Source organism: Nocardia wallacei (assembly GCF_029869545.1).
Classification (GTDB): Bacteria; Actinomycetota; Actinomycetes; order Mycobacteriales; family Mycobacteriaceae; genus Nocardia; species Nocardia wallacei_A.
Window position 1 is genome coordinate 1 of record NZ_JARWQD010000162.1, and the last position, 40,570, is coordinate 40,570.

The window sequence follows — 40,570 nt, forward strand, 5'->3', positions numbered from 1 at the left end:
CGCCCCCGCCCCCCTGACCCCGCCCCCCGCGGTCCCGGGGGCGGGGGGGGTTTTGGGGGGGGCCCCGCGCCCCCCCCCCCCGGGGCGGGGGGGGGGGCCCGCTTGGCATTTCCGGGGAGACGCTTGATCTTGTAGCAACAACACAGCAGACTCGAACCAGTTGTTCTCTAGCTCGGCAATTGTCCCGGTCGCGCCGGTGGCCGGAGCGTTTCGTGTACGGCGGGCTACCGGCCCGCACCCGGTTCGACAAACGAACAGCACGGCCCACAGACGCAAGGAGACGCTCGTGTCCGTATATCTGTACCGCTGGGGCAGGTTCGCGTTCCGCCGGAAATGGATCGTGCTCCCCGTATGGATCGTGCTGTTCCTCATCGTCGGCGGCCTCGGTGGCAAGCTCAGCGAGCCGATGAGCAACGACTTCAACATCCCGAACCTGCCGTCGGAACGGGCCACCGACATCCTGGACAAGCACTTCCCGGGCATGTCCCAGGCGTTCCAGTTCGACGCCGTGACCGGTACCTACGTCATCGCGGCGCCCGCGGGACAGAAACTCACCGACGGGGCGAATCACGCGGCCGTCCGGGACCTGATCGCCAAGATCGGCACCCTCGACATCGTCGACCACAGCAAGCCGCTGGAGGATCCGATCGCCGCCGCCGAGCAGATGGGCTGCCTGGCGCCCGAGCGCGACTCCGACGCGTTCTCCTCCAAATGCAGTAACGCGCCGCTGAACGTGCTGAACACGACCAACCCGGATGCGGTGGCGGTGGTGACGGTGCCGTTCACCATCAAGCAGTTCACCGACGTCACGGCCGACAACCGCAAGGCCGCCTACGACATCGCCGACGACGCCCGCGCCGCCGGGCTCACCGTCGAGATGGACGGCACCATCGCGATGGAGAATCAGCAGCCCAGCGGTAAGGCCGAGATGATCGGCATGGGCTTCGCCCTGATCGTCATGATCGTGGCCTTCGGCGCGATCGTCGCCGCCTTCGTCCCGATCATCACCGCGATCGTCGGACTGGGCGTGACCATGTCGGTGATCATGCTGGGCACGTCGTTCGTGGACGTGCCGAGCTTCACCACCTTCCTCGCCTCGATGATCGGCATCGCGCTGTCGATCGACTACGCGCTGTTCATCGTCTCCCGCTACAAACACGAACTGGCCGTGCAGGATTCGGCCGAACAGGCGGCGGGGACGGCGCTGGGCACGGCCGGTGCGGCGGTCGTCTTCGCGGGCGGCACCGTGATCATCGCGCTGGTCGGGCTCAGCATCGTCGGCATCCGCTTCCTCACCTTCATGGGTCTGGGCGGTGCGCTGGCGGCCGCGTTCGCCGTGCTCACCGCGATCACGCTGATGCCCGCGCTGCTCGGGGCCTTCGGGCGGTTGCTGTTCAAGCCGAAGCTCCCGGTGATCGCCCAGCACGATCCGGAGGACGACAGTTCGGTCACCAACGGCATGCGGGTCGCGCAGCTCATCGGCAAGGCCCCGGCCGTCGCGCTGGTGCTGAGCATCATCGTGCTGGCGCTGGCCGCCGGGCCCGCCACGCATCTGCAGCTCGGGCTGCCCGGCGAGGACAGCATGCCCGCCGACACCACCGTCCGGAAGGCCTACGACCTGCGCACCGAGGGTTTCGGCGAAGGTAGCAACGGCAAGCTGATGGTGGTCGCCGAGCTGAGCGGGGTCCCGCCGGAGCAGCGGCAGGCCGCGGTGCAGGCCCTGCGCGACAAGCTGGCCGCCTATCCCGACATGGACTACGTGACCGAACCGCAGGTCAGCCAGGACGGTGCGGGTGCGCTGCTCAACGCGGTCCCGAAGACCGGACCCAACAACCAGGACACCAAGGACCTCGTCCGCGACGCGCGCGATGCCGAGAGTTCCCTGCACGCGCAGTACGGCATCGAATACGGCATCACGGGCACCACGGCCATCTACGCCGATGTCGACCACGCCCTGCTCAGCAAGATCGTGCCGTATCTGGCGATCGTCGCCGGTGCCGCATTCCTGTTGCTGATCGCGGTGTTCCGGTCGGTGCTGGTGCCGCTGACCGCCGCGCTCGGATTCCTGCTGTCGATGGCCGCGACCTTCGGCGCCACCGTGCTGATCTTCCAGGACGGCAAGCTCGGGCTGATCTCCGATCCGCGGCCGATCGTGAGCTTCCTGCCGATCATGTTGATCGGCTTGGTCTTCGGGCTCGCCATGGATTACCAGGTGTTCCTGGTTACCCGCATGCGCGAGGAATTCGTGCACGGCGCGACGCCGAAGGAGGCGGTGATCAAGGGCTATCACCACGGCGCCCGAGTGGTCACCTCCGCCGCGATCATCATGATCTTCGTGTTCGGCTCGTTCATCCTGGAGGCCGACACCACCGCGAAGTCGATGGGCTTCGCGCTCGCCGCGGGCGTGCTGTTCGACGCCTTCCTGGTCCGGATGGTGCTGATCCCGTCGCTGCTGATCCTGATGGGCAAGTGGGCCTGGTGGATCCCCAACTGGCTCAGCAAGATCGTGCCGGACATCGACGTGGAGGGCGCGCGCCTGAAGGAACTGAACCTCGCCGACGAACCGAAACCCACTGTGCCCGTGGGGCCGTAGGCCGGAAATGACTACTGGTGGCTATGTCGTGGACTCAGCGCAGCTGCGGGGCGACCTCTGCGGCGACCAGCTCCAGGTGGTCCAGGTCGGACAGGTCCAGCATCTGTAGATACAGGCGGCTGATGCCCGCTTCCTCCCGGTAGCGGCCGATCTTGTCGACCAGTTCGGCGGGCGTCCCGGCCAGGCCGTTGCGCTTCAGCTCGTCCACCTCGCGGCCGATGGCGGCGGCGCGGCGGGCGATCTCGGCATCGTCGCGACCCACGCACAGCACCTGCGCGGCCGACCAGGTGATCTCGCCCGGGTCACGGCCGATCTCGCGCGCCGCCGCGGCGACCCGCTCGAATTGCGCTGCGGCCGTGGCGGAATCGACGAAGGGCAGGTTGAACTCCTGGGCGAAGCGGGCGGCCAGCTCCGGGGTCCGCTTCTTACCCATGCCGCCGATGATCACCGGCGGCCGGGGCCGCTGCGCCGGTTTGGGCAGCGCCGGGGAGTTCTCCAGTTCGTAGTATTTGCCGAGGTAGCTGAACGTCTCGCCCTCGATGGTCTCCCACAGGCCGGTGACGATCTCGAGTTGCTCGGAGTACCGGTCGAACCGCTCGCCCACCTCCGGCAGCGGGATGCCGTAGGCACGATGTTCGTCCTCGAACCAGCCCGCCCCGAGGCCCAATTCGACTCGGCCGCCGGACATCCGGTCCACCTGCGCCACGGAGATCGCCAGCACCGACGGATGCCGGAAGGTGGCGGCGGTGACCAGCGTGCCCAGCCGGATCCGGGAGGTCTCCCGGGCCAGCCCGGCCAGCGTGATCCAGGCGTCGGTGGGGCCCGGCAGCCCGGACACACCGCCCATCTTCAGGTAGTGATCGGACCGGAAGAACGCGTCGAAGCCCGCGTCCTCGGTCGCCTTCGCGACGCGCAGGAGATCGTCGTAGGTCGCGCCCTGCTGGGGTTCGGTGAAGATCCGTAGGTCCACGGCTCCCAAGGTACCGATGATCATGTCCACCGTCCCGCAAGACCCGGTCCACAGCCCTCGAAACGCAAGATTTCGGACAGGCGCGGGACTAGCCGAGGTCGAACAGGTTGGGCTGGCCTGCCCGGTAGCGGGCGGCATCGGCTCGGCGGAAGGGCTCCAGGGCCGGGATGGACTCACGGGTGAAGAGCTGGGGACGGGCGGCGGGAGAGCCGGACGCGTCCAGGATCGCGGCCACCGCGCGGCGGCCCGCCTCGTTGGCACCCTCCATGGTGGCCAGGTCGAAATCGGTCTGCACGTAGTCGGCGGCCAGGAAGAGGTTGGGGATCGCGGTGGCGGCCGTGGGGCGGCGGTCCCAGGAGCCGATGGTGTTGACCAGCAGCGGCTCGTCGTTGTGGTTCTGCCCGCCGGACCAGGTGATGCCGGGATCGAGCATCCACTCCCGCACGATGCCCTCGGGCAGTTGCACGCCGCCGTCGTCGTTGAGCGCCGCGGTCATCTGCGCCCACGTCTCCTGATAGATCTCCTCGTGCGTGCAGTACTTGGCGGGCTTGCCGTACAGGATGCCGGGGGTATCCCAGTCGGCGATATCGATCGTCAGCCCGTCCAGCACCCTCCCGTCGCCGTACCTCGCCGCGTAATCGCCTGGCCAGAAAGCCTTTTGGGTGTAGGAGGTGAGCCGCCACGGCGCGTCGAGGTAGATGTTGTAGCCGCGGCCCAGATTCAGCTTGCGGGTGACGAACATCTGCAGCCCGTTCATCCAGTCCAGGAACAGGCCGTCCATCGCGGCCAGCCGGGGATCCAGCTGCCGCATATCCTGCGACCAGAGGTCGCGGGCCCGGTCGGTCGGCACCGCGCAGACATACCAATCGGCATCGACCGCGCGGATCGAACCATCCGGGCGGCGGACCCGCGCACCGGAGATGACGCCGCCGTCGACATCGAAACCCTGCACCTCGTGGCCGGTGTGGAACCGCACACCGAGGTTGCGCAGCAACGAGATCCACGGATCCAGCCACACCTCGTTGGTGGGCCCGTTGAGCACCTCGTACACCTTCCGGCCGCCGGATGCCTCCTGTAGCAACGCGATCAGGAACGCCTCGGCCATATTGCCCATCGAGCGGGCGCTCGCCATCGTCTCCTTCGCGGCCACCAGCGCGCGGGTCAGCCCCGTCGCGGCCAGCCCCCGGTATTCGGCGGAACGCGTTGCGGCACCGACGAAATCCCACCAGCTGGTGTGCTCCCACTGGCCGTGGCGGCGCTCCTCGCTGGAGGTCAGGTAGGCCACGAAGCGGCTCGCCAGATACATCGCCTCGGGCACCGGCACCGCGTGGTTGTTCAGGAACATCTCCACCAGCACGCGCTGCCAGCCCTGCGGGGTGAGCAGTTCCCGCGGCTCGAAATAGAAGCCGAACATCAGCGGGAAGCCGTCGGGCAGGTTGTTCGCGCGCGGGTAGCGCGGGTCGCCGACCGAGAACGGCACCAGATTGTCGTAGACGCCGTTGGCGTTGCCGGGCACCGGAATTCGCCGCATCGTGTCGTGCACGTGGTGATAGAAGGAGGTGAATCCGCGGGCGCCGTGCTCGCCGGGCAGCGGCGCCCGGCCCCCATCGGCGCTGCCCGGCAGCCCGATCGTGCGGGACTTGCCGCCGAGTTCCTTGCGGTCGAAGACGGTGACCTCGAACCCGCGCTCGGCCAGCTCGTGCGCCGCTGTGAGGCCGCCGATTCCGGCCCCGAACACCGCAACCCGGTTGCGGGGCGGGCCGTTTCGCCGCCGCCCGCCCGGCATCGCCTGCGCCGTCCCGGCGCCTGCCCATCCGATCGCCCCCGCGGCGGCCGCTCCGCGCAGCAGCGTGCGTCGCGACAGTGGTTGTCCCCCAGATTCCTTCGACACCCCGACAAACCTCTCGCAAATCTGACGATTACGATCGTCATATTTACCAGAGCGCCACCGCCGCCGTGCCGTAATGGGAAACTTGCTGGTAGTCAACGAGAATGGAGGCACAGTGCCCAACGACGGCGATCCGAGCGCGCGACCGCGACCACGTCGCCGGTACGGCGGCATCGACGCCGCGAGCCGCATCGCCGCCCGCCGCGAGCAACTGCTGCGCGCCGGATACGAACTGTTCGGCACGCGCGGCGTTCAGGCCACCGGGGTCAAGGACATCTGCCGGGAGGCCGGGGTCACCGACCGCTACTTCTACGAATCCTTCACCGGGACAACGGAACTGTTCGTGGCCGTATTCGACCGGGTCATCGAGGAGCTGTACGGCGCCGTCGCCACCGGTGTCGAGGCCGAGCCCGCGGCGGGCACCCGGAAGCTGCGCGCCGGGATCGGCATCTTCCTGGAGGCACTGGGCGAGGACCGGCGCAAGCTGCGCATCGTCTTCGCCGAACCGGCCGGGGCCGGGCCGCAGGCCGAGCGGCACATGCAGGAGTCGCTGCGGCGCTTCACCCGGCTGGTCGCCGATACCGCCCATCGCGCGCGGCCGGACGCGGCGCCCGATGTCCTGGTGCAGGTGTTCGCGCACGGGGTGGTCGGCATGCTCGAGCGGGTCATCGTGGAGAAGCAGGAGGGCCACCTGACCCTGCCGATGGCCGACCTCGTCGACCACTGCACCGGGCTGGCCGCGGCCGGTCTGCGCGCCATCTACGCCGGGGAACTCGACACGGAGAAATAGGTATCGAACTTATGTTCGAATCGGCGTACTGTGGCGGCATGCCTCTCGATCGCCACATCCACTTCGCGCAGCTGTGGCTGGAACAGGTGCGCGACCACCTCGCCAACGCCGCGGCGACCAGCACGAATCTGTCCCCCGAACAACTCAACGTCATGTCCGGGAAGGTCGCCGAAGGCCTGCGCATCTTCACCGAGCTCGCCGGTCCCGCGCAGGCGCCGCCCGAGCGCAACACCCCGCCGGTCCGCGCCCCTCGGCGGTCCCCCGCCTGGGACCGCCGCTACCCCGCGATTCCACCGTGGGGCACTTCCGCCGGGCCGGAGCCGTCACTCGCCGCGCACCCCACGCCCAAGCTCTGAGCCGTGACCGTCGAGCCGCTCGCGGGATCGTGAATTCCGCAGGGGCTCAGGCAGGTTCGCAGACGACCACGGGGATTCGACGATCGGTCCATGTCTGGTAGCTGCCCCATGCGGCCGAGACGGCGGAGGGATTTGAACCGTTGCTGCCGAACAGCTTTCGAAACGTCGGTAGCAGTCGCGTGATTGCTCACACGACGTTGCCCTCGTGGGACTTCGATTGCTCGCCATCCGATCCGTTCGAGACCCACGCGAACCGTTTAACATTTGTTAAACTTGACGCATGAGCACTATCGCCTTCCGAGCGACCGAGGCCGACAAGGAACTGGTCCGGCACCTTGCCGAGCCCGGCGAGACAGCTTCCGACGTCCTGCGCCGCGCCCTGCGAGTGCTCGACAGTGAACGCTGGCACCGGCAGGCGCAGCTCGAGGCCGACAAGATCGTCGCCAGTGGCGAAAACCTCGGCGATGAACCGGATGCCTGGTGATCCGCGGCTTGATCCATCGCATCGATCTCGGCGAGGCCAAGCATGGTCATGAGCAACGGGGCCGCCGATATGGCGTCGTCCTCTCGCGAACCGACTGGACCATGGTGACAGTGGTGCCGACGTCGACCGGCGCGGCACCATCGCTGTTCCGACCGGAAGTCGAAATAGATGGCAGGCCAACGCGCTTGCTGGTCGATCAGATTCGATCGATAGACGTGGACTTCCTCAAAGGCGAGCCGGTGGGATATCTGAGTCAACGGGATATGGCTCGGCTCGACGCAACGATCATTCGATACCTGGGACTCGAATGAGAAACCCCTGACCGGACATGTCCAAGTCAGGGGCTCTGGCGGTGGCGGAGGGATTTGAACCCTCGGAGGGGGGTTACCCCTCACACGCTTTCGAGGCGTGCTCCTTAGGCCGCTCGGACACGCCACCGCCGGTGACTTTACCGGACGGGGTGGTGGATCTCGAAATCGGGGGGCGGGGTGGTCAGGGGCGTTGGGTGCGGAAGAAGGCGTCCAGTGTTGCGGCGCATTCGGTTTCGAGGATGCCGCCGCGGACCTGGGGGCGGTGGTTGAGACGACGATCACGGACCACGTCCCACAGGGAGCCGACCGCGCCGGTCTTCGGCTCCCAGGCGCCGAAGAGCAGCCGGTCCACGCGGGCCAGGACCAGGGCACCGGCGCACATGGTGCACGGTTCCAGCGTCACGGCCAGCGTGGTGCCCTCCAGCCGCCAGCCGTCGCCGACCGCCTCGGCGGCCCGCCGCAGCGCCAGCACCTCGGCATGCGCGGTCGGGTCACCGAGCGCCTCCCGGGCATTGGCCGCCCGGGCCAGCTCACGGCCCGAGGCGTCGAACACCACGGCGCCGACCGGCACATCACGCGGGTCGGCCTCCGCGGCGGCCGACAGCGCCGCACGGATCATGTCCGCATCGGAGCGCATCCCACCCGAGACCGCACCGGCACCCGGCACCGGCAACGCCGGTCCGCCCGGCAGCGGCTCAACGCCCATCGTTGGCTCCGCGTCCCGCGTCGGTTCGATGCACTCGGATCGTCCCAGGCCCCTGCCTCGGTCGAAGGTAAGTCGGAGGATTGCCCGAGTAGGTGCCGGGCATCCCGACGTCCGGCTCAGCTTGCCGTTCGGAGCAGGTCCGATGTCCGGCACTGATCCGGTGCGACCGGATCGTCCCAGCGCCCGGCATCGACCCGATGTCAGCCATCGTTCAGCGGGGCAGTTTGTCCAGCACGGCGGCCAGTTCGTCCGCGAAGCCCAGGCGCTGGGCGATCATGCCGAGCTGTTCGTCGGGGTACAGGTCGGTTTCGGCGAGGATCACGCTCAGGACCGGTTCGGGCAGGCCGAGGTCGGCGAGCACGCCGAGGTCGCCCTCCTCCCAGGGATCGATGTCGTCGAGCTCGTCGGGATCGATATCGGGAACCTCGACATTCAATGCCTCGAGCACTTCTTCAGCTATGTCGTAGTCGATCGCGGCCGTGGCATCCGAGAGCAACAGGCGGCTGCCGGTGGGTGCGGGCCGCAGCACTATGAAGAATTCGTCGTCGACATCGAGCAGTCCGAACACGGCGCCGGTGCTGCGCAGCGCGCGCAGTTCGTGTTCGGCCGCCGACAAACTGTTCAGTGCCGCGGGACTGAGCGGACTGCATCGCCATGTGGTTTCTTCGCGGACAACCGCCACTGCGAACCCTTCGACATCGTCATAATCGTCCGACGCCGCCCTGTTCGTGCTCGAGCGCTGTGCTGCCATGGCCGCAACGGTAGTCCGCTTGGGCGGAAATGTTGAAGTCGTATGCGAATCTGATCGGGTGACGGGCGACGGAAAATCAGCCGTATGTGTGCTGGGAACGGGTTTGATCGGTGGATCGGTGCTGCGCGCCGCCGTCGCCGCGGGCTATGACGCCTGGGGATACAACCGTTCGGAGTTCGGCGTGCGGGCCGCGCGCGCGGACGGATTCGACGTCGACGGCGATATCGAATCCGTACTCGGCCGGGCCGCCGCGACCGAGGCGCTCGTCGTGGTCGGCGTGCCGATGCCCGCCCTCGATTCGATTCTGTCCGACGTGAAATTTTGCGCCCCCGGATGCCCGCTCACCGATGTGGTGAGCGTGAAAGCGCCGGTGGCCGCGGCGGTCCACGAACACGAGCTGGGCACGCATTATGTGGGCGGGCACCCGATGGCGGGTACTGCCGAATCCGGCTGGTCCGCCTCCACGCCGGAGCTGTTCCAGGGCGCGGCCTGGGCCATCGGCGTCGATCCGGGCACGCGGGCCGAGCCGTGGACGCGGGTGGCGCGGCTGGCGCTGGACTGCGGCGCCTACCTGGTGCCGGTGGTCGCGGCCGAACACGATCGGGCCGTCGCGCGCATCTCGCATCTGCCGCACGTGCTGGCCGAGGCGCTGGCGGTGACCGGCGCGGGCGGCGGCGACCTGGCGCTGGGCCTGGCCGCGGGCTCCTTCCGCGACGGCACCCGCGTCGCGGCCACCGCTCCCGACCTGGTGCGCGCCATCTGCGAACCGAATTCGGCGGCTCTGCTGGACGCTCTCGACGACATGCTCCGCCTGCTCGGCGACGCCCGCGACCATCTGGCGGCCCGCGGCGCACTCGGCGAACTGATCGACGCCGGATACAGCGAACGAGACCGCTACGACACCCTCGAGCGCTGGGAGATCACGGGAATCCGGCCGGGCGACCACGACTGGCTGGAGAAACTGCGGGAGGCCGGGCAGCGCGGCGGTGTCATACGCGGCCTCGACATCTGACCACGTACGTTCCGGCGCCGTCAGATGCGTTCGGCGAGCCCCGGGTAGTCGAGGAGAAAGCCGTCCGAGTCGACCGTCACCGTGGCGCTCGACACCGGGGACAGGACGTGGATCCCGTCGGCACCGCTGGAATACGTCAGGCTCGCCTCCTGCACCAGCAGGTCCGGCAGCCCCACGTAAACGACGGGGACCTGCACGTCCCCGGCGGAATGCGCCAGACCGTAGCGGCGGATGGGCAGGGTGTTGAAGAAGGGGCTGAGCACGACGTCGACGTCGAGTGCGCCGCCGAAGGTGGAGCGGACGTGCGTGCCGCCCGCGTCGATCAGCCAGTAGTTCTCCTCGTCGCGCGCGATCGAGGCCTGCCGCTCCCCGGCCGCGACGGCGCTGCGCAGCGACAGCCGCTTGGTCACCCCGCTCTCGTCGGTGACCAGGTCGTAGGACGCGCTGAAGGCCGGATGGTCCTCGCAGTCCCCCGCGATGATCCGGCCCGAGGCGCGAATCCGGTTCCCGGTGACGATGACCCGCACCGATTCCATGCGGGACGCGTTGTGCGCCCGCCAGGTGAGCATGGAGGGCCAGCGCGACACCGCCGCTGCCGTGTCCACACTGCCACCACTCGCCGCAGCGGCCGCCGAATTGCCCGGGGCTGGATTGCTCACACCTCTACCGTATGTGACGCGCGGCCGACCGCCCGCGCGCCGTGCGGCACCGGCGCGGGGTGCGCCCTCCGGCCTTCCACATTCCGGCAACCACCGGGAAAACAAGGCCAACCATCGAGAACGCCGATCTGATCCCGGCACTCGCCGTGAAATCGGCGCGGCTGTCGGCACCGCGCGAGTCGGAATTCGGCTCCCCACACCTGCCCACGTCACCAACATCCGGCCAACAACGCCCATCGCGCACGCGGCCAACCGCCCCCGGCCGACGACCCGAGGATGTCGCGCAGAGTTTGCCCGCACCGGCCCATCGAAACGCACCATGTGTGCACCTCTTCACGACCGGCACGGGCATGCGCGTCCGCTCACAGTCTCCGCCGCGTCACGACCGCCGCAGCCACGCAGGGCCGCTCACACCCTGTGCCGCCCGGCTCTCACACCAGTGACTCTCGCCAGGCGGTGTGCAGGGCCGCGAAACGGCCGGTGGCGGCGATCAATTGGTCGGGGGTGCCGTCCTCTACTATGCGGCCGTTGTCCAGCACCAGGACGCGGTCGGCGATGGCCACGGTGGACAGGCGATGCGCGATGATCACCGCGGTGCGGTCGCGCAGCACGGTGTCCAGCGCGTGCTGCACCTGGCGCTCGCCGGGGATGTCCAGGCTGGAGGTGGCCTCGTCGAGCACGATGACCGCCGGATCGGCCAGGAACACCCGGGCGAAGGCGACCAGCTGCCGCTGCCCGGCCGACAACCGCCCGCCCCGCTTGCGCACGTCGGTGGCGAACCCCTCGGGCAGCGACATGGCGAAGTCGTACAGCCCGACCGCCCGGGCCGCGGCGTGCACCTCCGCGTCGGTGGCGTCGGGCCGGCCGAGCCGGATGTTGTCGGCCACCGAACCGGAGAACAGATACGACTCCTGGGTCACCATGGCGATGGTGCGGCGCAGGTCGGCATCGGACAGGTCGCGCAGGTCCACCCCGTCCAGGCGGACGGCACCGCCGGAGGGGTCGTAGAAACGCGCGACGAGTTTTGCCAGCGTCGATTTTCCCGCACCGGTGGCCCCGACCAGCGCCACCACCTGTCCGGCCGGAATTACCAGCGAGAATTGCGGCAGCACCGGAACGGCCGCGCGGTTTTCCGGAGTTTCCTGTCCGTCCTGAGTTTTTCGAGCCGGATATTCGAAATGCACGTCCTCGAGCCGCAATTCACCGCGGGGCCTGCCGATCGGCTGGGGTGCGGACGGTTCCGGCACGGTCGGCCGTTCCTCCAGCACCCCCGAGATGCGCTCCAGCGCCGCGGCCGCGGACTGATAGGAATTGAACACCTGCGCGAGCTCGTCCAGCGGGCCGTAGAACTGCCGCAGATACAGCAGGAACGCGGCCAGCACGCCGATCTCGGTGTGGCCGTGGATGACCCGCCACGCGCCGACGAGCAGAATCACCACGGTGGTGCCGTTGCTGATCAGCCGCACCAGGCCGATGTAACTCGCCATGCCCCGCAGCGCTCCGGCGTTCGCGGCGCGGTATTCGTCGTCCTCGACCGCGAGGATGGTCTCGTTGCGCTCCTCGCGCCGGAACGCCTGGACCGCGCGGATGCCGCCCATCGTCTCCACGAAGTGCACGACGACCTTCGCGATGGCGCCGCGGGTGCGCCGGTAGCCCGCGCGCTGCCGCCGCTGCGCCCAGCGGGTGACATAGACCAGCGGCACGAATCCGGCCAGCACCACCAGCGCCAGCGGAATGTCGAGCCAGAGCAGGATCGCCGCGATGGTGACCACCGACAGCACGGCGCTCAGCGCGTCGTTGAGGGCGCGGTCGAGCAGATCCTCGAGCGATTCGAGATCGCTGGTCAGCCGGGCGACGATCTTGCCGGAGGTGTAGTTCTCGTGGAAGGAGATCGACAGCCGCTGCACATGCGTGAACACCCGCATCCGCAGGTCGAACAGGACCTGCTGGCTCAACCGGCCGGATATGCGCACGAACAGGAACGTGGTGATCCCGCCCAGCACCGCGCATCCCGCGACACCGGCGACCGCGACCATCAGGGGCACCCAGTCGCCCGACATAGCCGGGCCCACACCGGCATCCAGCCCGTGCGCGACGAACAGCGGCGCCGCCACCATGGCGGCGTTGTCCACCAGCACCAGGGCCAGCGCCGCCAGCGCGAGCAGCCGGTACGGCCGCACCAGCGACCACAGCAGCCGTCGCTGCCGGGCCGCGAGCGCCAGGTTCACCGCGTCGGTGGTCTCGGTCTCCTCCGCGGCGACGCCGCGCCAGCCTTCGTCGGCGTCGGGAGCTCGCGAATCCGGCTGTGCCACCGAATTTTCGGGCATGTTCGTCACCTCCCCTCGCAGGCGGTAGTCGGTTTCGGCTCAGCGGCGGGCCGCGAGATCCACGGCCCCGTCGGGCGCGTCCGCATCGGCCTCACCCCCCATCAGTTCGCGGTAGCGCGGGCTGGTTTCCAGCAGCCGCTCGTGCGGGCCGTCGGCGATGATGCGGCCGCCGTCGAGCACCGCGACGCGGTCGGCCCAGGCGGCCGTGGACGGGCGGTGGGCGACCAGCAGCACGGTGGCACCGGCGAGGGCGGCATGCAGCCGGGCCTGCACCAGCTCCTCCGTGGTGACATCCAGCGCCGAGAGCGGGTCGTCCAGCACGACGATGTGGCCACCCGGATGTGCCTGCCGGTCGAGCACCGCACGGGCCAGGGCCAGCCGCTGCCGCTGCCCGCCGGACAGGCTCAGCCCCTGCTCGCCGATGCGGGTGCGCAGACCCCACGGCAGGTTGTCGACGAATTCGGTGGCGCTGGCGACTTCCAGTGCGGCACGGACCTGTTCGGTGGTGGCGTCGGGGTAACCGAGCGTGATGTTCTCCCGCACGCTCGCCGAGAACAGCACCGGATCCTCGAACGCGACCGACACGATCGAGCGCAGCTCCGACAGCCGCAGCGAGCGGATGTCGACGCCGTCGATCGTCACCGCGCCCTCGGAGGCGTCGAACAGCCGCGGCACCAGCCCCAGCAGCGCCGACTTGCCGCTGCCGGTGGCGCCCACCACCGCGACCGTCTCCCCCGGCCGCAGCCGCAGCGAGATATCGTGCAGCAGATCGCGTTCGGCGTCGGGGAACCGGAAACGCACGCCCTCGAAGCGCAATTCGCCGCGCAGCGGGCGCGGCGCCGGGACCGGATGTGCGGGGTCGGTGATCTCCACCGGGGTGTCGATGATCTCCCAGTACCGCTCCGCGGCCGTGCGGGCCTGATTCAGCTCGGCGAGCAGAAATCCGAAACCCATGATCGGCCATTGCAGATAGGTGGCCAGGCTGATGCCCGCGACCAGCGTGCCCATCGTCATCGCGGACACCGTGAGCAGATAACCGCCGATGGCGAGCGCAGCCGCGATGCCCAACGCCGACACCGTATTCAGCGCCGTCCACAGCCGCGCGGCCAGCCGCACCTTGTGGATTTCCAGATGCTGCAGTTCGCGGGCCTGGCGCCGGAACCGCTGACCGAACCACGGGCCGCGGCCGAACGCCTTGAGCACCCGGATGCCTTGCGCCGACTCCTCCACGGTGGTGGCCAGATCGCCGGATTGGTCCTGGGCTCGGCGCGACGCCCGCCCGTATTCCTGCTCGAACCGCAGGGCCAGCAGCACCATCGGCACCGCGATCAACAGCTCGACCAGGCCGATCTGCCAGGCGAACGCGAACAGGATCACCACGCCCGCGATCACCATGATCAACAGTGCGACCAGGGTCGGCGCCACGAAGGCGAAAAACCGGCGCAGCGTGGACATATCGGTGATGGCGCGCGAGGTCAGCTGCCCGGACTCCATGCCGTCGTGCACGCCGACCGACAGGACCTGCAGCCGCCGGAACAGCGCACCGCGGAAGCCGACCTCCAGCTGCGCGGCCGGGCGCGCGATGATCCAGCGGCGCAGCCAGGATGTCGCCGTGCTCACCAGCGACAGGATGATCACCAGCAGCAGCGGCCACCAGATCGCACCGAAATCGTGCCGGGCGATGGGTCCGTCGACGATGCGCGCGGTGAGCACCGGGAGCAGGATGTCGCACAGCATCCCCAGCCCGGACAATACGGCGGCGAAGTACAGCACGCGGCGGAACGGCCGGATATCGGGCCACAGCCGGCGCAGCGGACCCCGCCCCGAATTACGCACCGGCACAGTGGGTCTGGGACTGTCGGCCTCCGTATCGGACGAGGCTCCCGCCAGGGCGACGGACACAGCTTCTCCCCCTTCGTCGTTCGCAACGATTGACCCCGCCCCCGACGCGGCGGGGCATCACACAGCTTCGCATCGGGGTACGACATCCCAGATTGCCAGCAGGTCCGGGGGCCCGCCACCGATTTTTCGGCCCGCCCACCGCGGACTACAGTGCCCGTGTGCTGATTGTCGCCGGATACCTGCGTGTCACCGACCGCGATCGCTACCTCGCGCGCTGCCGCCCGGTCGTCGAGGCCGCACGGGCGGCCGAGGGCTGTCTGGACTACAGCCTCGGCGCCGACCTCCTCGAACTCGATCGCGTCAACGTGTACGAGCGGTGGACCACGCGCGCGGCGGTGGAGGCGTTCCGCGGCAACGGCCCGGGCGACGAGCTGTCCGCGCAGATCACCGCCGCCGATGTTCGCGAATTCTCCTGCGAGAGCGAACAGAAGCTGTCCTAGACCGCGAACAACCCTGCGGGACTTCGGCGGAGCTGACCGCCGCTCGGAACCCGCGGCATCGGGTGGAAACGCTAGAGCCAGTCGGGCAGGGTGGGCAGCTCGCCCGTGAGGCCCGTGCCGTCGGAACGGCCGATGAGCCAGGCCACGAGCAGGGCGGCCGGGCCGCTGACCGTCGTCGTCGGCGCTGGCCCGATGGTCGCCGTGTACCCGGTGTCGGTGGTCCTCACGGTGAAGGTGGGCGACTCGGAGGTGACAGCCTCGGTGCCCGCCGGGACGTTCGCCGTGGCGGCGCGGTCCAGTCCGGCGACCACCTCGGACAGCAACCGGGCGACGAATTCGCCCGGCCAATCGGTGGGCTGGTAGCCGATCGTCAGATCGACGTGGTGGATTTCGATCTCACGCAGCCGCAGCCACGGGATCTGCGCGGCCGGGAGCTCCTTACCGGTCCGGGTGCGCACCGGGGTGAGCCAGCGGTCGGCGGGCATGGCGCGGGCCAGGGCCAGCCAGCGGTCGGAGGCCGCGCGCAGGTCGTCGAGCTGCTCGGCGATCGGGCGGGGCGCGCCCATCTCGATATCGGTATCGCGCAGGAATTGGCTTGCGTACTGCGGGGTTTCGATGCCGGTGCGCGCCCACAGCAGCAGATTCACCAGCCCGTCGGCATTGCGCGACAGGTGCGCCAGGACGTGCCCGCGGGTCCAGCCCTCGCACAGCGACGGACCGGGCACATCGGCGTCGGTCAGCTTGTCGACGGCGTCGAGCAGGCGCTGCGTGGCCGCGTCGACGGTGTCGAGCAGGGCCAGATGCTCGCTGAGTTCCGGTGCATCGCTGGTCACGAATGCGACACTACTCATCGCGGCGGCGGCGCGCCGCCCGATATCGATCGCCGGGAGGTAACTGTTCAGATGCCGGTCAACCAGCCGTTCCCTGGCCACGGTAGGTAACGCGAGTGAGAATCAAGCGCAGTATCCGATCCGCAACCCTGGCCGCCGTGCTGTGCGCAGCAGCCGCCTGCTCGTCCGGGAGCGATCCGGAGGCCCTGACCACCGGCACGGATCGGCCGCTGGAGATCTCACCGGAGGACCTGCTCGCTCGCACCGGCGGCCGCACCGCGGTGGCGATCGCCGATCCGCAGCACGGCCGGATCGAGCACCGCGCCGACGGCACCCTGGTCTACCTCCCGGACCCCGGTTACACCGGCGCGGACACCCTCACGATCACCACGACCGACGCGGTGCGCCGCTACACCACCGACATCCCGCCGCTCGGCCGCTTCGGCGAAACGACCGTGCAGGGCAGCGGATTCGGCTCCGCGTTCACCCCGGTGCCCGGATCCCCCGGCGAGTTCTACGGGCTCACCGACCGCGGCCCGAACGTCGACGGCCCGAACAAGAATGAAAAGCTCACTCCGACACCGGATTTCGTTCCGAAGATCGGACGGTTCCGGTTGTCCGGCACGCGCGCCGAGCTGAAATCGACGATCGAGCTGAAAAACCGTGCGGGAGTGCCGTTCAACGGGCTGATCGACGCGGCCGCCTCGACCGGCGAGACGATCCGCGACCTCGCCGGTAATCTGCTCGCCCCCACCGATCACGGGCTCGACACCGAGGGCCTGGTGGCGCTGCCCGACGGAACCTTCTGGGTCTCCGACGAATACGGGCCCTTCCTGGTGCATTTCGATGCCTCCGGAACCGAATTGGAGCGGCTGGCCCCGGGTAGCGGTCTGCCGGAGGAACTCTCGCTGCGCACCCCCAACCAGGGCATGGAGGGACTGACCGTGACCCCGGACGGCAATACTCTTGTCGGTATCGTCCAAAGTGGTTTGCAGACACCGGGAGTCGGCTCCGCGCGCGAGGTGCCGATGACCCGCATCGTCACCGTCGATCTGAAGACCAAGGCGGTCGGGGAGTTCGTGTACCCGCTGGAGGATCCCAAGCGCAAACTGGCCGTCTCCGAGATCACCGCATTGAGCGACACCACCTTCGTGGTCGACGAGCGAGACGGCGAGCTCGCCCCGAAGGCGAGCAAGAAGCTGTGGACCATCGACATCTCGGGCGCCACCGATGTGGGACCGCGGGCGGCCGTGCCCGGCGCACACTACGACCCGAAACTCGGCCTGCTCGTCGGCGGCATTCCCCTCGAGACCCATGTCGGCACCGTGCCCACCGCCGAGGGCGTGGCCGCGCTGCGGCGGGCCGCGATCACCCCGGTGACCAAGCGGTCGAACCTCGATCTGGGCGGGCTCGTCGACGGCCTGGCCCCCGACGGCGGCTTCTTCGGTCACGACAAGATCGAGGGCGTCGCGACCATGGGGGGCGGGCCCGAAGGGCAGGGGGGTGGGAACGAAACCTTCGGCGGCAGGACGCTCTACATCGCCAACGACTCCGATTTCGGCCTGGCCGGTAGCACCGGCGAGCGGCCGCCGTTCGGACTGCGGGCGAAGACCCTGCCGGACGGCACCCAGGACACCGGCGAAATCCTCGAGGTCGACACCGGCAAACTGCCCGCACGCACCGAGACCACCTCGATCGCGGTGACCGTGGGCTGATTCTCAGGATTTACCCATGTGCCGCACGGATCCCTGACAGCCGGCGATGTCACGGTGGAGTCATGAACATCGTGATCGAAGCCGTCATCCTGGCCGCCACCGTGGCCATCCTGGGCGTCATGGCCCTGTCGGGGGCGGTGGCATCGTCGGCCCCGCGCTCGCTGGTCGCCGTGCGCGCCCGCCGCCGCTGATCCGGTCGGCCACCCGGATCTGCGCGGCCAGCGCGAGCAGCCACACCGATATCGCGCCCACCTGGATGCGCTGGGCGATGCCGAGCGCGTAGTCGCCGGGCAGGTTGTCGGCGATCAGCATCCATGCGGTCGCCACCGCCGCGATCCCCAGGATCCACAGGCCGGAATGCCGCAGGATCGGCCAGCGCCGGTAACGGAACGCGGCCGCACTGAACGCGATCATGGCCACGAAGATCGACGTCACGGCGAGCGTACTGGTCAGCGCGTGCACCTGATGCAGCTGCGGGAACAGGCCCTTGTCGCAGTTGTCCGCGCAGGGCTGCAGCGGCCAGCGTGCGTCCGCGATGGTCGCCGCGCCGAAGCAGCCCAGGGCGACCCACCCGACCGTCGACAACCGCCGCCGCGAGAACGCGAGGAGCCCGCCCGCCGCGGCCGCCAGCGCCAGCATCCCCGTGAGCGTGTCCCCGGTGGAGAAGACCCACCGGTAGGGCCTGCCCTCCTCGTCCAGCTGACTGAGAAACGAGGTGACCGGGTCCAGGCCGACCGGCAGCACGAATTCGAGCACCCACGACGAGTAGCAGACACCGGCCAGCGCGATCGCCGGTGCGATGCACCAGCGCAGGACGCGCTTCCACCGGCGCTCGTCAGGCGTCATTGCCCTCGCTTCATCGGACTGGTCGGCTGGTTGTTCGGGTTCCCATCCATCATGACCCATCGGCCGCGCGACCTATCGGCCCGACAGCGCCGCCTGCACCCGATCGGCGGCGTGCAGGGCGTCCTCGTGCTCCCACACCCGCACCACGAGCCACCCGGCCGCGGTCAGGCGGTCGTCGGTATCCCGATCCCGCCGGACGTTCCCGGCCAGCTTCTCGGCCCACCACTGCCCGTTGTTCTTCGGATAGGTGGCGTGCTCCGGGCAGCAGTGCCAGAAACAACCGTCCACGTACACGGCCACCTTGCGGCGCGGGAACACCAGGTCGGCGCGCCGCCGCAAGCCCGCGAGCGGAGCCCGATCGACGAAGAACCGGCAGCCGCGGCGATGCAACTCCTTGCGCAGCGCGGTCTCGGGCGCGGTACCGACCCGCCGCTGCCGCGACATCCGTACGCTGGTCCGCGCGTCGGTGCGGGGTCGCCCATATCCGTTCACGCCGCCTCCTGCGGAAACCCTCCCATGCGGAGCAGATGGTTTTCCATATCGGTGAGGAAGCCGGGCGGGAAGCGCAGGTTGCCGCGGGCGGCACGGCGCAGGAAGCCCGCGGTGGCGCGGGCCGACAGCAGGCGCGGGTCCTCCAGAAACCAGCGCAGATCCTCGTACGGCTGATGCACGGGCCAGGTGGAGACGGCCACGCGATGGGCCGTCCCGTCTCGGCCCCACGCGGCCGCGGGCCAGCGGTGCGCGGGCAGCGGCAGTTCGTCGGGGACCGTGTCGACCGCGGGATCGGCCAGGCGCGCCCCGGCCCACAGCGCCATGCGCACGCTCACCGCATTGCCGACCAACTTCCATCGATGCCCCTGCCGGACCCCGGCGGCCGCCAGCGCCGGTTCGGTCCAGCCACTCGAAAAGCCTTGCAGGCGTTCGGCATCGGTGATCCCCGGGGTGATGATCTCGCCGGACGGCAGCCGGATCGCAGGTGGGCTGGCGATGCCCAGCCCGGAACCGCCCTTGAGGGTCGGCACGGCATTGACCGCCCAGCCCAGCCCGCGCACGCCCTCGGTCCAGTAGAAGCCGCACGGGTCGGTGTCGGGATCACCGATCACGCGCGGCCCGGCGTCGGTGCCGAACAGCACCGGACGCGGGTCCTCGGTGCGCGACGCCAGCATCAGCACCCGCTGCCGCCGCTGCGGCAGGCCGAACGCGCGCGCGTCCACCACCCGGTAGGCCCAGGTGTAGCCGAGCTCCTCCAGCGCGCGGGTGATGTGCAGCATCGCGCGCCCGCGGTCGAGCTGCAGCATGAACGGCACGTTCTCGATCAGCAGCCAGCGCGGTCCCCGCTTGCGTCGCACCAGCCGGAACACCTCGTCCACCAACCCCGAACGCGCGCCACCGATTCCAGCGGTGCGCCCGGCCTGCGACAGGTCCTGGCAGGGAAATCCGGCGGCCACCAGATCCGTCCCCGCGGGCAGCGCCCGCAGCCGGGTGACGTCGGTGTGCAGTTCGACCTCGGGAAACCGCGCCGCCAGCACCGCCCGCGCCCCCGGATCGATCTCGCACAACAGCTCGGTCCCCCATCCGTGCGCGCTCAGGCCCAGCTCCAACCCGCCGATCCCGGCGAACAGCCCGACCATCCGCGCGCCCGTCACTCCCAGTCCCTTCCCGTCCGGTCCCCCGGCTCCGCCACCGCCGTGCCGGGCCTGCGGGAGAACGTTACTCGAGTGCTCGAGGGCGGTATGTGATCAACACCCGGTCGACGGGGATGCGCAGGAACCTGGCCCAGGCAGTGCCGCCGTAGACTGGTGGCGTGGGCCGACTACTGTTCCTTGTCCTCCTCGTTGCCGCGCTGGCGCTGGTCGCGTGGTGGATTTCGCGCGAGTGGTCCGGGAACGCCGAACGCGTGGCCGCCGCCAAGGCCGAGGTGCGGTGCCACATGGACCGCATGGGCAACGAGCTGGTCCTGCTCGACCCCGACAACGATGCCGCCCTCGACGCGCTCGGCGAGGCCTCCGACCGCATGAACGTCGCCCGCACCCAGCTGGCCTCCGCCACCACCCTCGGTCAGGTCCGCATCGCCCGCGAAACCGCCCGCAGCGGCCTGTATTTCATTCGCAAGGCCCGCGAAGCCATGGGCCTGGATCCCGGGCCGCCGATCCCGCGCTGAACCACGCCGGTTCGGCCTGGACTGTGCACCGCCGTAATCGCCCCGCGCCAGCGATTGCGGCCGATACTGTGACGAGTTCGCTTGTCCCGCAGTATCATCGGCGCAACAGCACCGCGTGTGTGGCGGTCTCGGTCGCAGTGGGTTCGAAGGGTATGGCAAGAATGCATCGAAACACCCTGGTAAAGGCCGCACGCCTGGTCACGGCCCTGACCCTGCCGCTGGTCACGACCACCATGGTCGCCGCAGCCGCGTCCGCCGACCCGGTCCGACCCGTCGGCGTCCCCCTGCAGAGCGAGGACGTCACCACCAACCCGAACGCCCTGATCCCCGACCCGGTACTGAACGGCGCCTCCGCAGGCGCATCGGTCGGCTCGGCGATCGGCTCCGCCGTCGGCCTTGCCACCGGTTCGGTAACCGGTTCCGGCGGCTCGCTCCTCGGCGCCCTGATCGGCGCCGTAGTAGGCGCCACAAACCCGGGAGTGGTCCCCCAGGTCCTCCCCTGACCCCCGCACATCCCGCTCCACGCCGAGGCTTGCACCTCACGTGACGTGAGGTCCTAGGGTCGGGTTTGTGACTACCGCGAGCTACCTCAAGGTCGGTGACCTGGCCACGGCGACCGGGATGACGGTGCGGACGCTGCACTACTACGACGAGATCGGGCTGCTGTCGCCGTCCGGTCGCAGCGGGGCGGGCCACCGGCTGTATTCGGCGGCGGACGTGGAGCGGTTGTATCGCATCGGCCTGCTGCGCCGGCTCGGGCTGCGGCTGGACGAGGTGTCGGCGGCGCTCGACGATCCGGACCAGGATCTGGTTGCCATGATGAACCGCCACATCGGTCAACTCGACCGCAAGCTCGCCGTCGGTCACCGCCTGCGTCAGCGCCTGACCACCATGGTCGGCGCCCTCGCCGAACAACGCAGCCTCGACACCCGGGAGCTGCTCGGAACACTGGAGGATATGGCCATGCTGGACACCATGATTCAGCGTCGGATACCCACGCTCGTCTACACCGATATCGAGGCGGCCCACACATTCCTGACCGAGGTCTTCGGCCTGGAACCGGGCCAGATCGCACACGCCGCCGACGGCACCGCGGTCCACGCCGAGGTCACCGCGGGCGACGGGGTGCTCTGGCTGCACCAGACCGCACCGCAGTTCGGACTGCGCTCCCCGCAGCAGGTCGGCGCCTGCACCGAGGGCATGTCGATCGTCGTCGACGACGTCGACGCGCACTATCGCCACGCGAAATCCGCGGGCGCGGACATCATCTACGAGCCCACCGACCAGGTCTACGGCTACCGCGACTACAGCGTCCACGACAATGAACGGCACCTGTGGACATTCATGTCACCGCTGCAGTGAGACCCTGCGCCACACGGGTGTCCGGCGGTCAGCGGCCCTGGGCGCCCGACCGCCCGGCTCGCGGCAGGTGCTCCGGATCGGGACCGTCGTCCGCCGACGGACCCGGCGCTCCGGTCCAGGTAGCGAGCAGGCGCAGCGCGGTCTCCGATGCCGAGCCCGCCTCGGCGGTGTAGATGCACAGCGTCTGGTCGGGATCGCCCGGCAGAGAGACGCTTTCGTAGTCGATGGTGAGATCGCCGACGAGCGGATGATGGTACCGCTTGGTGCCGTGGCTGCGCTCGCGGACGTTGTGGTCCGCCCACCAGCGCCGGAATTCCGGGCTCTTGACCGCCAGTTCGCCGACGAGCTCGGTGAGTAGCGGGTCGTCCGGGTGACGGCCCGCGTCCAGGCGCAGCACCGCGACATTGTCGCGGGCGACCTCCTCCCAGTCGACGTAGAGTTCGCGGGCGGATTCGTCGAGGAAGGTGTAGCGCAACATATTTCGGTCCCGCGGCGGAAGCGCCTCGAAGTCGGTCATCAGCGCCCGGGCGAGGCGGTTGGTCGCGAGAATGTCCATGCGGCGGCCGAAGACGAACGCCGGGGTCACGTCGTCGAGCGTCTCGAGGATGCGGCGGACCCCGGGGCGGACGCGCTGCACGCGCGCCGGATTGCGGCGCCGGGCCCGCCGCGGATTCGCCCGCGCGATCTGGAACAGATAGGACCGCTCGACCTCGTCCAGCCGCAGGGCGCGGGCGACTGCGTCGAGGACCTCGTCGGAGACGTTCAGATTGCGACCCTGTTCGAGACGGCTGTAGTAGTCCACACTCACCCCGGCGAGCTGGGCCACCTCCTCGCGGCGCAGTCCCGGCACCCGGCGCACGCCGCCCGTGCCGCCGATCTGCATGTCCTCGACGTTCAGGCGCGCGCGGCGGGTGCGCAGAAACTCCTTCAGCTCGGCGTTGTGCTCCATGGATCCAGTCTGACCGGACCGGGGGCACCCCGCCGCCACCAAGGTCGGTCTGCTGGACCCAGGTTCGCCGGACCTAGGTCGAGCAGGGCGCGATTTGGCCGTCCGCAGGCCCGCTCTCGGCTGTTGTCTCGAATACGCGGCACCAATCGCCGCGGACGACACAGAGGAGAGATCACCGATGACTACTCAGCACACCCTCGCCGGACGCGTCGCCGTCGTGACGGGCGCCTCCAGCGGTATCGGCGAGGCCACCGCCAAGCGGCTGGCCGCGTCCGGCGCGGCGGTCGCCGTGCTCGCGCGCCGGGCCGAACGGCTCGAGCTGCTGGTCAAGGACATCGAGCAGGCGGGCGGCACGGCGCTGGCGCTGGCCGTCGACGTGACCGACGCGCAGGCCGTGCGGACCGCGGCCGAGCGGGTGGCCGCCGAACTCGGCACCGCCGATCTGCTGTTCAACAATGCGGGTGTCATGCTGCCCGCGCCGGTCGAGGAGCTGCCGGTCGAGCAGTGGCAACGGCAGATCGACCTGAACGTGACCGGCCTGATGAACGCCATCGGCGCGTTCGTGCCGCAGTTGATCGCCGCGGCCGCCGACAAAGGCGTGGCCGACCTGATCAACACGTCCTCGATCGCCGCGCAGAACATCTTCCCGAATTTCGCGGTGTACTCGGGCACGAAAGCCTACGTCACGCACCTGTCGCGCACCCTGCGCGCGGAACTGGGAGCCAAGGACGTCCGCGTCTCCGCGATCGAGCCGGGCATCGTCGGCACGGAGCTGCAGAGCCATGTCACCGACGCCGGCGCCCAGGACTGGCTGGAGGGTTCCAAGCAGGCGATGACCTGGCTGGAACCGGAGGACATCGCCGCGACCGTCGACTTCCTGGCCGCGCAGCCCCAGCGCGTGAACCTGCAGCAGGTCACCATCATGCCGACCCGCCAGCCGTCGTAACGTGGATCCTGGGCGCGCCCACCCTCAGGCCCGGAACAGCGCCGTGACGTCGACCGTGCGGACCATCGCTGCGACACCGGCGTCGTTGAGGTGCATGCCGTCGCCGCTGTCGAATTCGGGGCGCAGTCCGGTACCACGGCGGCGACCAGCGGATCTCACCGGAAGGTTTCGTACACCCTGACGCCGGTGGCGATTCCGAAGTGACCGGTGGTGAACTCGAAGCACTCGGCCTTGGGGTGGGTCTGGGTGTGGTCCATTTCGGGATGATCCCCGGCGTAGGCGAACCGCTGGCTCGCCTGCATGTACGGCCCGACCGCCAGGTGCGGCGCGGAGCGCGTGACGTACACGCCGACGCAATCGACCTCCACGGTGAAGAAGCCGTCGCCGCCGCAGTGCGCGGAGGCCCCGGTGGTCCAGCGGTCGGTGACGCAATCCGTCGGCCCGGCCGCCGCGCTACCGGCCGTGACACCGATCGCGGCCACCGCACCCGCGACCATCATCGCCACGCCCGCCAGGCGCCGCACAATTGCAGTCATATCAACAACATCCTCTCGGTGATGCCGGAAGTATTTCCGAACAGTTTCATCGGCTTGCACGCGAACGGTGGTACATCCGATACAGACTCGCCCGGGCGCGAAAAGGTTGGGGCCGCGAGCGAAATCATCCCGCGGCTCGGTCAGCGAGTCGAACGGTACGAGAAGGAAGGCTTCGCACCCCCATCCTGGCGGGCGAACTCTTCTTCCCAGAGCCGATAGGTGCGTCGGCGAATCGAGCGGATGAACGCGTCCTCGTCGGAGGTCAGCCTTCGTGATTCCTCGTCCGCCCGGTCGTGCAGCGCACGAACCGTGTCGTACACCGCGAAGATCGGGCCGTCGCCGTGCAGGTAGTGCGCGCGCAGGGCCTCGGTGAGCTCGATGTACTCGATCTCGTCGATGGTGAAGATCTCGGTTTCCCTGGCGTGCAACACTTTTCGGATCTTCGAGTTGCCCTCCTCGATTCGCCCCGTTTGCAGGTTCAGCCGGTATCCGACGAGACCGCCGTCGGGAGTCGACTCGATTCGGTAAGTCGAGTCGTAATACTCGAAGTACCGGGGAAACTCACCGTCGGCCGTCGGCAACTGCGCGCGATACTCCGCCCAGTTCGGGAGGGTGAGCGCCGATTCGGCGTACTCGACGAACGTGAGCTTCATTTCGCCTCGCACGCCATGGCGTCCCAGTTCGGTGTGCGCATCGGAAACGGCACGCCGAAACGCACCGGGATCGGGATACCGCAGCGAATCGATCACGAATGCGTCCCGATGTCGGCCCTGCGATTCGAGGCGGCCCACACAGATGAGGTGCTCGGACGGAGGTACGACGCCGACCTGCCTTGCGGCAGTTGGGTTCTGCTGCCCCTCGAGCACCGGCCACGTCGCCGCCACGTCGTCCATCGTACGGAACTCGGCGGTGGGCCCGCCCACGCCGCAGGACACCCGCCGCCCGTTCAGGAAGGCGATCCGCTTGCCCTCCGTGCCGCCTTCCCACCCGCAGCAGACACCGCTCGCGGCGACGGTCAACTCGACGAACATGTCCTGGACGTTGCGCGAACGATGAAAGGTGGATCCGATCTCAGGGCGCAGCGCGGTGAACCGCATGACGGCGTAACCCGGTGCGTAACCCGTGAAACGCACGCTGAGGACGATGCTGTCGAGCGCGACCCGACCGGACTCGTCGACCGCGCCGGGCGGTGGGTACTCCCGGGTGCCCCACAACGCGTCGGATATCTCGGCATCGGGCTCGACCAGCAGTGACACGTCGAGAAACAGATCGTTCCCCGCCGAGCAATCGACGACGCCACGGCCGTCCCCATTCGAGAACGGCAACCACAGACCGACCTGCCGAGAAATGACCATTTCGGGCAGCACCACGACCGTTCCCCCTTCCGGCCCCGTCGGCGCAAGGTCGCTGAGGACCGCCAACGCGCTGTGGACATGGAAGGCAGGAAGGCAGACCTCACAACTGAATTCGGCCGACATCGAGTCTCCTTGACTTCGACCGGGCCGCTGCCCGGTGACAAAGGGGTTGGGGTCCATGGAAATTCACCCTCCCGAACATCCCCCTTCGATCGTCCGGTGAACATAGTCGTCGTTACCCCGGCGCGGCCGATTGCGTTCTTGGTAGCGGCGGATCTTCCGAAGATCGCGCACCACGGCCTCGCGCCGGACGTCCGCGGATTCCCAGGGCGAGGGTCGCCGACGCCGCAGCAGTCGATCGAGGATTTCGCGAACGTGGCAGAGGATCGTGGCCATACCCACTCCGACCGCGCAGACGGGCAAAGGGTTGGGTGGCAGTCGCAAACGATCTCGAGAAAGGAGAAGCCCCCGGCGCCGCGATGCAGGCCAGGGGCTTACTGCGCGCCCGGAGAGACTCGAACTCCCAACCTTCTGATCCGTAGTCAGATGCTCTATCCGTTGAGCTACGGGCGCATGTCTATCAAGTTTTAGGTGCCCGGCGGACCGGGCTTGGCGGAGGCGAGAGGATTTGAACCTCCGGTCCCCGTGAAGGGACAACTCATTAGCAGTGAGTCCCATTCGGCCGCTCTGGCACGCCTCCTGGAGCCTTCTCGTATGAGGGGCCCGGTCCTTTCGAACCGCCGAGAGGCAAGAGTACAGAGCAACCGCTCAGGAAGCAAAACGGCTGGTCAACACGGCGGCGACGGACGCGGTGATCAGCGGAGGTGGCTGTCGAACCAGTCGAAGATTCTGGTTTGGGCGGCGATCAGGGTCTCCGCGTCCTCGGAGTCGGAGGAGTCGAAGCCGGGGCGGTCGGGGCGGTGGTGCAGGCCGGGGTAGCTGACGAGGAGGGTGGCCACCGCCGCGGCCGCGGCGGCCTCGCGCAGGTGCTCGACCTGGGCCTGCGGGGTGCCGAAATCGTCGGCGCCGTACAGGCCCAGCCAGGGCGCCTGCAGCTGCGGGGCGGCCCGGATCAGCGCGTCCGCGCGGTCGGTCAGCGGTTCTGCGATCCCGGGCGCCGCCACACTGACCGCGGCCCCGATCGGCCGGCTGGTCGCCACCAGGAAGGCGGCCGTCCCGGCGGAGTCGAAGCCGAGTACCCCGATGCAGTCGCCGAACACCCCGCGTGCGGTGAGCCAGTCGTAACACGCGTCGAAATCGGCGAACAGGTCGTCTCCGAATACCTTGTCGGTGGCGCCGTTACGGTGGAACAGGTTGGGCGCCACCACGATCCAGCCCTCGCTGGACAGCGAACTCATCAACTCCAGCAACGCGTCGGCGAACTCGCGTGATTCGTGCAGTACCACGATGCCGCCGCGCGCGTAACCCTCCGGCTCGATCACGGTGATGGGTACTCGGGCCGATGCCACGGACCTTCGGTCGTCTTCCGCCGTCGAACCGCTGTCGCGCAATGGTGCATTGTCTCGATAAATGCCCGACATGAATCCAGGGTAGTTCGCCTTTATAAACTTCTGGAGAACTCGCACGTGAGGGCCGCGCTCCAGAAAATTTCCGGCCGGGCCGACTCCGCGTCCGAGCGGGTCCGGCAGGTTCTAGGGTGGGGGGGTGACCGCTCGTATTCGTCCGGACCTCGAGTCCATCCCCGCCTACACCCCCGGCCGCAGCCATCCCGGCGCGGTGAAGCTGGCCAGCAACGAAAGCACGCTGGGTCCGCTGCCGACCGTCGCCAAGGCCATCGCGGAGGCGGCGGAGCTCGCCAACCGGTATCCGGACAACATGGCCAGCGAACTTCGCGCGGCCATCGCGGAGTTCCACGGTGTGGACGTGGCCGAGGTCGCGGTCGGCTGCGGCAGTGTCGCGCTGTGCCAGGAGCTGGTGCAGATCACCTGCGCGGCGCCGACCGACGAGGTGCTGTTCGCGTGGCGGTCGTTCGAGGCGTATCCGATCGTCACGCAGGTGGGCAACGCGCGCGCCGTGCAGGTGCCGCTGACCGACGGATATGCCCACGACCTCGACGCCATGGCCGCGGCGATCGGGGAGCACACCAAGCTGATCTTCGCCTGCAACCCGAACAACCCCACCGGCACCGCGCACGGGCGGGCCGAGCTGATCCGGTTCCTCGACGCGGTGCCCGACCACATCCTGGTGGTGCTGGACGAGGCCTACTACGAGTACCTGCGGCTGCCCGCGGACGACCATCCGGACGGGGTGCAGATCCGCCGCGATCGCCCCAATGTCCTTGTGCTGCGCACCTTTTCGAAGGCCTACGGGCTGGCCGGGTTGCGGGTGGGCTACGCGGTGGGCGATCCGGAGGTGATCACCGCGCTGCTGAAGGTGCACATCCCGTTCAGCGTCAACCGGCTGGCGCAGGCGGCCGCGATCGCCTCGCTGGAGGCCCGGCACGAGTTGCTGGAACGCACGGACGGCGTTGTCGCGGAACGAGATCGGATGCGCGCCGCGCTGCAGAAGGCCGGGTACACCGTGCCGCCGAGCGAGGCCAACTTCGTGTGGCTGCCGCTGGGTGAGCGCAGCGCGGAATTCGGCGAGGCGAGTGCGGAGGCGGGAGTTCTGGTGCGTCCCTACGGAACCGACGGCGTCCGGGTGACGGCCGGTGATCCGCACGAGAACGACCTGTTCCTCGCGTTCGCCACGGAGCCCGCGACCATCGCGAGGTTCCTGGGCTGATCGGCGCGTGGCAGTCGTTCTCGATCGGCAAGTCGCACACCGCTGGCCCGCGTCAGCGCGTGCCGAGCGCCTTCGATATCGTGCGCCACGCCCGCGGCAGCTCGTCCCGCCAATACGGCCACGAATGCGTGCCGACCGGATGCAGGTTCACCTCGGCCGGGATCTGCATCCGCGACAGCCTGTCGGCCAGCGCCATCGTGCAGGCGTTGGCGGCGCCCTCCAGCGGTCCGCCGAATGTCACCGACGTCGCCGACTCCGGGGTGCCGGGGATGTCGTGCGGGCCCGGCATGCCGCTGCCCGACGACAGGTAGATCGCCTCGCCGCGCAGGCCCTCGGCGTTCACCATCACGTCGTGGGCCAGCCAGTCGGGGTCGTCCTGGTTGCCGAACATGTTGTCCGGATCGCCGCCGTAGGTGCGCACCACCGCGCGCGCCTGCGCCTGGCCGACGTCCGAACCCATGGCGTAGCACCCGCTGTGGGCGGCGACTGCGCGATAGAGCTTCGTATTGCGCATCACCAGCATCATCGCCGCCTCGGCGCCCATCGACACGCCCTCGACGGCATTGCGGCCGTTGCCCTGGAACTTCGTGTCGATCAGCGGCGGCAGCTCCTTGGTGAGAAAGGTTTCCCACTTGTTGGTACCCAGCACCGGATCCGTGCGCTGCCAGTCGGTGTAGTACCCGGCCGGGCCGCCGATGGTGAAGACCACGTTGACGTGCTTGTCGCCGAAGAACGACAGCGCGTCGCCGCGTTCTATCCAGTTGTTGTAGTCGTTGCTGGCGCTGCGGCCGTCGAGCATGTACAGCGTCGGGCGCGGCTCGCTCCGCTCGGCCGGGAGCAGGATCTGCACCTGCACGGTGCGGCCCATGGCCGGCGACTTCACGAACACCCGCAGCAGGCGGTCGCTGATCGGCTCCACGCGGTCGATCTCGGGCACCGTCGGCGGCGAAGGCTCGGCCCGGGGCTGAGGCCCGTCGGCGGACCCGGATTCGGCCGGCGGCTGATGTTTCGGCGGCGGTTCGGCCGCACCGGGAGCCGAGAAACTGGCCGCACCGAGGATCAGTGCGGCACAGGCAATGGCGGCGCCGGACAGCCGACGCCCAGCCCGGCGACGAACCATGGCGGATATCCTGCCAGAGGCGAGAGACGACGTCGAAGTTCGTCATAGACAAGTCGCGCCGAAAGTGACCCGCGCCACAGGGGTTCAGGGTATTCTGCCCGGCCGGGCCCGGTCAGATTGCGTGCTCACCGGGTACCGCCAGTAGTCTGGGATGGCCCCGGCCCCGCCGGAGCAAGGTGGGTTGCCCGAGCGGCCTAAGGGAACGGTCTTGAAAACCGTCGTGGTTCACGCCACCGTGGGTTCAAATCCCACACCCACCGCAGGTCAGGCGACGTTTCCGTGATCGTCGCCTTCGGTGTTCGGCGGTTCGGTCCGCAGTTCGTCCGCAGCAGTCCGCGCAGCGGAGGCCTCGAGCTAGTGCTCCCAGCTCTCAGCGGATCGCGCCAACTCAGCGGCCGACATATTCGCGTAGAACTCCGGCGCTTCACCGGCCTCGATGAGTTCGCGCAATTCATCCAGCACAGCCCGCGCACCCGCGTCCATTCCTTCGGCCACCGCATCCAGATCGTCGTCATACAGGTGGCCGTAGAGATCAAGCGTCATGGTCGCCGTCTTGTGCCCGAGCATCTTCTGCACAACTTTGATATTCGCGTTCGCCTTGATCGCCAGCGATGCGGCAGTATGGCGCAGCCAATGCGGGACGAAGCCCTTCAGCTCCACCGCCTCCGCCGCCTGATCGAACACCCAGCGGAACTCAGCGGATTCAAGGTAGTCGCCTTTATGGCTGGGGAACACCAGCGCATCCGGCCCGAGGCCATCGATCAGCCGTTCCAGTTCCTTCACCAGGACACCCGGAACCGGCACGGACCGATTCGTGTGGTTCTTCGTATCGCTGACAACTGTTCCCGTGCCCCGCACATAGGTTGCCGAACGAACGATCCGAATACGCCGCGCTTCTACGTCCATATCCCTCGCCCGCAAAGCAGTGGCCTCTCCGAACCGGATACCGGTGTAGGCCAGCACCAGCACCAGCGCACGGAATCGACCCGCCGCCATCCCCAACCGCAGCACTTGGACGTGCGTGAGATAGACCTTGTCGCTCTGGGTGATAGCCGGTAGCTCGACATCCTCGGCTGGATTCACGGGCAACCGCTTGGACTTGATCGCGAATTTCAGCACCTGGCTGAGCACCTGATAGGACTGCTTGACCCGAGACGCCGACAGGCCACGGCCTTCGAACCGGACACTGCCCGACTCCGACAGGTTCACGACCCATTCCTGAATGTCCTCGAATTCGATGTCCCGCAACGGAATCGAGCCCCAGCGAGGCAGTACCAGAGTGTCCAGCAGCGACCGGTATCCGCCGACCGTCTTGGGTTTGCGCAGCTTCTTCGTGGTGTACCACTTCTCTGCGACCACCGAGAACAGCACGCCGCTACGGTCCGGGTCGACCCATGTACCGGTCACGACCTTCGTAGTTACGTCGCCGTCGAGGTATTTCTGAGCCTCCGTCTTGGTGGCGAACGATTGCGCCCGCTCGATGCCGTTCGGATCGACATAGCGAGCACGCCACCGCTTCCGACAGCCGTAGTTCGCCGACTTGGCTCGTTGTCGAGACTTTTCACCCGTGACCGGATCGACCACGGTTACCGTCTTGTACCAGCGATCTTCAACACCGGAGCGCGGATTACGACGGCCAGCCATCACGCCGCCGCCTTTCCACCAGTGGCCGTCAGCTGTTCCTGCTCATCGATCCAGGCGACTACCGTCGACCACTTCCACACCCGACGTCTTGGACTCATTTTGAAGCTGTCTGGGCCGTATCCGATATGCGCCCACCAGCGCCAGGTGGCCTCCGGTATCCCGGTCCGCTCCTCCAGCTGTCTCGCCCGTAGATATTCCTCCGCCATTGCCCTTCCTCCCTATGCCGCATCCGGAGTTGCCGAAGTTTCGTGTGCGCCAGGTGGGTCGGCGGCCATCCGGGCTCGCAGGTACTCCGCACGCCAACGGGAGCGTTTGGAGATCGCGCCCATGATCAGGTGCTCCCGTAGCGGTCTGTCCTTGTCGCCCGGTTCGACCGGCGTCACCTTCAGGTGCGAGGTGTCGGGCTTCTCGATGCCGACCGAGGCCAGCAATTGCCGAACGAATTCGGCGCGATCGGCCTTGTGATCCGGCAGCGTCTTGCCCGACCACCGCCGAGACACCAGCACCCGGCGACCGGGCAGGCCGAGGGTGTCGCGGCGGTGCGCTTTGCCCTTGCAGCGTCCGGGAACGGTCTTGTCACTGGCACCGCGCGGGACGATGCCGTATTCGAGCCAGACCGGGCAACGGGGCGAGCACGGCACGTGCCGGAGTTCGGCGTGCAACCGGTCGTAGTGGTCGGCCGCACGGTCCGAACGCGGTTCCACGATTTCGCTGATGGACTTCACGAGGTATTTGGTGACGTAGCCGATGGTTCGGCCCGCCTTTTCCGCGACCACGCCCTTGATGTGCTTACGGTCCATCTGGTCGCCGAACCGGATGGTGTGCGCGGGCTCCAGGTCGTCAACCGAGTCGAGCTGGTCGAGCGCGTCATCCCAGTAGGTCAGCGGGCGGCCGTCGTCGGGGTCGACGAAGGTGGCCTTGCGGTGATCCCACACCGGCTGATGTTCACCGCCGTAGATGCGGTTCTCCGGCTCGAAGTGCGGCCACCACACCTGATGGTAGGTAGCGGCCGTGACCTGCTTGAGAATGTCGCGGGAGATCGCGCCACGGATCAGGATGTGCAGGTGCGGAGCACCGCGTTTTTGCGGTTCCACCGTGGCGAAATACTGTGCGTCCCAACCGATCGAGCGGCGTAGATTCTGAATCCACCGATCGACCAGCTTGGAGAAAAACACGATGTCTCGCGCCTGCCCGGCGTAGTCGTAGCCGCCCGGATTCACCGGCGAGCCGTCCGAGCACGGTTCCCCTTGGTCGGTGGTAGCACCGTCCTGATTGATCCGGCCGTAGGAGGGCATGGTGAGAGTGACGAACATCGAGGGTTGGTGCTTGCCCGCGAACACCTTGCCAACCGTGCGCTTCTCAACCTTCTTCCGAGGCAGGTTAGGCACGTCCTGACGCCGACGAGTCGACCGCTTGCGCCGATCTTTCGCCGTCGCGTCCAGGGCCGGGAGATGGCCACGGAGCCCGGTTTCCCGCAACTCCTGGTCGAGATCCGCGACAACTTCCCGGATACCCGCTGCGTTCTCGTCATCGCCGTCTTCAACGGCCTGGCGGTAGTTGGCGACGAGATCCGCACGGGCGGTGAGCAATTCGATCTGCTTCTCAGTGGGGTCGGTCTTGTAGTCCACCGGCTCGGATTCCATGTGCCAGCCCTCGCGGCACTGCGCGATACGGAGTGCCCGGTTGGCCTTGGCGCACGCAGGGCACACCGATTCGATAGTGGACTTACACGGTGCAGCCTCGTAGGTGACCGTGCCCGTGGTCGGGTCTTCCACCCGCATGGGAATCGGCCGCTGGCATACGTCGTACTTCTCCGCAGCGGCCTGTGCCGCTTCGAACAGATTGGGCATGGCGCGACGCTGAGCAGCTGTCAGCCGAGTCGGCCGGTCTAGGTCAACGATCCCGTCGTTCATCAGGCAGCCTCCTGGTTCCCGGTCCGGCCAGGACCGTCGATGCCGGGCAAGACGATGGTCTCTGCGAGCGAATCCGACTGCCGGAGAGCCAGTTCCATGACTCCCGGTGCGGCCACGGTGGCGCGGCAGTTCTGAGCACCGAAGGTGTGCGCGATCCGGTCGCCGCGGTTCTCATAGTCGTCGGGGCATTGCCCGTCGACCATCCGCACCCGCAGCCGATCGACCGAGGCACCGATCTCGACACTCTGTAACCGCGGGATGTACACGGCTCCGGGCTTGTCGGCACGGCGGACGGTCAGGTTGCATGCCTCCAGGCGCTTGTCCCAGCGACTCCGGTAGCGCCACCAGGTCAGAAACCGGCGTCGTGCCCGCGCGGTGATCCAGCGTTCGAACATCTCCGGACACTTCCAGCGCCAGAGCATGATCCCCGCGATGAACACCCCGACCACCACGACACCCAGCACCCACGACACCAGCACCCCGGCAGCCACCGCACCCGCGATCGGCAGCGAGATCATCGGGAACAGCACCGCCCACCACACCGCGACGAACACCGCCCGGACGAGCTGCCAGACCACCTCGAGCACCGCTTCACTGATCTCCTCGAACGGGTCGGTGGTTTGCTTCCGGTTCGATTGCGTAGCCATCACACGGCCCTCCTTCGGGTGTCGGGTAGGTCGAGGGACATCTGAGTCGGTTGCTCGGCTTCGGCGAGCCAGGTACGCCACATGTCCTGATCCGAATTCCGGTACACCACAGTCTTTTTCGTCATCCGGTTCTTCAGCGCCGCCACATAGATCCAGGCATCGGCGGCCGTGCGGGCAGTGGGGATGGGCCGGACCACGCGGCCGATCAGCACGCCCCACTGCACGCCGTCAGTCGTGGTCATGCCGCCCAGTCCTCTCCCCCGTCGTCATCCAGGTGACCGACATCCCAGCCGGGCAGCTCACCGGTTTCGGCGAGCACGTGCACCGCGACGGAGATCGGGTCCATGCCGGAGCGTTCGAACTGGCAGCGCCGACGCGCCTGGAGGTCGACCACCGAGGCATAGTCATCGCCGTTGGTCCGGTAAGCGGCGCGATTGCGGCGAATGTTGTTGCTGTTCATGGCTATTCCTCGATTCCTGCGTTGATTTCGGCGTAGGAGATGCCGCAGACGGCACAGGCACACGGAGCCCATCGCCTCGATTGCGGGAATTCGTGGCCCCTGCTGGGCGCATTTCTCAGCGGCTATGCAGCCGTCGCACAAGACCTTGTCGCCGTCGTAGACCCAGCCGACCCCAGCCCCGTGACGGGTGACGTAGGCGATGGCTTGGCTGACCGAGATGAAACACAGTCCGTCGTCGCGGTTTTCGCTGTAGCGGTCGCCGCAGCCGTCGCAGTGGATGACCACGTGCGCTTGCGTGAGGAATCCCGTTTTCACGCCGCCTCCCCCATGTCGTCACCGGTCGACTCGTCGCCGAGGTCATCGGGGTCGAAATCGCTGTAGTCGTCCTGTGGAGCGAGATCAGGCTGTTCGGGTGCGTACTGCTGGACAAGCTGGTCGATGTCATCGTTGGACACCCAAAACGCCCGCACTCGAACGAATTCGGTAGTCCCGTCCTCACCGACGTATCCGACGCCCGGTGTGGTGTCCGGGATCTTGTCGCACAGCGCCCCGCGATCCTTCGCACCCTGACCGTGAACCATCGTGGTCTGGGTCGGCTCATCGAGGCGCAGGCCGATGCGGACCGGGAACAGCTGCCGGTTGGGCATTGTCTCCTTGGACGGGTCCTGTAGTGCGGCCACCAGGGAGACACCGGCCGCACGGCCCTGTGACAGCAGCAGTCCGGTCAGCCTCCGGAATTCCTCCTGCTGTTCCCGCGTCGCGTAGGACGACAGGGCAGCTGCCTCATCGATGAGGATCAGGATCAGCGGCGCGTCCTTGGTCGGAATGTGCTTGCGGGAGCCGGTTTGCCGCATCAGCGCGGTCCGTGCCCGCATGACCTCTACGGCCTCGTTGAGCATGCGGAGAATGCCGTCCTCATCCCATTCGAACCGCACCCACAGCTTTTCGCCGCGCCCGAATTCCGCGCCGCCCTTCGGATCTGCGAGCCATACATCCACCAGGCCGGTTTTTATGGCAGGCCCGATTCCGGCGATGATCGACCACAGCACCGAGCCCTTGCCGGAACCGGTAGCCCCGGCGAGCAGGATGTGTGCGTAAAGCACCCGCAGCAGCCACAGATAGCCGTCTTCGCGGACGCCGACCGGGACCGCCTCCAGATCCACCTCGTTGTGAACCGGTTCCGGCGCCGTTGCCGGATCGGCGAGCGTGTCATACACGCGCACCTGGAGACGGACCCAGCCCGGAGCAGGCGACGTAGCGGTCACCTGATCCACCCCCATGTGATCGGCCAGCCGGGCGCCGATGTCCTCGCTGCTCCAGTCCGAGAGGGTCTGGCCACCGATCATCTGGAAATCCACGGTCAGCCCGTGGGAGTCGTAGTCGTAGAAGTCGAGCCGCGGGAACCCCTTCTCCGGCGAAGCCAGGCCCACGACATGCAGCATCGTGTCGGTCTGCATCGGGTCGCACAGGATGAACACCGCCGCACGCAATTCGGCCGGTGCTTTCGCCGCGATCTCCTCCGCCGACAGTTCGACATCGGCAGGCCCTCGACGGCCGGGCCACGGATACAACCAGGCCCCGAAACTCAGCGCCCCCACCGCGGAGACGACAGACGGAATCAAAATGGACATAACGAGAGAACTCCTTGTCAGGAGACCGCGAACGGCAGCGCGTCTTGCTGCACCGGTCGCGGAGGATGAACAGGGCGCAACGGAGCCACCGGACGAGGCTTCGCCGCCAAAGGCACCCGAGGCACAACCGGGGCGGGGGTCGGAGCAGTTGCTACCGGCATCGATTCGGGCACAGGGGCCGAATCAGGTTCGGCCGCAGTTATTTCCGCAGCCTGGTCGGCAGGCTCATCCACTGCCAGAACGGAGGCGGCCGAATTGCGTTGTGCGGCACGGAACAACACGGCAAGGCCGTGGGTGTCCAGCAGCAGTGAGATCGGCGCGATAGCGGCCACGACCGCACACACCCACGGCGGGAGTGGCCTCCCGGCAGCGACCGCGTGCAGGCTGTTGCCCGCCACCGACACCACCGCACCGGCGATCAGGACCCGGACGAAGAACTTTCGCTCCGGCGATTTCGCCAGCACCAGCCACCCGAGCGTGGCCTGAACGATGGTGCCGTCCACGATCAGCGGGAACAGGTACGCATCCGACGCAGGGATGTGTGCCGACACCGCGAGATCTCGCAGGGTGGCGAAGGACAGGCGGAATGCGGCAGCACCGACACCCACGATCACCACGACCGCGAACACCCGCGCTGCCAGCATTCCCCGCTCAGGCATGAACATCAGGCCGCCCGCTCCCCGACCAACCCGGCTACCGCGAGATGCAACTCCTCGATCAGGCCGTACACCTCATCGGGCGACAGCGCAGCCGAGTCACGGCCCACCTGGAGAAACACCACATCCTGATCCAGGTCATAACCGCACTCCAGCCAAACCCGACCCGGAAGCCGCGGAGGACGACGCCAACGCATCACGCCACCGCCTTCACAGCGGCCAACCGCTCCGCGGCATCGTGCAGCAGGATGACGTTCATCAGCGCGGCAGCCAGCCCCCGCGCCTCGGTGACATCCATGGCGAGATACGCCTTGTTCCCGATGCCGTTGCCACCCAGCTCGATACGGACGAACGCAGGCTGGACACGTCCGCCGTCTACCCGATAGGCCGGGTCATAGTGGACGTCGACGCCCTTCATGTCGCTGCTCTTGACGCTCTCGATGAAGGCCATGACGATCACGCAGCCTTCGACTCGCCACGAGCCGGACGCGACGCACCCACATCATTCGGGGGCTGCTTCGCCCCGGTGTTGTCGCCCTTGATCCCAGTCGCCCGGTACTGGTAGCCCAGGTACTTGAATTCGCCCTGGCCCATCACCTTCGGCTCAGCGGTCAAGCCCTCCAGCTCGATCCACCACAGGCCAGTTCCCGGCGCGACCTCCTCACCCGCCGGGATCGGCTGGTGCTGCGCAACGAAGATGATCTCGAACGACGCCCGCTTGCCCTTGCCACCACTGGCCTCGTGCGGATCGGTCACCGTCGCCTTCCACAACGGCAGCATCGACCCCTCCCCTGTCTTCGGGTCGAAGTCGACCAACTGCTCCGGCACCGCGTTGCGGTCCGGGTTGTACTTGATCGCCGGAACGATCTCCGACATCAGCATCAGCCGCTGCGGGAACGCCACACCGTGCTCGATCGGGAACTGATAGCCCTTGCTGATCGCCATTACGTGTCTCCTTGCCTCTGCTGTCTTCCGGCCCACCGCCCGTTTCGAGCGGCGATGAGTTCATCGTATACGTAGCTTCGTATACGTACAAGCTTTTGCGTATACGAAGGCCGTCGAGACAGCAGGAGCCGAGGTCAGAGCAATGCTTCACGTCAGCACCAGAGCAGGGAGGGCCCGGCGAGCAGCCCGAGCCGCGGGCGAATCACACCTCGCCAACCCCGAGCCCGGACCGTGACCGTGCAGACGCTCAGATCGCAGGACATCGATTCATCTTGTACGTATACGCACCTTCGTATACGCTGATCCAAAATGCAGGCCCACCAGGGCCGATGCGGCATCTCGTCATCGACTCCTGCCCGGTGGGCGACTAGATCACTGGTGAGGGATGCGCGATGAGATTCCGTCCAACTGCGCTCGGGTGGGTAGACCCCGACATCAGCACCGCCCCCGAGTGGGACCGCGCCCAGATGTACCGGCTAGCAAGACATTTGGGATACGCGATGGTTTGGCTAGAGCCTTCCTTGATACCGCTGGTGGACCAAGTACGCGCAGAGGACGTAGATGCAGTCATCGTCCCATCACCGACACACCTCCACCCCGTCTTGCTCAATGCGCTGATGGATGTTGCCGACGTCGAAACCGTGTTGCCCCGCATGTCGTTCGCGCGCTGGGCACTGGCCAGTTCCGCCGGGAGGTCCAGGTGAGCGGCTGGGCCAGCTTAGGCCTGTTTCTCGGAGTGCTGGCCCTGTCGGTCATCGTCTTCTGCGCCATCGTCTATTGGCCACAGCGAGCACCGAAAGATCGATCGGTTGACGCTATTCGGAAGCGCATCGAAGAGGAAGGCGACGAGTAAGACAATGCCGCCTAACCGCCGCAAAGCCGGAATTACGTATACGAAGTACGGTATACTCAGATGGGCGACACTCGAACCGAAGGGACTGTGCTCAATGGCGGAACCGGCGTACGTTTCCATTGCGGGCGAATTTGCTCGGCGCATTCGAAGCGGAGAGCTACCGCCCGGAATGCAGCTTCCAAGTTATTCCGAAATCGCTGCACAGAACAAGGTTTCTGACATTGTGGTGCGCAAGGCAATCGAGTTACTTCAAAGCCAGGGCCTCATTCGCGCTGTCCGGCGGCGCGGAGTATTTGTCGCTGATCGTCCGAACCTGATCCGGATCTCGCCCGAGCGACAGATGGAGGACCCCGAAGTGACCTTCGGAAACGAGGCCGACAGCGATGTCCAGATCAGCCGGACCACCGAGCGGGTTCCCGCGACCGAGGAACTGGCCGAGGCATTCGGCGTGCCCGTAGGCGAGGAGATCACGCACATCATCACCCGCGCCGCCGACGGTGGCCGACCGATCTCAGTGTCGGACACGTACCAGCCTTTGGACATCGCAGACTGGACCAGCGCGGCAGTACTCGAGGAGACCGTTTCGGATCGACTTCCTACTCCCACCCATGCCGCCTGGCTGGGCACTACACCCGGCGATCTCGTAAAAACGGTTAACCAGCGGTATATCAATACCGATGGTCGGGTAATTATGGTTTCGGATGTCTCCTACCCGCGCGATCGTTACGACGCATTCGTATTTCGCATGACATTGACTCCCACCGCAGAACTTACTGGCGAGGCGTAGTCAAAAGCGCGCGTCTGCCGACCGAGATATTCGTCCGGGTGAGGTCGGCAGACATCAGCGACGAATCCAGCATTGCGCGCGGTCCGCCAGGTTCCACCACGAAACAAATTGCGCGTCTTCGGATTCCAGCACCCATCGCGCGGCCAACGCATCGAAAAATGCGTCATCACCGGTCTTCCCGCCCTTCGGCTCACCGATATAGACCATCCGATCACCGCCAGCAGCCTCGAACGCCGCCAACGCTTCCGAGGCCATCGCATTACCCCAACCCGGCGGCCAGCAGAGGAACAGCATGTCCCCCGACCCGACCGACCGTGAGGCGAAATCGTCCAGGTCGCCTACGTCGTGCCACACGTCCTCTTGCCCCGCGGCCTCGGCGAAAGAAGCGTTCACCGTCCGGTCCGGTGGTTCGGAGTCGTACGCCTCGACGGTCAGGCCCGCACTGGCCAGCTGGGCCGCCCAGTATCCTCTCCCAAGTCCACGGTCCGGCGACCTTCGCAAACGTTCGCCATCCAGTCGACCGTCTCAGGGGAGGGGATCGCGTAGGCGTAGGCGGCCTGCAGGATCGTTTGTGCGAAGCCGAGCCGAGCACTCCCCTTCGGCCGACCACCGTTCACCACCCGGCGGCCTTCGTGCTCGAACACCGAGGGAGCAACGATGTCCCAGTACGGATTAGCGCTCACCGACCGATCACCCGTCATGTAGTGCACGAACCGAAGATCGAACGCAGCGTCCGCCTGCTCGTCCCCCGTCCCCGGCAGCATCGGCGCAGTATCCAGATACTCCGCCACCTTCGGATAGTCGGTCTTCAGCCGTTGCTCGTCCCCCAGCAACGCGGCCAGTTCTTCACGACGGTCCGCCGTCAGCGCAAGCTCAGCCATGCCTCGATTCTCCCGTGGCATCGCTAGATCCGCGATCAGTTCTAACAAGATCGCACCAGCAACGAAGGCGATCATCTAAGAGCTCCTACGTCAGCCGTCGACCGGAACCGTTGAACCCCAACCGTTTCCAGGACCGTCGAATGATGGGCACGTACCGATTCCGTGCTCTGCTGCGGGAGGTAGGTCGTGTCCAGCTTCCTGCCGCGCCTCACGAACACCGCGTAGTACTGCCGAATTCAGCCATACAGGATCAAGGGCGGCGCTGGCGCGCCCGAGCAGCCAGCCCGGCATAGCCCGGGCTCGCGGGGTGTGTTGTGAGGCGGGCACGGCGGAGGCGAACCCCGTGCAGGTGGTAGGTTAGTGATAGACGATGTTTTTGAACAGACCCCCCCACCCCAG

General features: G+C 67.7%; 44 protein-coding genes and 4 tRNA genes. 16 read left to right on the top strand and 32 right to left on the bottom strand.

The features are described 5' to 3' along the window. The first annotated feature begins 286 nt into the window (after positions 1-286). A complete protein-coding gene (locus QH290_RS13235; protein ID WP_280383020.1) occupies positions 287-2,593 on the top strand; it encodes an MMPL family transporter in 2,307 nt (768 codons plus the stop codon). 34 nt (positions 2,594-2,627) lie between these two features. Here the strand turns inward: QH290_RS13235 and QH290_RS13240 are convergent, their stop codons facing one another. Then, the gene (locus QH290_RS13240; protein WP_280383023.1) at positions 2,628-3,563 is read right to left on the bottom strand and encodes an LLM class F420-dependent oxidoreductase; all 936 of its coding nucleotides are present in this window, start codon (positions 3,561-3,563) and stop codon (positions 2,628-2,630) included. A gap of 88 nt (positions 3,564-3,651) precedes the next feature. Then, complete coding sequence (locus tag QH290_RS13245; protein WP_280383026.1) at positions 3,652-5,454, bottom strand: hydroxysqualene dehydroxylase; 1,803 nt, start codon at positions 5,452-5,454, stop codon at positions 3,652-3,654. A 112-nt stretch (positions 5,455-5,566) separates the two neighbouring features. Between QH290_RS13245 and QH290_RS13250 the strand changes: the two genes are divergently transcribed. Then, positions 5,567-6,241, top strand: a complete 675-nt coding sequence (locus QH290_RS13250; RefSeq protein WP_280383028.1) for a TetR/AcrR family transcriptional regulator — start codon at positions 5,567-5,569, stop codon at positions 6,239-6,241. 38 nt (positions 6,242-6,279) lie between these two features. Next, a complete protein-coding gene (locus QH290_RS13255) occupies positions 6,280-6,597 on the top strand; it encodes a DUF6374 family protein (RefSeq protein ID WP_280266341.1) in 318 nt (105 codons plus the stop codon). 46 nt (positions 6,598-6,643) lie between these two features. Here QH290_RS13255 and QH290_RS38065 read toward each other — a convergent pair whose 3' ends face one another. Continuing rightward, entirely contained in the window at positions 6,644-6,781 is a 138-nt protein-coding gene (locus QH290_RS38065; RefSeq protein WP_425303598.1) for a nitroreductase/quinone reductase family protein, read from the bottom strand. Positions 6,782-6,877: 96 nt separating this feature from the next. On the opposite strand from QH290_RS38065, the gene QH290_RS13260 reads away from it, so the two are divergent. Together QH290_RS13260 and QH290_RS13265 are read left to right on the top strand one after the other, a co-directional pair. After that, positions 6,878-7,081: a hypothetical protein gene (locus QH290_RS13260; protein WP_280383030.1), complete on the top strand. Its 204-nt coding sequence runs from the start codon at positions 6,878-6,880 to the stop codon at positions 7,079-7,081. After that, the gene (locus QH290_RS13265; RefSeq protein ID WP_280383033.1) at positions 7,078-7,392 is read left to right on the top strand and encodes a type II toxin-antitoxin system PemK/MazF family toxin; all 315 of its coding nucleotides are present in this window, start codon (positions 7,078-7,080) and stop codon (positions 7,390-7,392) included. Before QH290_RS13260 ends, QH290_RS13265 begins: the two co-directional genes overlap by 4 nt. 36 nt (positions 7,393-7,428) lie before the next feature. Here QH290_RS13265 and QH290_RS13270 read toward each other — a convergent pair. The 3 genes from QH290_RS13270 to QH290_RS13280 all read right to left on the bottom strand — a co-directional run bounded on the left by QH290_RS13270 (position 7,429) and on the right by QH290_RS13280 (position 8,849). Beyond that, positions 7,429-7,519: transfer RNA gene (locus tag QH290_RS13270), tRNA-Ser, on the bottom strand. Positions 7,520-7,573: 54 nt separating this feature from the next. Continuing rightward, on the bottom strand, positions 7,574-8,029 hold the full coding sequence (locus QH290_RS13275) for a nucleoside deaminase (RefSeq protein ID WP_280383084.1): 456 nt from the start codon (positions 8,027-8,029) through the stop codon (positions 7,574-7,576). Between the two features lie 280 nt (positions 8,030-8,309). Next, on the bottom strand, positions 8,310-8,849 hold the full coding sequence (locus tag QH290_RS13280) for a tRNA adenosine deaminase-associated protein (RefSeq protein ID WP_280266344.1): 540 nt from the start codon (positions 8,847-8,849) through the stop codon (positions 8,310-8,312). A 58-nt stretch (positions 8,850-8,907) separates the two neighbouring features. On the opposite strand from QH290_RS13280, the gene QH290_RS13285 reads away from it, so the two are divergent. Beyond that, on the top strand, positions 8,908-9,861 hold the full coding sequence (locus QH290_RS13285; protein ID WP_425303597.1) for a prephenate dehydrogenase: 954 nt from the start codon (positions 8,908-8,910) through the stop codon (positions 9,859-9,861). Between the two features lie 20 nt (positions 9,862-9,881). Here QH290_RS13285 and QH290_RS13290 read toward each other — a convergent pair whose 3' ends face one another. The 3 genes from QH290_RS13290 to QH290_RS13300 all read right to left on the bottom strand — a co-directional run bounded on the left by QH290_RS13290 (position 9,882) and on the right by QH290_RS13300 (position 14,749). Continuing rightward, positions 9,882-10,430 (bottom strand): putative glycolipid-binding domain-containing protein, encoded by a 549-nt coding sequence (locus tag QH290_RS13290; RefSeq protein ID WP_280266367.1) that lies wholly within the window; start codon positions 10,428-10,430, stop codon positions 9,882-9,884. A gap of 521 nt (positions 10,431-10,951) precedes the next feature. After that, positions 10,952-12,847: an ABC transporter ATP-binding protein gene (locus QH290_RS13295; protein ID WP_280266346.1), complete on the bottom strand. Its 1,896-nt coding sequence runs from the start codon at positions 12,845-12,847 to the stop codon at positions 10,952-10,954. 39 nt (positions 12,848-12,886) lie between these two features. Continuing rightward, positions 12,887-14,749: an ABC transporter ATP-binding protein gene (locus QH290_RS13300; protein ID WP_280383037.1), complete on the bottom strand. Its 1,863-nt coding sequence runs from the start codon at positions 14,747-14,749 to the stop codon at positions 12,887-12,889. A gap of 158 nt (positions 14,750-14,907) precedes the next feature. Between QH290_RS13300 and QH290_RS13305 the strand changes: the two genes are divergently transcribed. Next, positions 14,908-15,189 (top strand): putative quinol monooxygenase, encoded by a 282-nt coding sequence (locus tag QH290_RS13305; RefSeq protein WP_280266348.1) that lies wholly within the window; start codon positions 14,908-14,910, stop codon positions 15,187-15,189. Between the two features lie 71 nt (positions 15,190-15,260). Here the strand turns inward: QH290_RS13305 and QH290_RS13310 are convergent, their stop codons facing one another. Further along, complete coding sequence (locus QH290_RS13310; RefSeq protein ID WP_280266349.1) at positions 15,261-16,022, bottom strand: maleylpyruvate isomerase family mycothiol-dependent enzyme; 762 nt, start codon at positions 16,020-16,022, stop codon at positions 15,261-15,263. A 113-nt stretch (positions 16,023-16,135) separates the two neighbouring features. Between QH290_RS13310 and QH290_RS13315 the strand changes: the two genes are divergently transcribed. Then, complete coding sequence (locus tag QH290_RS13315) at positions 16,136-17,734, top strand: esterase-like activity of phytase family protein (protein ID WP_280383039.1); 1,599 nt, start codon at positions 16,136-16,138, stop codon at positions 17,732-17,734. A 117-nt stretch (positions 17,735-17,851) separates the two neighbouring features. Here the strand turns inward: QH290_RS13315 and QH290_RS13320 are convergent, their stop codons facing one another. From QH290_RS13320 to QH290_RS13330, 3 genes are all read right to left on the bottom strand, one after another. Continuing rightward, complete coding sequence (locus QH290_RS13320; RefSeq protein WP_280266351.1) at positions 17,852-18,580, bottom strand: DUF998 domain-containing protein; 729 nt, start codon at positions 18,578-18,580, stop codon at positions 17,852-17,854. Between the two features lie 72 nt (positions 18,581-18,652). After that, positions 18,653-19,072 carry a very short patch repair endonuclease gene (locus QH290_RS13325; RefSeq protein WP_280383041.1) on the bottom strand — a complete coding sequence of 140 codons (420 nt, stop codon included), beginning with the start codon at positions 19,070-19,072 and terminating at the stop codon, positions 18,653-18,655. Further along, entirely contained in the window at positions 19,069-20,211 is a 1,143-nt protein-coding gene (locus QH290_RS13330) for a DNA cytosine methyltransferase (RefSeq protein WP_280383086.1), read from the bottom strand. Before QH290_RS13330 ends, QH290_RS13325 begins: the two co-directional genes overlap by 4 nt. Positions 20,212-20,384: 173 nt before the next feature. Between QH290_RS13330 and QH290_RS13335 the strand changes: the two genes are divergently transcribed. The 3 genes from QH290_RS13335 (at position 20,385) to QH290_RS13345 (ending at position 22,103) form a co-directional block, all read left to right on the top strand. Next, on the top strand, positions 20,385-20,741 hold the full coding sequence (locus QH290_RS13335) for a hypothetical protein (RefSeq protein ID WP_280383044.1): 357 nt from the start codon (positions 20,385-20,387) through the stop codon (positions 20,739-20,741). A gap of 161 nt (positions 20,742-20,902) precedes the next feature. Then, positions 20,903-21,244, top strand: coding sequence for a hypothetical protein (locus QH290_RS13340; RefSeq protein WP_280383046.1), 342 nt, complete (start codon positions 20,903-20,905; stop codon positions 21,242-21,244). Positions 21,245-21,311: 67 nt separating this feature from the next. Beyond that, the gene (locus QH290_RS13345; RefSeq protein WP_280266355.1) at positions 21,312-22,103 is read left to right on the top strand and encodes a MerR family transcriptional regulator; all 792 of its coding nucleotides are present in this window, start codon (positions 21,312-21,314) and stop codon (positions 22,101-22,103) included. Positions 22,104-22,131: 28 nt separating this feature from the next. Here QH290_RS13345 and QH290_RS13350 read toward each other — a convergent pair whose 3' ends face one another. Next, entirely contained in the window at positions 22,132-23,052 is a 921-nt protein-coding gene (locus tag QH290_RS13350; RefSeq protein ID WP_280383048.1) for a helix-turn-helix transcriptional regulator, read from the bottom strand. 178 nt (positions 23,053-23,230) lie between these two features. On the opposite strand from QH290_RS13350, the gene QH290_RS13355 reads away from it, so the two are divergent. After that, entirely contained in the window at positions 23,231-23,998 is a 768-nt protein-coding gene (locus QH290_RS13355; RefSeq protein WP_280383050.1) for an SDR family oxidoreductase, read from the top strand. Positions 23,999-24,022: 24 nt separating this feature from the next. Here the strand turns inward: QH290_RS13355 and QH290_RS13360 are convergent, their stop codons facing one another. From QH290_RS13360 to QH290_RS13385, 6 genes are all read right to left on the bottom strand, one after another. Continuing rightward, positions 24,023-24,157, bottom strand: a complete 135-nt coding sequence (locus tag QH290_RS13360) for a hypothetical protein (protein WP_280383052.1) — start codon at positions 24,155-24,157, stop codon at positions 24,023-24,025. Then, positions 24,154-24,534 carry a hypothetical protein gene (locus tag QH290_RS13365; RefSeq protein WP_280383054.1) on the bottom strand — a complete coding sequence of 127 codons (381 nt, stop codon included), beginning with the start codon at positions 24,532-24,534 and terminating at the stop codon, positions 24,154-24,156. Before QH290_RS13365 ends, QH290_RS13360 begins: the two co-directional genes overlap by 4 nt. Positions 24,535-24,674: 140 nt before the next feature. Next, the gene (locus tag QH290_RS13370; RefSeq protein WP_280383055.1) at positions 24,675-26,012 is read right to left on the bottom strand and encodes a hypothetical protein; all 1,338 of its coding nucleotides are present in this window, start codon (positions 26,010-26,012) and stop codon (positions 24,675-24,677) included. A 377-nt stretch (positions 26,013-26,389) separates the two neighbouring features. After that, positions 26,390-26,462: transfer RNA gene (locus QH290_RS13375), tRNA-Arg, on the bottom strand. Positions 26,463-26,499: 37 nt separating this feature from the next. Continuing rightward, positions 26,500-26,589 (bottom strand) — tRNA-Ser (locus QH290_RS13380). Between the two features lie 115 nt (positions 26,590-26,704). Continuing rightward, positions 26,705-27,430 (bottom strand): dienelactone hydrolase family protein, encoded by a 726-nt coding sequence (locus tag QH290_RS13385; protein WP_280383057.1) that lies wholly within the window; start codon positions 27,428-27,430, stop codon positions 26,705-26,707. Between the two features lie 124 nt (positions 27,431-27,554). On the opposite strand from QH290_RS13385, the gene hisC reads away from it, so the two are divergent. Then, positions 27,555-28,634 carry a histidinol-phosphate transaminase gene (gene hisC / locus QH290_RS13390; protein WP_280383059.1) on the top strand — a complete coding sequence of 360 codons (1,080 nt, stop codon included), beginning with the start codon at positions 27,555-27,557 and terminating at the stop codon, positions 28,632-28,634. Positions 28,635-28,686: 52 nt separating this feature from the next. Here the strand turns inward: hisC and QH290_RS13395 are convergent, their stop codons facing one another. After that, the gene (locus QH290_RS13395) at positions 28,687-29,754 is read right to left on the bottom strand and encodes an alpha/beta hydrolase (protein WP_280383061.1); all 1,068 of its coding nucleotides are present in this window, start codon (positions 29,752-29,754) and stop codon (positions 28,687-28,689) included. A gap of 175 nt (positions 29,755-29,929) precedes the next feature. Here QH290_RS13395 and QH290_RS13400 point away from each other — a divergent pair. After that, positions 29,930-30,014: transfer RNA gene (locus tag QH290_RS13400), tRNA-Ser, on the top strand. Between the two features lie 94 nt (positions 30,015-30,108). Here QH290_RS13400 and QH290_RS13405 read toward each other — a convergent pair. The 9 genes from QH290_RS13405 to QH290_RS13445 form a co-directional block, all read right to left on the bottom strand. Further along, positions 30,109-31,398, bottom strand: a complete 1,290-nt coding sequence (locus QH290_RS13405; RefSeq protein WP_280383088.1) for a tyrosine-type recombinase/integrase — start codon at positions 31,396-31,398, stop codon at positions 30,109-30,111. 218 nt (positions 31,399-31,616) lie between these two features. Continuing rightward, positions 31,617-33,311, bottom strand: a complete 1,695-nt coding sequence (locus tag QH290_RS13410) for a replication initiator (RefSeq protein WP_280383063.1) — start codon at positions 33,309-33,311, stop codon at positions 31,617-31,619. Next, positions 33,311-33,958 (bottom strand): hypothetical protein, encoded by a 648-nt coding sequence (locus QH290_RS13415; protein WP_280383065.1) that lies wholly within the window; start codon positions 33,956-33,958, stop codon positions 33,311-33,313. The genes QH290_RS13410 and QH290_RS13415 overlap by 1 nt, the downstream gene beginning before the upstream one ends. Further along, on the bottom strand, positions 33,958-34,200 hold the full coding sequence (locus QH290_RS13420) for a hypothetical protein (protein WP_280383067.1): 243 nt from the start codon (positions 34,198-34,200) through the stop codon (positions 33,958-33,960). Before QH290_RS13420 ends, QH290_RS13415 begins: the two co-directional genes overlap by 1 nt. After that, the gene (locus tag QH290_RS13425) at positions 34,197-34,733 is read right to left on the bottom strand and encodes a hypothetical protein (protein ID WP_280383069.1); all 537 of its coding nucleotides are present in this window, start codon (positions 34,731-34,733) and stop codon (positions 34,197-34,199) included. Before QH290_RS13425 ends, QH290_RS13420 begins: the two co-directional genes overlap by 4 nt. Further along, positions 34,730-36,049, bottom strand: coding sequence for an FtsK/SpoIIIE domain-containing protein (locus tag QH290_RS13430; RefSeq protein WP_280383071.1), 1,320 nt, complete (start codon positions 36,047-36,049; stop codon positions 34,730-34,732). Before QH290_RS13430 ends, QH290_RS13425 begins: the two co-directional genes overlap by 4 nt. Before the next feature lie 17 nt (positions 36,050-36,066). After that, positions 36,067-36,708, bottom strand: coding sequence for a DUF2637 domain-containing protein (locus tag QH290_RS13435; protein WP_280383072.1), 642 nt, complete (start codon positions 36,706-36,708; stop codon positions 36,067-36,069). A 193-nt stretch (positions 36,709-36,901) separates the two neighbouring features. Then, positions 36,902-37,156, bottom strand: a complete 255-nt coding sequence (locus QH290_RS13440) for a hypothetical protein (RefSeq protein WP_280383074.1) — start codon at positions 37,154-37,156, stop codon at positions 36,902-36,904. 5 nt (positions 37,157-37,161) lie between these two features. Further along, on the bottom strand, positions 37,162-37,650 hold the full coding sequence (locus tag QH290_RS13445; RefSeq protein WP_280383075.1) for a hypothetical protein: 489 nt from the start codon (positions 37,648-37,650) through the stop codon (positions 37,162-37,164). Positions 37,651-38,350: 700 nt separating this feature from the next. On the opposite strand from QH290_RS13445, the gene QH290_RS13450 reads away from it, so the two are divergent. Both QH290_RS13450 and QH290_RS13455 read left to right on the top strand, forming a co-directional pair. Then, positions 38,351-38,503, top strand: coding sequence for a hypothetical protein (locus tag QH290_RS13450; protein ID WP_280383077.1), 153 nt, complete (start codon positions 38,351-38,353; stop codon positions 38,501-38,503). 94 nt (positions 38,504-38,597) lie between these two features. Then, complete coding sequence (locus tag QH290_RS13455; RefSeq protein WP_280383079.1) at positions 38,598-39,290, top strand: GntR family transcriptional regulator; 693 nt, start codon at positions 38,598-38,600, stop codon at positions 39,288-39,290. Between the two features lie 54 nt (positions 39,291-39,344). On the opposite strand, the gene QH290_RS13460 is transcribed toward QH290_RS13455, so the two are convergent. After that, a complete protein-coding gene (locus tag QH290_RS13460; protein WP_280383081.1) occupies positions 39,345-39,683 on the bottom strand; it encodes a hypothetical protein in 339 nt (112 codons plus the stop codon). 38 nt (positions 39,684-39,721) lie between these two features. Continuing rightward, positions 39,722-40,246 carry a hypothetical protein gene (locus QH290_RS13465; protein ID WP_280383083.1) on the bottom strand — a complete coding sequence of 175 codons (525 nt, stop codon included), beginning with the start codon at positions 40,244-40,246 and terminating at the stop codon, positions 39,722-39,724. Positions 40,247-40,570 lie beyond the last annotated feature (324 nt).

Bases quoted from the DNA above. Each gene is read 5' to 3' on its own strand.
- QH290_RS13330 (WP_280383086.1), bottom strand. From the start codon at position 20,211: ATGGTCGGGCTGTTCGCCGGGATCGGCGGGTTGGAGCTGGGCCTGAGC.
- QH290_RS13405 (WP_280383088.1), bottom strand. From the start codon at position 31,398: ATGGCTGGCCGTCGTAATCCGCGCTCCGGTGTTGAAGATCGCTGGTAC.
- QH290_RS13365 (WP_280383054.1), bottom strand. From the start codon at position 24,534: ATGACTGCAATTGTGCGGCGCCTGGCGGGCGTGGCGATGATGGTCGCG.
- QH290_RS13295 (WP_280266346.1), bottom strand. From the start codon at position 12,847: ATGCCCGAAAATTCGGTGGCACAGCCGGATTCGCGAGCTCCCGACGCC.
- QH290_RS13320 (WP_280266351.1), bottom strand. From the start codon at position 18,580: ATGACGCCTGACGAGCGCCGGTGGAAGCGCGTCCTGCGCTGGTGCATC.
- QH290_RS13435 (WP_280383072.1), bottom strand. From the start codon at position 36,708: ATGCCTGAGCGGGGAATGCTGGCAGCGCGGGTGTTCGCGGTCGTGGTG.
- QH290_RS13420 (WP_280383067.1), bottom strand. From the start codon at position 34,200: ATGACCACGACTGACGGCGTGCAGTGGGGCGTGCTGATCGGCCGCGTG.
- QH290_RS13255 (WP_280266341.1), top strand. From the start codon at position 6,280: ATGCCTCTCGATCGCCACATCCACTTCGCGCAGCTGTGGCTGGAACAG.
- QH290_RS13430 (WP_280383071.1), bottom strand. From the start codon at position 36,049: ATGTCCATTTTGATTCCGTCTGTCGTCTCCGCGGTGGGGGCGCTGAGT.
- QH290_RS13275 (WP_280383084.1), bottom strand. From the start codon at position 8,029: ATGCGCTCCGATGCGGACATGATCCGTGCGGCGCTGTCGGCCGCCGCG.
- QH290_RS13355 (WP_280383050.1), top strand. From the start codon at position 23,231: ATGACTACTCAGCACACCCTCGCCGGACGCGTCGCCGTCGTGACGGGC.
- QH290_RS13440 (WP_280383074.1), bottom strand. From the start codon at position 37,156: ATGGCCTTCATCGAGAGCGTCAAGAGCAGCGACATGAAGGGCGTCGAC.
- QH290_RS13465 (WP_280383083.1), bottom strand. From the start codon at position 40,246: ATGATCGCCTTCGTTGCTGGTGCGATCTTGTTAGAACTGATCGCGGAT.
- QH290_RS13280 (WP_280266344.1), bottom strand. From the start codon at position 8,849: ATGGCAGCACAGCGCTCGAGCACGAACAGGGCGGCGTCGGACGATTAT.
- QH290_RS13415 (WP_280383065.1), bottom strand. From the start codon at position 33,958: ATGGCTACGCAATCGAACCGGAAGCAAACCACCGACCCGTTCGAGGAG.
- QH290_RS13290 (WP_280266367.1), bottom strand. From the start codon at position 10,430: ATGCTCACCTGGCGGGCGCACAACGCGTCCCGCATGGAATCGGTGCGG.
- QH290_RS13455 (WP_280383079.1), top strand. From the start codon at position 38,598: ATGGCGGAACCGGCGTACGTTTCCATTGCGGGCGAATTTGCTCGGCGC.
- QH290_RS13370 (WP_280383055.1), bottom strand. From the start codon at position 26,012: ATGTCGGCCGAATTCAGTTGTGAGGTCTGCCTTCCTGCCTTCCATGTC.
- QH290_RS13340 (WP_280383046.1), top strand. From the start codon at position 20,903: ATGCATCGAAACACCCTGGTAAAGGCCGCACGCCTGGTCACGGCCCTG.
- QH290_RS13385 (WP_280383057.1), bottom strand. From the start codon at position 27,430: ATGTCGGGCATTTATCGAGACAATGCACCATTGCGCGACAGCGGTTCG.
- QH290_RS13350 (WP_280383048.1), bottom strand. From the start codon at position 23,052: ATGGAGCACAACGCCGAGCTGAAGGAGTTTCTGCGCACCCGCCGCGCG.
- QH290_RS13260 (WP_280383030.1), top strand. From the start codon at position 6,878: ATGAGCACTATCGCCTTCCGAGCGACCGAGGCCGACAAGGAACTGGTC.
- QH290_RS13395 (WP_280383061.1), bottom strand. From the start codon at position 29,754: ATGGTTCGTCGCCGGGCTGGGCGTCGGCTGTCCGGCGCCGCCATTGCC.
- QH290_RS13410 (WP_280383063.1), bottom strand. From the start codon at position 33,311: ATGAACGACGGGATCGTTGACCTAGACCGGCCGACTCGGCTGACAGCT.
- QH290_RS13445 (WP_280383075.1), bottom strand. From the start codon at position 37,650: ATGGCGATCAGCAAGGGCTATCAGTTCCCGATCGAGCACGGTGTGGCG.